Raw genomic sequence first — 55,656 nt, 5'->3', positions numbered from 1 at the left:
CCGTTCACGCCCACCACGGAGCGGATTACGCGCGGCATACAATGGCTGGGGCTGTTCGCGCTAGTCTATGTGCTGCTGCTGCCTTTGGGAGGGTACCGCAACTACCGCCCGCTCATTCTACGCCGCGACTCCATACTGCCCATCATACTAGGCATGGTGTACTGCTACGGCATTTCCAGTTGGTATGTGGTACATCACCTTGCCGGCAAGACCCTGCGCTGGTATCTGGCGGCCCTAGGTGTATGCGCTGCTATCTACATGGCGGTTGACAAGCCCCGCATTGCTTCCACCGATAACAACGACTGCGAGCGACTAGCCCTGCAGCAGCTCGCTCAATCATCGGAACCAGTTGTTAAGCTTGGCACCTCCTGCACCGTCATGGCCTTTGAGCAGCTTACCGAGCCCTCCCAATCAGAAAGCAACGCCCAGCTACTAGCCCACTGGCGCATTACGAAGGGTAAGAAGCTCTACTACCAGGCACCGGCTGGTAGCAGCCTGATCATTGCTTACATCCAGTCTACGGCCAAAGCCAGCACCATGCCCGCCACAGTAGCCGCTACTTTGCGCACGTTCAGGCTATGATCGGGACTGGTTTCGAACAAGATGGTAGTAGATACATGCAGGAAATTGCCAGCTACTAAGCCCAGCAAAGCTGCGTACAGCCCGTGCTGCAATAAGTCTTCCAGCACTACGTAGTTGCTGATGATGATACCAGCCGGGCCCGCGGCCGCAAATACTAACAGGTAGGGCATGGCCCGGCTGAACGTCCCTAGGCGTAGTAGCAAAGCGGCCATCAGGGCAAACGCCGCCGGAATGTGATGCAGGGCTACTCCGGCCAGAATAGCGTAGAAGTTCTGGCTTACATCGCCTGCAGCCGGCGTTTTCACCAGTATACTACCCTCCAAGAAAGAGTGTAGCACTAGTGAAAACAAGAGCAGAAATGGCACTCGCCCAGCATGTTCCGTATGGTGATGCACGTGCCCATGCTCCACGCCCTGCGAAAATACCTCCAGCAACAGCTGCCCAAAGAAACCAGCCAGCACAAAGTACCCAACCCGATGCCCCGGCAGCATTTGCAAGGCCTCGGGTAGCAGATGCGTGATGGTGAGGGTAAACAGATAAGCGCCACTAAAAGCCAGTAGTGGCTTCATCCACGTGGTGCGAGCCGTCGGCACAAAGCGGGTTAGCCAACCGGCGCCCAGCACGGTACCAAACAAAGCAAAAACGGCAAACCACATAGGTTGGAGAAACAATAATTGAGTAGCCAGCCTAGTTGGCGACTAGTACTAACCCAGCCGCATTTCCTAAGCGCTACTCATACAGCACCCTGAAATAGTAAAAAGGGCGTTTGCACGCCCTTTCGCAGTAGTATGGCCACAAAACAGGCGCCTACTTTTGCAACAATGCTGCAAAAGTAGGCGCCTTTCTACTCAAATCAAAGTGAATCTGAAGGAGCAGCTTTGGCGGCGGGGTTGGCTTCCAGCTCCATTCCGCATACCGGGCACTTGCCAGGCTTGCTGCTGGCGCTGCCTTCGCAACCCATAGGGCAGCTGTACGCGGCAGCCAGCACCGGAGTTTCGGTAGTACCAGCGGGAGCGGTAGTAGCTGCTTGGCCGGCGGATTTCTGCTCGCAGCCCGTTAGCGTGCTAGCTATGGCCAGGCCCACCACTACCGCAGCGGTTTTCCACAATGCTAGGGCCATATACTACTCCTGATCCTCGCCTTTGGTACCAGCGTTTTGCACGGTCTGAGGAGCCGCTGGGTGATTGGTGCGCGATGCTTCTTCGGAGTTAGCCGTGCGAGCCGCATCAGCCGAAATTTTCTCTTTCGCATTAGGCTCATCCAAAGTCACTTCCGAGCTGATGGGACGCTCAATAGCGCCACCTTTTGCTTGGTCGGCTTCATGCTCCGTGTGCTGGTCAAAGTTGTCGGATGAGCGGGAGCCGGGAGCTACCATATCTACCGATACTTTTTTGTCAGGGCGCCAGTCAGAAGGTTCGGTGCTGCACGCGTTCAGGGCGAGCGTGGCCAGAGCTAGGGCAGAAAGCACGAGTTGCTTAGTCATGAGAAAAGAAGAATGAGCTACGTAGTTAGTTGAATGACGAAAAGCGCAGACCGAAAGTTGGCTTACGCGGCGGGTTGGGTAGGCAAAGCAGGCAGCAAGTTCTTGCGGCGCAGCATGGCCTCGAACAGTTTTTGGTCGTTGCCGCCTTTAAAAATCCGGTCGGGCACTTGCACAAAGATGGGCGTTTCGAACGTCTTGGCAGCCCAGCGGCGCCAGCCTTTGATGTCTTCGGGCAGTTCGTCGGGGCCTTTCAGGTTGAGGAGGTAGCCCCCGTCTTCACGCTGCACGCTACCAATCATATCCCAGGTTAGGCGCATGCCTTCCCGCTCGTTGCGGCGCAGCACAATTTGCTTATTGTCGAACTCATAGTTGAGCTTTTCAAACAGCGGCTTGCTTTGCTCCATCTGGGTGGCTCCAGTAATCTGAGCTGAACGTAGCAGCACGTACAGCAGCGTCAGAATAAACGCCGAGGCCAGCCACCACCATGAGGGCCAAATAAGTACTGGCAGCAAGCCCAGCACGAACGGAATAACTGCGTACCACCACTCCTTGCGCCACACCCGGCCCATGGCAATGCGCGTGTACGTGTCGGTATCGAGCTGGTGCTTTTTGGTGACAATAGCCAGCGGCGAGGGTCCCTGCGGCTGCGCTTGTTGTCGGTAGTTGCCGCGTTGGTTGGGAAGTTGCATGGGTGATATGGAAAACACGTGGAACGAGCCGATTATGACAGCGGTAGGCCAGCTACCCGCACGTAGTTACACCACGTGTGCTACCTCTTCGGCTACATTCAATTCACTAGAAAAGTTAGTATGCTTTTAAACTCATGTCGAGGCTCTTGGTAGAGTGCGTAAGCGCCCCCACCGAAATGAAGTCTACCCCGGTTGCCGCAACGTCTGCAATGATTTCTTCCGTAATACCCCCGCTCGCCTCAAGCGGCAGGCGACCGGCTACCAAAGCTACTGCTTCACGCAGCATGGGCGGGGCCATATTATCGAGCATGATTCGGCTGATGCCGCCCACTTCCAGCGCCTCCTGTACTTCAGCCAGGGTGCGGGTTTCTACTTCAATGGGCAACTGACGGCCGGTGCTGGCCAAGTAGGCCTGCGTGGCTTTCACCGCCTGCCGAATGCCGCCAGCGTAGTCGACGTGGTTATCCTTCAGAATAATCATGTCGAACAACCCGTAGCGGTGATTTACACCTCCACCAATCAGCACGGCCCACTTCTCGCAGAGCCGGAAGTTAGGCGTGGTTTTGCGCGTATCCAGCAGCCGGGCCTTGGTACCGCTCAGCAAAGTAGTGAGGTGGGCTGTGTGCGTAGCAATACCACTCATGCGCTGCATGCAGTTGAGCACAAGGCGCTCGGCGGTCAGAATGCTGCGAGAGCGTCCTTCTACCGTAAAGGCAATGTCGCCGTACTGAACGCGGGCTCCATCAGCCAGAAGCTGCTCTACTTGAAGTTCCGGGTCTACCTCTCGGAAGATGAGGTGAGCTAGTTCTACGCCGGCCAACACGCCGGCATCTTTCACCAGCAGGTGGGCTCGGTTGCGGGCTTCAGCGGGTATGGCGGCCTGGGCTGAATGGTCGCCATCACCCACGTCCTCGGCTAGAGCCGTGCGGATGAAAGTAGAAAGAGCTTCCGGCGTAAGGTAAGATGGGGTTTGCACGGCGCAAAAATAGCAAAAACAGCCCGATTCCCGGCCCTACCCTCTTACCTCATTCTACTTACCGGAAGTTACACACTGCCAGCCCACTACTAGGTCTTTGTGAATGCCTACCCTCCTTAAGGCGAGTAAAACCCCTCGTGTGGGATGCAGGCTAGGATATAGACATAAAAAACGCGCCGCAGAAAGATCTGCGGCGCGTCGGGAGAGAGAAGAGTAGGGAATTTATTCCTTCGAGAAATCGATTGTGCCAATCTTAAGAGCACCACTAACTGATTTCATCTTGACAAACATGCGGTAAGTACCATTTTTGCCAGCGTACTTACCTACTGCATACGGGGTACCCTCATTGCTTCCCCCGTAATGGATAAAATCAAAGGAAGCGGGGCTATTCTTAGCGAAGAAGTCTTTCATGACAAACTCGGCCTGCGTAGAGCTATAGCTTTGCTTGTCTCCGTCGAAGCTGAGCTCTACCGTAGGAGCGAAGTACTCAGCTAGTTCGTGTGAGGAGCTACCCCTGATGGCATTGCGAATAGGGGCGAAGGCTTCCCCCTGGGCCTGGACACCTACTGACAACAGGAGACTCCAGAACAGGACGAATACCAGGAAAAAAGTGCGTTTCATGCTAGAGTAGAGAATTCGTCATGCAGTTTGCGAAAACTATGCCAATCATATAGTAGTACAAGTATTTTCCCGCCAAGTCCACTACTCCAGGGCTAAGTTAGGGAAAATGCGCGCGTTTAGGCGGCACCCGTATATCTTTGCACCATGAACAAACAGGTATTGTTGGTAATTCTGGACGGCTGGGGACTGGCGCAGAACAAAGAAGTATCGGCCATTGACCAAGCGCGTACGCCTTATGTCGACTCGTTGTTTCAGCGTTTTGCGCATAGCAAGTTGCAAGCCTCCGGCGAGGCCGTAGGATTGCCCGATGGGCAAATGGGTAATTCTGAGGTGGGCCACATGAATATTGGGGCTGGCCGCGTGGTATACCAAGACCTTGTCCGCATCAACAAATCTATCCGGGAGCGTAAGCTGGCAGCTATGCCCGCCCTACAGAAAGCGCTGGAATATGCACGCGCTAACCAGAAGCCGGTGCACCTGATGGGTCTACTCTCCGACGGTGGCGTGCACTCTCATATTGAGCACCTGAAAGCTCTGTGCACCATTGCCCACGACCAGGAGGTGCACAAGGTATTTATTCACGCCTTCACCGACGGCCGCGACACCGACCCCAAAGGCGGCGTGAACTACGTAAACGACCTGGAGCAACACTTGCAGCGCGGGGCTAGCGGCAAAATTGCTACGCTAGTTGGCCGTTACTACGCTATGGACCGCGACAACCGCTGGGAGCGGGTGAAGCTGGCGTACGACCTGCTGGTGAACGGTAAGGGTACGCCTTCCCAGAACCTGATCCAAAGTATGCTCGACTCCTATAAGGAGGGAGTTACCGACGAGTTCTTGAAGCCTATCATTAAGGTAGGAGCCGACGGGCAGCCCCTGGCTACTATTCAGGAGGGTGACGTGGTTATTTGCTTCAACTTCCGCACCGACCGCGGCCGGGAGATAACACAGGCGCTGACCCAGCAGGACTTTCATGCCTATGAAATGCACCGGCTCAATCTGCACTACCTCACTATGACCAACTACGACGCCACGTTTACGGGCGTCACGCCAATCTTCGAGAAAGACAACCTGGAGAATACTTTAGGTGCCGTGCTGGAAGCAAATGGCAAAACCCAAATTCGGATTGCCGAAACGGAAAAGTATCCGCACGTTACCTTCTTCTTCTCAGGAGGCCGCGAGGCGGAGTTCGACGGTGAGAAGCGCATCATGCGCAACTCGCCAAAGGTGGCCACCTACGACTTACAGCCGGAGATGAGTGCCTATGAGCTACGCGATGCATTGGTACCGGAACTACAAGCCAAGTCGGCAGACTTTGTGGTGCTTAACTTTGCCAACACCGACATGGTAGGTCATACTGGCGTGTTCGAGGCGGCGGTGAAAGCAGCCGAGGCGGTAGATGCATGCGCCAAGGATGTAGTAGAAACGGCCCTGGCTAGCAACTACTCGTGCATCATCATTGCCGACCATGGCAATGCGGACATGATGGTCAACCCCGACGGCTCGCCCAACACGGCCCATACTACCAACTTGGTGCCCTGCATCTTGGCTGACAACGACTACCGTGGCACCTTGGCCGATGGTAAGCTCGGGGACATTGCGCCTACCGTTCTTCAGTTGATGGGCTTACCCCAACCAGAGGTGATGGGTGGTCAGAGCCTGCTGCGTCCCGAAAGCACACCGAATGCGTAGCTCTTGGCTACTAGTTAGCTTGCTGCTACTCGGGGCTTGTGGGCCGGGCGAGGATACCACCGTGCGCCTGAACCCAGCAAACCGCAAACCCGGCTACTTCGATGTCAAGGGCTTCCTAGACCAGCAAGTAGCATTGCTTAATCAGCGCAAGCCGGCAGTAGATAAACAAGTGGAGTTGCGCAACGGGCAGCTAGAAACCACGCGCGTTGCCCAAACTGATTGGAGCAAGGAACTACAGATCTTTTACCAGGCCGACATCAACAAGCCGGCCCTACGCAATGCATACACAATAACACCCTCAGCTTATTCCGCTGGGGGTGTGCAGCGCTACGCGCGCAAACCTGGCGTGGAGGGTACCGTAGAGTCGCTGACGATTAACGCAGCCAACGGCACGAACCAGGTGCAAGAGCTTACGGCCATTATAAAGCAGGATAATGCCCTGTTTTACTCGGAGAAAAAGCTCCGTTTGTCCTGCACCCAAGGCCAAATAACGAGCTACGAAGTGACCGGTGTGCAGAAGCTTGTTCTATTTGACTCCGTGCGCTATTCCGTACGGACGCGGGTGCTGTAAGTCGAGAACCTCAGGTTTCCCTGGGTAACAGCATGGCTCAGTGATTACGCTCAACCAATTTCTTAGTGGTTGAGCTCAGCGCCTTATCTTAATCCAAGTACGGTTCTACGTGTACGGCGCTTAGCCGGCCGCCCTGGTACAGAACCGACACATAGTTGGTGCGCTCGGTATCCCCGATGCGTAATTGCTCAGAAACACCCGTAGCCGGACGGTGCGCGGCTTCCATGCGCGTACGTAGGCGGCGAGCGTATGAAGGCTGAAAGTTTGTAATGGCAGCGTCACGCAACAGGTCTTTTTCCGCCGCACGGTAAAACTCAAAAGTATTGCCTTGATGGCGCAACAAAAGCACTGTATCTACCTGCCCAGCCTCGTGCAAATTGCGGCAGGGCCGACGGGCTACTACTTTGCCTCCATCCAGCAGTAGCTCTGCTACCGTTGGCTCGGCTCCAAAGGGTTGCCCAGCCAAAGAATCATTGGTGAGACGAACCAACCGGGCCGTTGTTACCCCAGACCGACTTGGTGCACCGGCCGTGTGCGCCGTAGCGGTTGGGTTTATTTCGGCCTGCTGCCTGCTAGAATTCCGGGGGCCTTGCTGATCAGGACCCAGCAACGCCGCCGCGTACAGTAGCGCAGCTGATAAGGACGTGGCAGAAGTAAGCAACAAGGCAGTAAGCATGACAATAGGCGAATGAGCTTCGCTCGTTTATACGCAACTACTTCGCCAATGGCTTGCCTTTGTGGTAGTTCGTCGCCCAGCAGTGGCCCTGGGGCGTCCAACTGGTGCTACTGCCCCATGAGTGTGGCAAGCACCCAGCGCCGACCGCCATGGTTCCGGTGCTCGCCCAAGTAAATTCCCTGCCAGGTGCCCAAAGCCAACTCTCCGTTGCTGATTGGAATGCTCACAGCATGCCCCAGCAGGCTGGCTTTGATGTGGGCTGGCATGTCGTCGGGGCCTTCCATCGTGTGGCGAAAATAGGGCGCGTTTTCAGGTACAGTACGGTTGAAAAACTGCTCAAAATCGTGGCGCACGGTGGGGTCCGCGTTTTCGTTGATGCTCAAGCTAGCCGATGTATGCTGAATGAAAAAGTGGGCGGTACCCATCCGTAGATTCTCTAGCTCTGGCAGCTCAGCCACCAGCAAATCGGTAACCAAGTGAAAACCCCGACCGACAGCCGGCAACCGCAGGCGCTTCTGAATAAACTGCATAAGGTTATGGATTTACCCGCTCGTACGCACCTACGTCGGGGTTGTTCGCGCTGCGGCGGCGGTTTAGCAGGTCGATGGTAGTAGGCAACGGTACGCCCTGGTTAGAAGCGGGCGAGAGAGTATCCAGCTGATAATCGTAGCCCTTGCCGCGGAAGCGAAACGGAGTGCTTCGGAAGATACTACGTCTCAACTCACTCGGGTTCAGTATGTTACCATTTTTACTTTGGTCTAGTGCTCCCCCTTTTGCGTAGTCTTTGGTGCGCAAGAGGCTATGGCTGATGCTGATGTTGCTAGCGTACTGCTCTCCATCAATAAAGGCCAGTTCATCCTCAATAGAACCCCACACAATGGAGTTGCGCATGATAAAACTGGGGGCTACGGCTGGCTGCGTCACCCCGTTGATTTTGATAGTTGAGGCCAGTAACACCGAGGACGACTCCCGCCGAAACTGCGGGGTATAGTTTGCAATGGTGCAGTAGTCAAACTGGTAGGTGCCACCCTGCACGGCCCACACGGCATATTCGCCGCAGTTTGTGAGCAAGGTATTGTGCACCGTAAAATCGGCGGAGATACCCAGAATACCAGCACCTTCCAAGGAAAGCCCTCCGTTGGCAAAAGCTAGTTTGGCGCTGGATATATTTTTCAGCACCGTATTCTCCACCAATATGTTAGGACGCGGCAGGGTATTGTTTGGGTTATAGGCCAGCAGGCCAAATGCGCTGTTCTTAATTTCAGTGTAGCGAACTACGTTGTTGCGGCTACCTTGGTCAAACTCGATACCCCCCCACTGGCCCGGCACCTCGTTGTACACCTCCTCTAGCCGGTCGCCCTGAAAGCGCACAATGTTCTTATCATCGGGTTTCAACTCGCCGGTAGGCGCATAGGTGGGGTTGATGAGCAAGCGTCCTTGCACCACCAGAAAGGCGCCCGAATGGCTGTATATACGAGTACCTGGCTCAATCGTCAGGGTGCAGTTGGGGCCCACCCGCGCGTAGTCGTAGATGACATGGGGCTTGTCGGCTGTCCAGACGGCATTGCAGGGCAACGTTTCAGCGGCGTGGAAGTAGGCATTTTGCCCGTAGCTCAGCACTTTCACCTGCTGGTTGTTGCCGTTGGTGCGGAAGCGTAAGTCGTCCTCCACAATAAAAGGCCTCGCGTCGCCGGCCGTAGGGTCTACGGTAGCACTCACCAGCACCAACAAGCTGTCTTTGCCCCTAATTTCTACGTTGTTAGCCGTACTGCCAGCATCGCCATTAATAAGGAGGTTGTACGTTACCCCTGGACGACCAGTCAGGCTGATTTCCTCCACCCGCACGGCACGCGGGTTGCGGTTGTACACCCACAGGCGCTTGGTTACCGTGCCCACCGTCACAAATACGGTGTCGAACTTCACCGTATCGGCGGAGAATTCGAGCTTGGCACTGCTATCCGTCGTGATGATGTCTTCCTTGGGTTCGCACCCTGGTAGCAAGGCCAAAGCGGAAAAGAAAAGCAGCAACGGGAGTAGAAAGCGCATAGAATGGCAAGCTAAAAAAGAACGTCATGCCGCGGGACGGTGCATCTCAGGTGCTGACGTTGTAATACTATTGATTACTACCGTAGCGAGTAGATGCGTCGTTCCTGGGCATGACGTTCTGGTGCGTCTGGGAAGACAAACGTGCGGCCAGCCAAGTTATTACGCTACGCCTTCCTTAAGACGTTCAGCGCTTTCAGCTAGGCGAAGCTGCTCCACAAAATCATCAATGTTACCGTCCATTACGCTGCTCAGGTTATACACCGTGAAGCCTATGCGGTGGTCCGTTACTCGGCCCTGGGGGTAGTTGTAGGTGCGAATTTTGTCTGACCGGTCGCCGCCGCCAATCATGCTCTTGCGGGCCGCACCTTCGGCTTCGTTTTTCTTGGCCAACTCAATCTCGTAGAGGCGCGAGCGAAGTACCTGCAAGGCCTTATCGAAGTTCTTGAGCTGTGATTTTTGGTCCTGGCATTGAGCCACCAGACCAGTAGGAATGTGGGTGAGGCGTACGGCCGAGTAAGTTGTGTTTACTGACTGACCACCGGGACCCGACGACATAAACAGGTCCTTACGTACGTCGTTCATGTCGATTTCCACGTCCAGTTCCTCGGCCTCGGGCATTACCACAATAGAAGCTACGGAGGTGTGAATGCGGCCCTGAGTTTCGGTGGCGGGTACGCGCTGCACGCGGTGTACCCCCGATTCAAACTTGAGCTTGCCGTACACATCTTCGCCCTTCACGGCGAGGATAATTTCTTTGTAGCCACCAGAAGTACCTTCCGTAGCATCAATCAAATCCATGCGCAATCCGTGCTTTTCGGCGTAGCGCATGTACATACGCTGCAAGTCGCCGGCAAAGATGGCAGCCTCGTCGCCGCCCGCTCCGGCCCGGATTTCCATGATAATATCCTTGGAATCGTTCGGGTCCTTAGGAATCAGCAAGTCTTTGATAACGGCTTCCAAGCGTTCCTGCTCGGGGTAGAGCGCTTCTAGCTCATCCTTAGCCATTTGGCGGAAGTCTTCGTCCTTCTCGGTGGAAATAACTTCCTTGGCGCCGTCGATGTTAGCCAGCACATTCAGGTAGGCCTTGTACTCGACAACAATTTTATTCAGGTCCTTATATTCTTTATTGAGCGTCTTGAAGCGCTTCATGTCGCTCATGACGTCTGGATGCGTGAGTTGTTCGCTCACGTCGTTGAAGCGCTGTTGGATGGCCTCTAGTTTATCTAGCATCGTGCCTGCAGAAAAGGGATTGGGAGTGCAAAGGTACGCAAATGGAAGGCGCCCCGAAAGACCGCGGAACTACTTGTGGCAGAGGGCCAGACCGCTACCTTACCACGAGGCTAGCCCAACGGCCCCAAAAAGCACCTGACAGCGCGTTAATCTTTCCGCCTCACCCCCACAGGAAGACAGAGTAGAGCCGGGGAAGGAGGTAGAAAATGTAAATTCACGATATCGTAAACGTTGGTCTTTCAGAAAAATTCCTACTTTACGGCCGCAATCCTCGCACGTATGGCCTCATTCCGAGCCCTTTCTGTAGTACCCCGCATCTTGGCGGCCCCAGTGGCTGTCATTATTACAGGGATTACCGTGACAACAACCCGCTGACGCGGGCTGCGGATTTCTCTTTCTCTTTTTTGATTGTTCGCCGCCCGCCTCGCCGGAACCTCCCTCAGGAGCTACCGGGTCGAAGCGGGTTTTTTCTTGTCCTTTTCCTATGCAGGTTCTCAAATTCGGAGGTTCATCCGTGGCTACGGCCGACAACATTAAACGCGTATTGGCCTTGGCTCACGCTGCCGCCCAACGAACTCCCACCGTGGTAGTCGTTTCGGCGCTGAGTGGGGTTACCGATGCGCTGATTGATGCCGGACGCCGGGCGGCGGCGGCCGATGCCTCCTACCGAGAACACCTGCAAGTGCTGGAGCAGCGCCACCTTGATGTGGTGCGCAGCTACTACCCATCACGGGTCAAAGTGCGGTGCTCAGCTTAGTGAAAACGTACTGCAATGAACTGGAAAGTATCTGCGACGGGGTATTTGCCCTGGGCGAGCTGTCGGCCCGCACCCTCGACCGGCTGGTAAGTTATGGGGAGCTGCTGTCGTCGCGGGTGGTAGCGGCGGCACTAGCGGCCCAAGACACGCCTCATCAGTGGCTCGACAGCCGCCAGCTGATTCGCACGGACGCCCATTACGGCCACGCCGCCGTTGACTTCACAACCACCAACCCGCAGATACAGGCAGCCGTGAGCGGAGCCGACGCGGCCCTGTACGTAGCACCCGGCTTCGTAGCGGCCACCCATGATGGTAGCACGACCACCCTGGGCCGCGGCGGCTCCGATTACACCGCCGCTATTTTTGCTGGTGCCCTAGGCGCCGAGCAACTGGAAATCTGGACCGATGTGAGCGGCATGATGACGGCCGACCCGCGCCTCGTGCGCCACGCCCGGCCCATTCCGCGCATTTCCTACCAGGAGGCCATGGAACTGTCACACTTCGGGGCCAAGGTACTCTACCCACCTACTATTCAACCCGTAATGCGCCAGGGCATTCCACTCTGGATCAAGAACACTTTTGCTCCGGAAGATGAAGGCACCCTAGTAGAAGTAGCGCCGCCCGCCCACCAGGCTACGGTGCGTGGCTTATCCAGCATTGGGGCCGTTACGCTGCTGCGCCTGGAAGGCGGCGGCATGGTCGGCATTCCGGGCTTTTCGCGCCGGCTGTTTGCCGCCCTGGCCCGCGAGCAGGTCAACGTCATTCTGATAACCCAAAGCTCCTCGGAGCATTCTATCTCGGTGGCTGTGAACAAGGCCGATGCCGCCCGCGCCCAGCAAGCCGCCGACGAAGAATTCGGGCCCGAAATCAGTGCGGGCCGCCTTGATCCGCTGTACCGGGAAGATGACCTAGCTATTGTGGCCCTGGTAGGTGAGCAGATGAAGGACCACCCCGGTATCAGCGGGCGTATGTTTGGAGCACTCGGGACCAATGGCATCAACATCCGGGCTATTGCGCAGGGCTCCTCTGAGAAGAATATCTCCACTGTAATCCGGCAGCAGGATGTGCGCAAGGCCATCAACGTCTTGCACGAAACCTTCTTTGAAGCCACTACCCGCCAAGTAAATATGGTGCTAGTGGGCGTAGGCAACGTGGGCCGCAAGCTCCTCGACCAACTAGCCCGCCAACAGACTTGGCTACGTGAGAAGCTACGCCTCAACCTACGAGTAGTAGGGCTAGCCAACAGTTCCCGCTTTGTGCTGGATGAGGAAGGACTGGACCTACACAACTGGAAGCCCGCACTAGAAGCCGGCCAACCCATGAACTTGACCGAGCTGACCGCAGAGCTGCTGGCGCTGAACCTGCGCAACACGGTGTTCGTGGACGTAACGGCCAGCGCCGACGTAGCCGCCGGCTATGCGCCCCTACTAGCCCGTAGCGTGGCAGTAGTGGCTTGTAATAAGGTAGCGGCTTCATCTGCCTACGCTGAGTACGCTCGCCTGAAGGCCTTGGCGCACGACTTCAACACCCAATTCTTGTTTGAAACCAACGTAGGCGCGGGCCTCCCGGTAATTGGCACCCTCAACGACTTGCTGCGCAGTGGCGACGAGGTACACCGCATTGAAGCCGTCCTGTCGGGCACGCTCAACTTCGTGTTCAATAACTACGACGGCACGCGCTCCTTTGCCGAGGTAGTGCGCCAGGCCCAGGACGAAGGCTACACCGAGCCAGATCCGCGCCTCGACCTTACGGGGGTAGACGTGGCGCGCAAGATTCTGATTCTAGCTCGGGAATCGGGGCGCACTCTGGAAATGAGTGACATCCATAACGACTCCTTTCTGCCGGCTTCCTGCTTAGAAGGCGATGTAGCTGCTTTCTACGAGCAACTAGCCGTGCACGAGCCCCATTTCCGCGGACTCTACGACGCGGCCGCGGCCAACGGGCAAAAGCTGCGTTTTGTGGCCAGCTACGCCGACGATAAGGCCCGGGTGGGCTTGCAGTCCTTAGCACCCGGCCACGATTTGTATTCTTTGCAGGGCAAGGACAATGCGGTGCTGTTCTACACCAACCGCTACGTAGAGCAACCCCTCGTAATCAAAGGCGCCGGCGCCGGTGCCGACGTAACGGCCTCGGGCGTGTTTGCCGATATTCTTCGTGCCGTGCAGTCGTAATCGGCTTATGCCTTCTCCTATGAATCTTTCTTCTTCTGTTACCGTGCTGGCGCCGGCCACCGTTGCCAATGTAGTGTGCGGGTTTGATGTGCTGGGCTTTGCCCTCAACGAGCCCAATGATACCATGCACTTGCGCTTCACCGAGCAGCCCGGCGTCACCATTATCAATGAAGACGACTATAACCTACCCACGGAACCTGCTCGCAACGTGGCCGGAGCAGCTCTCCTGGCCTTCCTGCGGGCCGTGCCAGAGCCGGTGGGCATAGAGGTGCGCATCAGCAAGGCCATCAAGCCTGGCAGTGGTATAGGCAGTAGTGCCGCCAGCGCCGCGGGGGCCGTAGTAGGGGCTAACCAACTATTAGGCAACCGGTTCAGCAAGCCGGAGTTGGTAGAGTTTGCCATGTACGGCGAGGAAGTAGCGTCTGGCGTCCGCCATGCCGATAATATTGCGCCTGGCATTTACGGCGGCGTCACGCTAATTCGGGCCACCACGCCTCGGCCCGACATTGTGCCCTTGTCGGCGCCGCCCCTGTTCGTGACGGTAGTACACCCCCAAATTGAGGTAAAGACCTCCGATGCCCGCCAGATTCTGAAGCAGCAGGTGCCGCTGAAGTTGGCTATCCAGCAATGGGGCAATGTGGGCGCCCTGGTAGCCGGACTACTCCAGCACGACTACAACCTCATTGGGCGCGCCCTTGAAGACGTCATCATCGAGCCGGTGCGTAGCATTCTTATTCCGGGCTTCCAGGAGGTGAAGCAGGGCAGCCAAGCCGCGGGGGCCCTGGGCGGTGGCATTTCTGGCTCGGGCCCTTCCCTGTTCATGCTCAGCAAAGATGAGGCGACTGCCCGCGCCGTAGAAGCGGTAATGCACGACGTGTATGAGCGCCTAGGCCTCGACCACCACACCTACCTAACCACAATTAACCAGCAAGGCGTGACACTAGTAGCCCCTCCGTCCGCGTAGCGCGGGTCGTTTCTCTGGGCTGCCTTCCTCTGGCTACTCTGCTGGTTTACCTCTCCTTTTGCTTGCTTACTCATGCTCTATTATAGTCTCAACCGCCAGTCGGCCCCGGCCGATTTTCGCACGGCTGCCGTGGCCGGGCAAGCGCCCGATGGGGGCCTATACTTCCCCGAATCTATTCCGCGCTTTCCGGCCGGCTTCGTCGAAAGCCTTGCCTCCTTGTCGCCCGCCGACATCGCCTATACCACGCTGCAACCCTACGTGGGCGATACTATGCCGGAGGCCGTGCTACGCGAGATTTGCGCCGCAGCCGTCGATTTCCCCTTTCCGCTGGTGCCCGTAACAGAGCAAATTAGCGCCCTGGAACTGTTTCATGGCCCCACACTGGCTTTCAAGGACGTAGGAGCCCGCTTCATGAGCCGCTGCCTGGGGTACTTCTCCCGCCACGAAACGCGCCCCGTAACAGTACTGGTGGCTACCTCCGGCGATACCGGCGGGGCCGTAGCAAGCGGCTTTCTGGGAGTACCGGGAGTAGAAGTCGTTATCCTCTACTTCGGGCAAGGTAAGCCCAGTGCAAGAACAGCAACTCACGGCCTTGGGCCAGAACGTAACCGCCCTGGAGGTGCGCGGCAATTTCGATGACTGTCAGCGCCTCGTGAAGCAAGCCTTCCGCGACGAAGCTGTTACGAGCCGCCGACGTCTTACCTCGGCCAACTCCATCAACGTAGCTCGGTGGCTGCCCCAGCAGGTGTACTACTGCTACGCCGTGGCCCAACAGCAGGCAGGATCTGCGGCGCCCGTGGTGGCCGTGCCTAGCGGAAACTTCGGCAACTTGTGTGCGGGGCTGCTGGCGTATACTTCCGGGCTGCCGGTAGGACATTTTGTGGCGGCCTGCAATGCCAACGACGCCGTGCCTGCTTACTTAAAGTCGGGCAGTTACTCAGCCAGGTGGCCGTGGCTACCCTTTCCAATGCCATGGACGTAGGCGACCCGAGCAACTTCAGTCGTATTCTGGAGCTGTTTAGCCATGAGCACCCCGTTATTCAGCAGCTGCTCAGTGGCTATTCCGTGACAGACGCGGACACTACCGCCACCATCCGGCGCGTACACGAGCAAACCGGCTACCTCCTCGATCCGCACGGCGCCGTGGCTTATTTCGCCCTAGAGGACTACTTGCGTCAGCAGCCTAGGCAGCCCGGCATTTTCTTGGAAACTGCCCACCCCGTAAAATTCCCGGACGCCGTGGAGCAGGCTACGGGCCATACGGTACCCATACCAGCGGCCCTCCACGAGCTGCTGAGCCGGCAGAAACACAGCATTTTGCTTGAGCCCACTTACGAAGCCTTGCGGGCCTACTTGCTAGAAACCACATAATACCTTGCCCTACCGGCCAGCCGGAACCGAGTTTAGGCGCTCGTTGCCACTGTGGGTTCTGGCTGGCTGGCTGGCTGGCTGGTAGCGGAGGTGCATGCCCCAAATCATCTGCGGCCTTGTTTGGTTGAATGATGCGGAGTTTGTCCCTTTGCACTATCCCTTCTGCTACCTGCCATGCGTCTTCTTCTTCCCGCCACCTTACTATTGCTAGCCACAGCTGCCTGCCGCCCTGATCAGGTTGAGCATTTAAGTAATACCAAGGAGCTGGCCGTGGAGGCTGAAAACCAGCAGGTAAAGCGCATTATGCCCGCCGACCTGCTCCGGGCAACTCGCTGGGCGGGCGACTCGCTTACCCGTACCGCCGACCGGGAATTGCGGCAGGTACTGGCGCAGAAACTTGCGGCGGGTGGCGTAGCAGCCGCCCTCCCCTATTGCAACCCCGATTCCCTCCCAATTACCGATTCTCTGGCCCAGGTGCTGCAAGCAAAGCTAACTTGGTACAGTGCGCGCCCGCGCAACCCGGCGCACCGGGCAGCACTAGCGGCCGCCGAGGTAAACTCCGCCGATACCACCCGACGCGTAGCCCGCCCCAGCTCGGAGGTTTTTACCTACCAGCGGGTGGTAGTGCTGCAAGATGCGCTGTGCCTGCGCTGCCACGGGGCACCAGGCCAAGATATTACTCCGGCAGACCTAGCGCTTATCAAACAACGGTATCCGCAGGATCAGGCAACGGGTTATCAACTGGGACAGGGCATGGGCGTGTGGCGCGCCACCCTGCAACGGCCTGGCGTAGCCGAATTTTGGACGATGAAGACCCGCAAAATTATGAAGAAGCGGAAGCCATTGTTTTAAGGCTACCCCTAACCTTCGCGGCGGTTTTGCAGTTTGGGCAGCATATGACGACTACTGCTGAAAAACCCATCGTTATTATTGGCGCCGGCATGGCTGGCTTGGCCTGTGCCTGCTACCTCCACCGGGCTGGCCACCACGTGCTGGTGCTGGAAGCTGCCGACGCGGTAGGCGGCCGGGTGCGCACCGACGTGACGCCTGATGGCTTCCGCCTCGACCGGGGGTTCCAGATTCTGCTAACCAAGTACCCGGAGGTGCAGCACCTTATCGACTACGGGGCGCTGCAACTAAAGGCTTTTGCCTCGGGAGCCGTCATTCGTTTGCCCGATGGCCGCCAGACGACGTTGCAAAATCCCTTACAGAAGCCAACGGCAGCTTTTTCGGCGCTTACCTCGCCCATTGGCACCTTGGAGGATAAACTGCGCATTTTGAGCTTGGTGCGACACGTCAGCAAGTATGCCAGCGGCCAGCTCATCAGCCGCAACTCCACCAATAGCCAGACTACCCTTGAGTTCCTGCGTAGTTATGGCTGGAGCGAGCAGATCATTGATTTGTTTTTCCGGCCCTTCTTCGGAGGAGTGTACCTCGACCGAGAACTCAGCACGGCCGCTAACTTCTTTGAGTTTGTTTTTCAGCAATTTGTGCAGGGCGAGGCGGCCGTTCCAGCCCTGGGAATGCAACAGATTCCCGAGCAGCTAGCCCAGCGCTTACCCGCCGGCTCGGTGCGCCTGAATACGCCCGTAGACTCCGTGCAGGGCACCACCGTTCGGCTCTGGACCGATGAAACCATTGAGGCAACAGCTGTAGTAGTGGCCGTTGATGGAGCCGCCGCGGCCCGGCTGCTACCTGCCTCCGTTTCCGAAGCCAGCGCCCCCGCTTGGCGACATACCACGTGCACCTACTTTGCCGCCGCCCACTCTCCCGGCCGAGCCGACAAGCTGTTACGCCTGAATGCGGCCCACAATGTTTTGGCGCACAACGTCAGCGTCCCCTCCGATGTAGCGCCAGACTACGCGCCTACTGGTCAAACACTCGTTTCAGTGAGTACACAGGGTGAGCATATGCTTAGCGAAGAAGAGCTTACGGCCCGCTTGCGCCAAGAACTTACGGCTTGGTTTGGTCCCGAGGCAGCTACCTGGCGTCATTTGCGCACCTATCCTATCTCACACGCCCTACCCGTATATTCCGCCGGACAGCCAGCTCGCCAAGCACTCAAAGTGGAAGAACACCTATACCGGTGTGGCGACTACACCGCCTATCCTTCCCTGAACGCCGCCATAGCTACGGGGCGTGAGGTAGCCGAAATGATTGGCAGTGCAACGTAACCCAGCAGATAGGCACGCAACAGGCCCACCGCTACTCGTAGCGGTGGGCCTGTTGCGTGCCTATCTGCTCAATCAAGAGTTGAATACCAACAGAGCGGGGCAGTGGTCAGAGTGCACAATATCGGGTAGCAAGTGAGCTTCCTGAACGCGGGGCACCAGCTCCGTATCCACTAGTAAATGGTCAAGGCGCCATCCTACGTTGCGGGCGCGGGCACCCGCCCGATAGGTCCACCAGGAATAGTGGCCCGTGGCGTCGCCGTGGTGGTGCCGAAAGCTATCCGTAAAGCCGTCCTGAAGCAAATCGGCAAACCACTTCCGTTCCTCCGGGGTAAAGCCGGTGCTGTTTTGGTTGGCCTTAGGGTTATGCAAGTCAATTTCCCGCTGGCAGCAGTTAAAGTCACCCCCAATAACCAAAGGGGGGGCACCGGCGGCTTGCAACTCGCGCACGTAGCGCCGGAAGAAATGCAGCCACGCTACCTTAAAAGCCTGGCGCTCCGGTCCGCTCGTGCCCGAGGGCATGTAGACATTCAGCACCGCGCAATCAGCAAAATCGAGGCGCAGTACACGGCCTTCCGTATCGTATATACTTTGTCCACAGCCTTCTACCACGGCTAAGGGTTGTTGCTTCGAGAAGGTGGCTACTCCGCTATACCCCGGTTTTTGGGCCGGATGTAAGTAGGCATGGTAGCCCAGAGCTGCAAACCCTGACACGTCCAGCGGTTCGCGCCCGGCCTTTATTTCTTGCAGGCAGAGCACATCGGGATCCGCTTCGCGCACCCACTCTAGCAAGCCTTTGCTGAGGGCTGAACGCAGCCCGTTTACGTTGTAAGAAATTATTTTCACTTGCTTTCTTGTGTTGAACTACCTGCTTAAGCCAAAGTGTATTTGAAGCCTTTACTCTTCAGCGTCTTCTAAGTCAAAGTATTCCAGCATGTGCCATTTGAGCATGCGTTCCTGCTCTTTCAGGTTGGCAAAGGGCACGGCGCGCACCAGGCGGTAGTGAGGCCACCCATCAGCATCCACCGTTTCCAGCTCGTAATAGCCACTAAGGCTGAACAGCTTGCAGGTAGCAATGTGCATTAAGTCCTGCTTCTGCTCTTTGGTAAACGGACCGGCACCTTGCCCGAGTTCCTGCACGCCAATAAGCAAAAGCAAGGCGTTTAGATCGGGCTTTTTGCCGAAACGCTCCCGCATCTGGTTCATTAGCTCCCACCAGCGCTGTTCAAACTGCGCTTCGGTTTCTTCTGGGTTCAACATCCCTTAGGAGCTGTGTTCCGCGTGGGGTGGTGCTGGCAAAGCCGCCTCTTCCTTCAGCGCTTCCCAGTACTCTACGGCCCGGCGGAAATGCGGAATTACAATGCTACCTCCGATGAGGTTGGCAATGGCAAATACCTCATACACTTCCTCGTCGGTCAGCTTTTCCTCGAAGCACTTACCCAAGTGGTATTTAATGCAGTCGTCGCAGCGCAGCACCATGGAACAGGCCAAGCCCACAATTTCCTTGGTTTTCACGTTCAGGGCGCCTTCCTGGTACGTGTTGGTGTCGAGGTTGAAGAAACGCTTGATGACCTTATTATCAGCCGCCAAGATTTTTTCGTTCATGCGCTGACGGTAGTCGTTGAATTCGGTTACGAGTGACATGGAGAGGTAGACTGGTTGGAAAAGAAACAATTGACAACCTGAGTGTCAATTATTCCGCCGGCAACTTTCCCTAGTGTATAGGTAGCAGATAGCCTTGGCGGATTCAGGTTAAAACCTTAAAATTAAGGAGAAGTTCTACCCAACCCACTGCGAGGACCTATTTCCGGCAGAAGCATATCCGTAGCGTTATCTATTTATTTACCTCGTGGGTGCCTACCCACTGTAGTTGTCCCGTTATGCTACCCCTACCAGCAGTCCTAACCGACTTCTTCTCTTTGATCTTCCCGCGGGTGTGTTTGGGTTGCGAAGCGTCGCTGGGGCGGGGAGAGGAACATATCTGCACCGACTGCCGCGCGCAACTACCCTACACCGATTATCACAAGCTGCCTATTGCGGAGAACCCGCTGGCGCAGCGGTTCTGGGGTAAGCTTCCTGTCCGCCATTCGCTTAGCTACTTGCGGTTTCTACGACACGGCCGTGTGCAGCATTTACTACACCAGTTGAAATACCAGGGCCAGCAGGACGTGGGCCGCGTGCTAGGCCGCTGGTACGGCCACGAGCTTCTCGAAGCTGGGTTTGCCTCCGCGTTCGACCTGATTGTGCCGGTGCCCTTGCACCCGCGGAAGCTAGCCAAGCGCGGCTACAACCAGTCAGATAGCTTTGCCGAAGGGTTAGCCACTAGCTTAGGTTGCGCGTGGCACGCAGCTGCACTCCGTCGCACTAGTTATACGGACTCTCAGACGCGCAAAAACCGACTTCAGCGCTGGCAAAACGTAGCGGCTGTTTTTGAAGTGACCGATACAAGCGGCGTCCTCGGCAAACGCGTTCTAGTAGTAGATGATGTCTTGACTACCGGCGCTACCCTGGAAGCCTGCGCCGCCGCCTTGCTAGCAGCTGGGGCCTTTGAGGTCAGCATAGCCACCATTGCCTCTGCCGATAGATAGCCAGACGTTTCACTACAAGGTCTGCCCTCCATCAAGGATTGGCTAGGACCGCCGCCAAAACAAAGAGGCCGCTCTCTCAAGGAGAACGGCCTCTTTGTTTTTCTACACGAACTAGACTATCGGTTCGAGCCAGCGTTGATCATTGCGCAACGGAAACCAATGGTAGCCGTGGCTGAGTCTTCCGCCATGAAGCGCCGCGTACCGGGCGAGAGCCAGTAAGCTACGTCGCGCCAAGAGCCTCCTTTATACACGCGCACGTGGTCGTCGATGAGGGACTGGTAGCCTTTCTTGTCGTAGCGCTCGGAGGGGTCCAAGAAGCCGTTACGACGGAAGGGGTTCAGGTCTTCTACATCTTCAAACGACAGCGGACGGTAGATGTCCTGTACCCATTCATTTACGTTGCCAGCCATGTTGTACAGGCCGTAGTCGTTTGGTGGGTAGGAGTAAATGTACTCCGTAATCATAGCACCGTCGTTCAGTGAACCAGCAATACCGGCGTAGTCACCGCGGCCGCGCTTGAAGTTAGCGAGGAACTGGCCCATCTTACCACCGTAGGGGTTACGCACCTGACGACCATCCCAAGGGTAAATGCGCTTGTTTTCCTGGTTCTCGTTGCCAGTTTCCTGGGTACCAACGAGTGCCTGAGCAGCGTATTCCCATTCTGCCTCCGTGGGCAGGCGGTAGTTCGGCAGGGTGTTGCCGTTCTCAATAGCAATTTTGGTTGCACCGCCGTCTTCGGAAGTTCCTTCGGCAGCAGCACCTTTATTTTTCTTGCGGCCGAACAGACCACCGCCACCGCTGCTACCACTATCATCGGCGTCACCGGCTAGGCGCTCATTTACTTTGGCCGTACGCCAGGTGCAATAGTCGTTTGCTTGCAACCAGCTCACGCCTACAACGGGGAAGTAGCGGAAGCCGGGGTAGCGCAGGTAGTAGTCTACGTAGGGGTCGTTGAATGACAACTCGCGGGCCCACACTGTGGTGTCGGGTAGGGCCGACTGATAGAACTCCTCAGCAGAGTCTTTACGCACAAAGTGCAAATACTCGAGCCAGTGAATGTTGGCTACCTCCGCTTCGTCCATGTAGAACGAGGCCAGGGTTACCGTCCGCTCAATGTTGTCGTGGCTCATGGTTACGTCCTCTTCCTGAGAGCCCAGCACTGTGCGGCCACCCTCAATGAAGACCAGACCAGGACCCTCCGGGATGCCTTGGTAGTCAGCTACCTTCATCCCTTCCTCGGTGTTGTACTCAATGCCCGTCGTCGAGCTGTACTTACCGGGTTTCGTGGCTGTGGGCGGGCCGCCTTTGCAGGCTGCTAGCGCGCAGGCGCCTACTACAGCAAAGCGCAGGTACTTGGAAAAATTCATGATGAAGTAGAAACTACCTGTGAGAAAACGTTTTAGACAAGGCAAGTCGGGTGCAATAATACAAATTTTCAAAAGGCGGGGCAAGGAACCAACGGGTAATTTCGGCGCTTTAACCGGCGCCACGCGGCCTCCAGTGCATCAAACTCCCGGAGCTCAAAGAAATTTCATGCGCCCCTCCTACATCGGCGCTAAACTGACTGAGACTCATGTCGTAGCTATAACCGAGCCGAAAACTTCCTACGCTAACACCGGCAATAGCCGTAAGTACTTGTTGGGGATGGTTAGATCCCGGCAACGGGATGCCCCGGTACACTGCTCCCACTGTGATAGGCGTCGTCGTGAAGTACAACCCAGCCTCCGCCCGCTGCGACCCTCCTTGGTAGGTATAGGAAGCCGTGGGCGCAACACTTACTTCGCGCGACTCTCCCTTAACGCTAGACTTAAGAAAGTAGTATTTATACCCCCCATGCAAATTCAGACGCATAGGTAAAGTGGACTGGGTTATAAAGCCCAGATCGGGCTGGTTGATGTGGTGTACGGAAGCCCCCAGCCAGAAACGCTCAGCGTATAGCACCCCCCCAACGCCCGCAGTAAAGTAGTGCACAGGTTGATAGTCGCGCACCTCCAGGCTCTGCGAGCCAACTACGCCGTCGTCGGTGAGCTGGTCGCCGAAGATGAGGTTGCCATAGCTCACGCGTTGCAGGCCATAGCTTATCGATGCGCCGCCGCTCAAGGCCAGCTGTTCGGTCAGGCGGGCATGGTAGGCGTAGACCCCGCCCGCTTGCAACCGGGTATAGCCAATGCCGCCCGTGCGGTCATAGTTTATCAGAACACCAACGGCACTCCTAGGATCGCGCAGGCGGTAGTCGGCGGCTAGTTGGCTGGTCTGAAACGTGCCGGCTAGGGTCGGAAACTGGTTGCGGTAACTGAGTGTGATGCTATAATCGTCGAGTAGGCCAGCGTAGGCCGGATTCTGATACATCCGGTTGGCATAAGGCTGCGCAAAGTATAAGTCCTGTGCCTGGGCAGCACTATGTACCCCAAGGCTAGCAAGGGCTCCTAGCGCGAGCCAGCTGCTTGGGCGCGCAAAACGGAATGATGAGTGGGGTAGGCGTAAGCACATAAGCAGGTTTCTTAACGCCCAATGCCGGGACTTTGGTGCAAGGTGGCAGTAGCAGACGGAACTAAAAGCAGCAAATTTTTCCTCCTACATCTGAACAGTTTGTTTTCCATAAGCGCCGCTCCTACCATTGTTGGGAGTATTTGCCCAGCAAGGTAGGTTTCCGTTCTACTTTTGCGAGCATCCTGGCAACGTGTTTGCCTCGCCAAGTAGCTGCTTTACACGAGTATCCTAGCCGCTACCTGCGCCCGGCACCGGGGCAGCACCCTGGCACGAGCCGCCGACTCATCACGCTCCTTTTCTTTTCTCCTCACAATTATGCGTAAGATTCTCATTGGGCTACTGATTTTCGTGGTCGTGGTGGTAGTGGCTCTGGCCGCGGCGCCCTTCCTATTTAAGGATAAAATCAGGCAGGAGTTTGATAAGCAACTGGCCCAGCGCGTGCGGGCCAAGGTGGAGTACGACCCCGGCAACGTGGACGTCACACTGCTTAGCACCTTCCCTAACTTGTCGCTTCGCCTGGATCAGCTGCGCATCATCGGCCAAGATTCCTTTTCCCGCGACACCTTGGCCTACCTCCCCCGGCTTGATGTGGGCCTGGACTTGATGAGCGTAATCAGCGGCGACCAAATCAAGATTAAGAACGTCACCCTTGAGCAGCCCGACTTAAGCCTGCGGGTACTGAAAAGCGGACGCGCCAACTGGGACGTGTTCGTGTCTGATTCGGCGGCAGCGGCCCAGGGGCAGGATACCACGGCGGTGAGCTTGGCTATCAAAGGCTGGCAGATAAACCAGGGACACCTGCGCTACGAGGACCTAACCATTCCCTTTGCCATGCAGATGCGCGGCGTGAACCACACGGGCTCCGGCGATTTTGAGCAGAACGTGTTTGACATGGTAAGCCAAACCACCGCCGAGCAGCTTTCCATGCAGTACGCCGGTACCGAGTACATCACGAAGAAGAAGCTGGACGCCGATGTAACCCTTGCCATGGACCTGAGCAAGATGCTGTTTACATTCAAAGACAACAAGGTGAGGCTGAACGATTTTCCAGCCACCTTTCAAGGCACCATTGGTCTGCCCAACGCTACCGACATTACGTACGACCTGACCTTCAAAGCACTAGAAACCGATTTCAAGAACATTCTGAGTTTGGTGCCCGGCGCCTACACCGAGCAGTTCAAGAACATGGAAGCTACGGGTAAAGTAGCCTTTGACGGCTACTTTAAAGGCGTGCAAAACGAGGTGAAGATGCCCGGCTACGGCGTGAACTTGCAAGTGAAAAATGGCATGTTTCACTACCCTCAATTACCACAGGCGGCCCGCAACATCAACGTGGACATGGCCGTGGACAACCCCTCGGGCTTCACCAACAACTTGAAAGTGAACGTGAAGCAATTTCACCTCGACCTGGGCAGCAACCCTATTGATGGCAACGTAGCCATTGATGGCCTGGAGCCCATGAAAGTAGATGGCCGCGTGAAAGCCAACGTGGACTTGGCCGAAATGATGAAAGTGTACCCGGTGCAAGACCTATTGCTCCGCGGCAAGCTGTTTGTGGACGGCACCGCTAAGGGCACCTACTCTAGCACGCAGATGCCCGTGGTGCAAGCCAAAATGAACCTCACCAACGGCTACGTAAAGTCGAAGCAGTTTCCGGCGCCCATTGAAAACCTGACGCTGAATGGTACCGTCACCAACCCCACGGGCCAGCTCAATGATACTCGCGTAGACATCCCCCGGTTTCGGATGCTGCTGGACGGCGAGCCACTGGAGGGCCGCGTGGCTACCCAAGGCGTAGACAAGCTGCGCTTCGACACCGACGTGAAGGGCGTGGTAGACTTAACAAAGCTCACCAAAATCTTCCCGCTGGAAGGTATGACGGTAACGGGCCGCCTCAGCGGTAACGTGGCCGCCAAAGGAAACATGGCCGATATTGAAGCCGGCCGCTACCAGACCGTGGTGGCCTCGGGCACGGTGAAAGCGCAAAATGTCACCTACAAAAGCCCCGATCTGCCTCAGGGCATGAAGGTGGCCCAGGCCACTGCTACCTTCAACAATGATAAGATAGTAGTGCAGAACATGGCCGGTTTTGTGGGCTCCTCCGATATTGCTGCCTCGGGCACCATCAGCAACTACATGGGCTACCTATTCGTGCCGGGTCAACCTTTGCGGGGCAACCTCACGGTGAACAGCAACCGTTTTAATGTGAACGAGTGGATGGTAGATGAGGTATCGCAGAAGCCCACGGCCGGTGCCGTAGCGGCTACCAAGGCGCCCACCACCACTACCAAGGCCGACGGAGTTCTACAGATCCCCAAGGAGTTCGACCTGGTGCTGAACACCCACGTCAAGCAGGTAGTGTACGACAACCTCAAGCTCGACAACATGCAGGGCACCGTGACCGTGCGCGACCAAACGGCGTTGCTAAACGACCTCACCTTCAACACCCTGGGCGGCACCTTTGCTACTACTGGCAGCTATAGCAGCAAAGACTTGGCGCACCCCAAGTTCAACTTGGGCCTGAACATCAAGAACCTCAACTTCCAGAACGCCTTTGCGGCCTTTAACTCCGTGAAGACGCTAGTACCACTGGCAAGCAGCCTAGAAGGTATCTTCTCTACTAATTTTAACGTGAGCGGAGAAATGGGTCCTGATATGATGCCCAAGTACAGCACCCTCACTGGCAAGGGCCTGTTTGAGGTAGTGCGGGCGGCTGTGGCCAACTCAGCAGTGCTTACCAAGATTAGCACGCTCACGCAGTTTCAGGAGCTGAAGAAGTTCGCCGTAGATAACAAGGATGTTGCCGCCGAAATCATCAACGGCAACTTCATTGTGAAGCCGTTTGATTTGAATGTGGGCCAGATTAAAATGACGGTGGGTGGCTCTAATAACGTGAGCACCGGCAACCTGGAGTACGTGACGGCCTTGAACGTGCCCACTGGCAAGCTTGGCAACCAGCTTAACAGCCAGTTGACCCGCCTCACGGGTGTTTCCAATCTGCAAGGTACCGACCGCGTAACGCTGGGACTGAACATCGGTGGCACGGTAGCTAACCCGCAAGTGAAGCTGACTACTGGCAGCGTAAAAGCGCAGGCCAAAGATCTAGTAAGCAACATTGTACAGGCCAAAGTAGACGACGCCAAGCTTAAGTTACAGGCCCAAGCCAAGGTAGCGCAGGATAGCGTGCAGCGGGAGTTGCAGCGTAAGCAGCAAGAGTTCCAAGCTAAAGCCCAGCAGGAGTTGGAGAAAAAGCGCATGGAAGCAGAAGCCCGCCTACGCGAAAAAGCAGCACAAGGACTCAACAGTCTGTTGGGTGGGGGCCGCAAGAAAGCAGTTACTGCTCCCAAGGTAGAAGAAGCGCCCACCGAAACCCCCAAAGCAGATACCACCAAAGCAGGCAACTAACTTAGGCATACTTCAAGATTTGCAACCCAATAAAAGGCCCCTGCTTCACTAGAAAGCAGGGGCCTTTTATTGGGTTGTACTGTATATAACAAAATCAAGTATATTACATTTTGCAAATACAAATAACTCAGCAACTGGCCTACTTATTGCGTTATGGCCAATGCTGACGCTTCAGGTATTGCGCTGCATTCCCCTCCCACTCACTCCCTTTTATGAACTTTTTACGTTACCTCCCCCTGGCTGCCCTAGCCGTCATGACGGCCTCTTGTAGCAAAGACAACGACGCCAACCAGCAAAGCAAGCTAGAAGTACGCCTCATGGACGCCCCCGGCGACTATAGTCGCGTGGTGCTTGATGTGCGCCAGATTGAAGTGCACCTGCAAGATGCTAGCAGCCCCGATGGCTGGCAGTTGCTCCCCTTCCAAGCCCAAACCATCAACGTACTGGAATACGTGAATGGCAAATCGGCCTTGCTGGTGAGCACCGACTTTGAGCCCGGCGACATCAGGGAGATTCGCCTGCTACTGGGTCCTGACAGCTACCTAATCGGGCGCGATGGTCAGCGCTACGACCTGAAAACGCCAAGTGGTCAGTCGTCTGGGGTGAAGCTCAAGCTAGACAACGTGTCGTTGCAGGAGCGCGAGACGTACCAGCTGCTACTCGACTTTGACGTAGCCCGTTCCATTGTAGAGCGCGGCAACTGGAAGCCTGGCAACGACAAAAAGGAGCGGTACCTACTCAAGCCGGTTATCCGGGTAGTAGCGCAGGACTTACGGGGTGGTCTGCGGGGTACGGCTACTCCTGCTGCGGCCATGCCCCAAGTCCTAGCTATCCGCTCATCCATCACCGTTCCTGATACCTTCAGCACGGCGGCCGATGCTTCGGGCAACTTCCAGCTTAGTAATCTTCCCTCGGGCACGTACCGTGTAGAGCTGTTCCCTACTATCACTGCACCCACTGGGCAGGCAGCCTACCGCAGCGTAGTACAGCCCAACGTTACGGTGACCAATGATAAGGTAACGGAGCTAGGTTCTATTCGCCTACAGTAAAAGGCGGGCCTCACTTGGATGCGGCCCGCTTAGTACCTTTTAACCAAAGAAAAATCCCTTGCCAAAATTGGCAAGGGATTTCTTTGGTAGCGCAACGCGAGCTTAGTGCTTTACCAGGCGTTGTACATATTTCAGCTTGCCTTGGCGAGCTACTACGGTGTAAATGCCGGCAGGCCAGTTGTGCACGGCCAGAGGTTCTACCTCACCGGCCGCGTACGAGGCACTGTGTACTGTGCGGCCAGTAGCATCTACCACCACCACGTGGTATGTACCCGCGGGGAGGGCCCGCAAATCCAGGCCCGCTTTGGTGGTAGCGGGATTAGGCACGATGGCGAAGGAAACGTTTTCCTGCATAGCACTGAAGTGTACAGTTTGCACGCGGCTGTACACGGAGCTACCGTCGGTATCTACTTGCTTGAGGCGGTAGTAGGCAGTCGAATATCCTTGGTAGGCAGCGCGTGCATCCGTAAACTGGTAAGAGCTGCCCGCCGTGGAAGCTTGGCGGCTGCGCACCTTGCCTACACTTGTAAACGCAGTACCGGTAAAGCTCCGCTCTACCTCGAAGTAGTCGTGGTCAATTTCCTGAGCGGTACGCCACGTCAGGCGCGTATTGCCATCTGCTGCCGCGGCCTCGAAGCTAACCAAATTAACAGGTAAGGGCCCACCCAACGGAATGCTGTAGGTAGCCGGGGCCGAAACGCCACCCAGGTTATCGGTAGCCGTGTACCGGAACGTGAGGGTGCCCGTTGCTGATGGCTCTGGATCGAAGGTTAGCTCATTTACTTGCTCTGGAAGCAGGGTTTGACCAGTGGTAATATCCACGCCATTGAGGCGGAGGACCCCGGCGGCTTTTGCGGGTAAGGACGTCACTGTAAACGACGTAATAGTACCGTCGCTATCCGTAGCTGCTAGGGGCGTGATGGCCGTGGCGCCAGCCGTATTTCGCATGGGCGTAGTGGTCCGGTTTTGCGCTACGGGCATCTCGTTACCAATCTGCACCGTGTAGGTTGCCGTATTCGACGTGTTGCCTTGGTTGTCGGTAGCGTAGTACTGGAAGTTCACGTTACCAGCCATCTTGCCCGATGGATCATACGCAATCGTATTGGCTTGAGTCGCCGGAATGGTTAGAGGCACACCAGTGGTCAAGGCCGTACCGTTCACGTAGAGCGTACCAGCCGTAGCATTAGGCACCGATGTGATGGTGTAGGAAGTAATCTGACCATCGGAGTCGGTAGCCTGCAGGGCGCTGATGGCCGTGGTAGCAGCCGTGTTCGATACGGAAGCAGAGGTTATATTTTGGGCCAGCGGTGCCGTGTTGCCAACTGGGATGGTGTAAACAGCCGTGTTACTTACTGAACCAGTATTATCAGTGGCGTAGAAGGTAAACGTTGTGTTGCCGTTAACGCTAGTGGGCGCGAAGCTTAACTGGTCGTTTTGCTCGGGAGTCAGTTTTTGTCCTTCTGTGGCCGCTGCACCATTCACAAACAGCGTACCGGTAGAAGAAGAGGGCAGCGTTACAATGGTGAAGGATGCAATCTGGCCGTCGGAGTCGGCAGCATCCATGGCGGCAATAGTCGTGCGGCTAGCATTGCTGGCAATAGCCGTTGTAGCGGTGGGGTTGGCTACTGGTATAGCGTTGCAGGTACCAAAGTACAACTCGTCGATGCCCACGTCGTTGCCGTTGGCATCCAGCGTCAGGTTGCGAATTTCAAACGTTGCCGTCGTGTTGTCGCCTGAGTACCACACGTCCGTAAACTTCACCCAGCTGTCGGGGTTTTCGGGTACGGAAATCGTGCTCGATGTAGATGCCCCATTAATCACGAAGCCTACTACTGGATCTGGAATATTGGAAGTAGTCGGGATTAAGTTGTTGAAGTGAGCCGAGAACGTGTAGTAGCGGTTGGGCTGTACCCGGAAGGTTTGGGAGTAGAGCGTCCGGATGGCCGAGGTGGCATTAATCATCAGGAAATTATCGCCAGTTCCAGTAAGGCCGTTGCCTCGGAAGTTGCCGTGATACTGACTAGCATCACTTCCCACGGCATACGTATTTTCCGGGTTTAGTTCGGTTGTAGAATTCGGGTCGTTTGCCTTATAGGTGTAGTTGGTATTAAACCCAACGTTGCCATCAGTAAAGCTTGGGTTCACTAGCAGGTTGGGACCAGTGGCGGCGATACACTGCACGGCTGGGTCATACACATTCAGGTATACCGTAGCCTCATCACACTGGGCAGTACCGGTAGTAGGTTTATCACAGGCACGGTACACAAAGCTGTCGGTACCAGTGAAGGGAGAATTCGGCACGTACGTGTACGATCCATTAGGATTGAGGGTAAGCTTACCGTTCTTAACATCTGTGACCAGGGTTACATCGAATCCTGTGTTCCGGGGGTCCGCATCGTTGAGAATCACGTTACCCTTCGCCTCAATACCCTTTTCTACTTCATTGCTGTCATCATAGGCCGCCGTGACGCCTACTACTGTGACGCGAATGGTGGCCTGGTCCGAAGTTACTCCCAGGTTGTCGCGCACTGTATAGTTAATGATGCTGGTGCCCACGTAGTTATTCGCCGGCGTAAACGTCACGATACCCTGCGGGGAAACTCTAAAGGTGCCCTGCCCCGCCACCACTCGCTCTGTTTGGATGTCGTCCTGGTCTGGGTTCAGATCAACCGTACTGGCATTAATGCTACCATCCCTATCAGTATCATTACTCAACACGTTTAGGCTGGCAACGGTATTATACGCAGTAGTAGCCACGTCACTGGTCACCTGCGGCGGTACGTTTGCCACCGGAATCGTGTACGTAGCCGTGTTTGATTCTAGACCGTCGTTGTTGGTAGCAGTGTAAGTAAAGGTGAAGTTGCCTGAAGCAGTCCCAGAAGGGTCAAACTTCAACTGCCCAGCCTCCTCAGGGGTAAACGTACGCGCCGCCGCAACAGCAGTAGTATTTAAATAGAGCGTACCGCCACCAGGCACGCTTTTCAGCGAGTACTGAGTAATTGTGTTGCCCGTAGCTGCCGTGGCAGTTAAAGCAGTGATACTAGTGGAACCCGCGCTGCTAGGCATAGCAGCCGTCTGAATATCGGTAGCCGTAGGAGGCGTGCTTACCGTAATCGTAAAAGTAACTTCAGTTGAGTATGCAGGGTCACGTCCATTATTACTGTTGTCTGCGGATCTGAACCTGAACGTAACAGTACCGGCTGCTCTTGGAATAAAATCTAATTGTGGAGAAGGAGAAATCTCTACTACTTGTCCTTGGCCATCATATGGATTCGTAGTATTGTTAATAGTACTCAATTCATTATTGCCATTTCTTAGGTATAAATCTCCTGTTGTATTATTAGAGTTATAGACTGTGATTATATATCTCTGATTAGACCTATTATTAGACTGAGAGATGGTAGGCAGCGTGACTCCTGTTCTACCTGCGCTACTGCTTATAACTACGCTACGCCCGCTCGTAGAAATTGTCGGTTGGGCAAGTAGAATAATGGGACTTAATACCAGCCAAAACAGCATAGGTAGCCCTGAGCGGAAAAGTGTTTTCATATAAATGGTTAGAGTGAAAGAGCAGAGTCATGACCATAGATGACTGATTTATCATCTAGGTATAGGAGTCAAAAATAGCGGGTCGGGTATGATTATTCGTTGTTCTGACTTTACTCCCGATGATTTAATTATTAATCTTTCTCCATACTCTCGATTTGATTAGCATATCATCTAATTATTAGAGCAAATAATACAAGTACGCCCTTTTGTGTTTCAAAATGGGAAACACGTTTGCAACATGCGGTACCGTAAAAGGCTCAATACGCCTATAGAAGAGGTGGTGCGCCTTCTTTATTTGTATAACTATTCTTATTTTATCTTTTCTTATAAACACACAGCCCCCACACAAGCTAAAGCTGTGTGGAGGCTGAAACTGGGTCTTGCATGTTAAGCGCTAGGTTGACCTACCTCGCAGGCAAACTAAGCCAATCCGTGCAGAATGGTTAGCAGTTCATGCTGCGTAGCAACGGTTTTGTCCTTGGCATACCACCCGTGGAGCTTCTCGGCAAACTCCTCGTGCGTGGCACCAGCGGCTTTCATCTCCAAAAACAAATCTTGCGCTAATGCTGGGCGCGGGCCCCAGTTAGTTACCTCCGTGAGTAGGTCGGCGTTTAGCACTACTAATTTGGGAATGGACCGGCTTCCATTGGTCAGGTAGCGGTCCATCAGGTCCAGATTTTCGTCGCGCAGGAGGTAGTAGGTGCGTATGCGGCCGTTGCTGGCTTGGGCTATCTTTTCCAGTACGGGCACAATCTGCGCAGCATCGCCGCACCAGCCTTCCGTAAGGATTACCCACTCGTAGGTTTGGGTGATTTTACCGAGTGCGTCCTGAAGCTCCGGTAGTAGTTGCGCTTTCGCATCAAGGCGCTCCATGCGCTGGATGTTCAGGCGGGCATACGCCGTTAGGGCCTCCGTTTGGGTAGTACCGGTAGTCTTACCTTCGGCCATAAGCTCGTCGATCAGCTGGCGGTAGGAGGCGTAGGAATAAGCACCAGCAAGGTGCTCGGGCGTTAGCACGGGGGGTAAAGAAGTGTTGGGCATGAGTGGTAGCTAAATAGGTAGCAGTCGTATAACAACGAAAAACCCTTTTCGGTGGCCAACGACTCAACCGAAAAGGGTTTCTATTTTTCTAGCAGCTCCCTGCCTACAAGCTAGGCGCATCGGCCGCCTCTGCCTTTGCCGAAAGCTCGCGGCAATAGGTGATGAAGTCGGTATTGATAGGCTCCAAGCCGTTGAGACGCAAGTCGCGCGCTACCTGGGCCCGGTGGTAATTGCCGTGCACGGGTACGTGGGTCAGAATGTCGGACACTTGGCTGGTGTAGCCCTCCCCAATGGAGTTGGTATACGTAATCAGGCGCAGCATTTCGGCATCGTCGGCATCAATACCATACTGGTGAAACCGCTCCGAGGTCTGCTCGTGCCAGTGGTGCAGGGTGGCCAGGTCATGCTCCTGCCACACTTTCACGGGGCTGGGGGTACTGGTCATGCGGCCCAGCCAAATGGCTTGCGCATTGAGTACGTGACTAAACAGCCGCAGGGCGCTACTTGGAATGGTAGCTCCGCCGGCAACTAAGCTGTCGAGGTGGTTGAGCAGGGTTTCGTTGGCCCACACGGTGTAGGCGCCCAACTTTTCAATGGTGTTGATCATAGGAAAAAAGAATATGAGGGAGGACCGGGTGAACTGCCGAGGCGAGCTACCCTTCCTTCTCGTCAAAGAAACAGGTTAGCGGGGGTCTTGCCACACAAGGCGCTCCTCGGTTCGGGTTTTAGCAAAGTCGGCGCAGTTACCGTCGCCGCGGCCAGTTAGGCCACCGTCGGGGTGGCAGAGCACCTTGCCGCTGGCATCGTAAAGGGTTGTAAACTGGTCGCAGCAGGGCGCCGATTCAAAGTACACCGTGTTGCCTTTGTACTGGTAACTCATGATTTGAATAGGCGGGTTTTGCTTTTTCTCCTTGAGATGCTCCTCAATGCGCGCCTGCAACCATTGCGGCCGTTTCTTCTCGTCGAAGTCGGCGGGAGCGGCTTGGGGAGATGGCTCTACCGTGTTGGTACTAGTAGGAAAAGGAGTGGAAACATTGCTGCCGGCCAGTCCCGTTTGGGGTGCGTCGGTGGGCGTAGTTACGGCTACACTGCGCTGGCAAGCAGTGGTGTGCAGCAGCAGGGCTACGACGGGGGCAGCCAGGAGTAAAGGCAGACGCATGGGTAAGGTGGGTAGAGTTTCCCGTCGCCTCGGGGCATAGGGGCGGCAAATATGCACACAAACCCTGGTTACGCAGTCTACCGAGCGGAGTTGGCTCATCGGTATGCATGCCAACAGTAGAAGCTAAAAAAGCGCCCACACGCGCGGCCCAAAAATCAGAAGGCCCACTACCAATGCAGCCAAGGCCATCATCAGCACGGCCCCGGCGGCTACATCCTTGGCTCGCCCCGCCAGTGGGTGATATTCCGGCGACACTAAGTTTACCACGGCTTCAATGGCGGTGTTTACTAGCTCGGCGCACCACACGGCTCCCACGGCCAAAGCTACTGCGGCCCACTCCCACCGAGCCAGCCCGAAATACAGGCCCAGCCCAATGACCACTAACGTGGCCGCGGCATGAAACCAGAGGTGCACTTCGGTGCGCAAGGCTGCCACTACTCCCTGAAACGCGTAGCCAAAGCTGGCCGCCCGTTGGCGCATGAGGGCCGGAAACCGGCGGGGTGGTGGAGGGGTAGGTTCAGCCACGGGCGTGCTGGTCGAATGCGCCGAATACCCGTTGCCGCAACGCGGGCCACTCAGAACGAATGATGCTAAAAATGACCGTGTCGCGCCGGATGCCGCCCTGCGTGAGCCGGTGGCTGCGCAACGTGCCTTCCTCAGTGGCGCCCATCTGCCGCATTGCGTTCTGCGACTTCTGGTTGCGGGCATCCGTTTCCAGTTCTACCCGCTCGCAGCCCAGCTCGTCGAAAGCATACTGCAATAGCAGGTGCTTGGCGGCCCGATTGAGGCCCGTGCGCTGGAAGTCGCGCCCAATCCAGGTGTAGCCAATACTCAGGCGTCCGTCTTCAGCAACCACATTGTAATAGCTCGTACTGCCAGCCACGCGTCCCGTTTGCTTGTGAATGATGACGAACGGGTAGCGCCGCTTCTGCTCCCGGGCGGCCAGGGCCTCTGCCACGTATACCTCTACCCCCGCGCGGTCATCGGCGCGGCTGAGCATGTAGCGCCAGATTTCCGGGTCGGCGGCTGGGTTTTCTAGCTCATCTACGTCGGCGGCAGTGAGAGGACGCAGGAGTGCCCGGTCGTTTTCAAGCTGGATGTCGACAGTGAAATTCATAGTCTGGTAGCCCGTCATAAGTGCGCGTAAAGATGCCCGAAAAACCGGTAGTTGTGTTTCGGACAGCTACTTAATCACCGTACCCCAGCCCTCGGAGCAGCACGGTGTACTCGGCGGCGGAAAGGTGCCCACCGCTGGCCTGCGGGTGGCCGTGGGCAAAATTGCTGGGCGGCGTGGCACCTACTCTGGCAAAAGCGGCGCGCAACAGGTCCGGAATGTGCAGGCTGCCAGCGGCCCGCCCCGAAATGGCCACCATTCCATTGGGTAGGTAGCCCAGGTTGGCGCACAGTACTACCCGGTCGGAGAGGCGCGAAATCCACTGCTGGGCAATCAGCGGATGAATTTGGCAGGGCGAATTGATGGTGACGATGGCAACGGGGGCGGCAGCAGGGCCCTGGGGCGGAAACTTTGGGGGTAGCTTGCGGGCGGCGGCAAGGGCAGCCGCTACCTCGGCGCGGTAGCCAGCCAGCTTTTCATCCTGAGCTAAGCCGCGCGGATTATCGTCGTGGAGAAGGTAGCGCAGCGGTAGCCCCAAATCAAACTCGCCGGCCCGGCGGGCGGCATTGCACATGGCTACCGCTTCCTTCAGCCACTTGGCGGTGTGCTGCTTTTTCACGGCGGCCAGCGGAGCCCACGCTGCCTGGTCGCCCAGGTCTGACAGTACGCCAATGGCCGCCACCCACTGTAAATCGGTGACGTCGGCTTCGGCGGCCAGTAGCTCGTAGGCAAGCCAGGCGGAGCAAGGCACTGGGTTCAGCCCGTACCCCGTAAGCACAGTGCTGCCGGCTGGTGGGTTACCTTCCGGAATGTGGTGGTCGACGTAGAGCACGGGTACTCCGTACTGCTCCAGCGTGCCGTGGGCATGCACGCCTAAGTCGGTTACAATAAGGGCGGCTGGTTGGAGGGCCAGGAGCCGCTCGTGCGCACTCGGCGTAAGAAACGCGTTTTCGCCCTTACCCGACGGCACTACTTCTACCACCCAGCTTGGGTCAATTCGATTCAGCGCCCGTCCAAAGAGGGCGCCCGCCGCTAGTCCATCGGCATCGAAATGGCAAAACACAACGATACGGCCACCGGCTGGCACTTGCTTTAAAAAGGCTCGGAAGGGCGCCTCAAATTGCGGATACGCGGGCATGAAACGGGCAGCCCGCATGGTAGCAGGCTGCCCGTTGTTCGTAAACTAAGCAACAGAGGTTATGTTGACGATAACCAGTACCAATATCCAGGCGCTCTTCCCTTGGTGAGAAGGAAAGCCAGGTACTACTCTTGTTACTTCTTAATCTCGCCAACCATGTCTTCGGGCTTGAGCCACTCGTTGAACTGCTCCTCAGTGAGGTAGCCCAGTTGCAGAGCCGTTTCCTTCAGAGTAGAGCCATTCTTGTGCGCCGTTTGGGCAATTTCGGCGGCTTTGTAGTACCGATGTGGGGATTGAGGGCCGTTACCAGCATCAACGACGAATCTACGTGCTTCTTGATGTTGGCTTCCAGAGGCTCGATACCAGCCGCACACTTATCGTTGAACGACACGCACACGTCGCCGATGAGGCGAGCGGAGTGCAGGAAGTTATAGATCATCAGGGGCTTAAACACGTTTAGCTCGAAGTGGCCGTTCATGCCGCCGATGTTGATGGCTACGTCGTTGCCCATCACCTGCGCCGCTACCATGGTCATGGCCTCCGACTGGGTGGGGTTTACTTTGCCAGGCATAATGCTGGAGCCGGGCTCATTGTCAGGAATGTGCAGCTCGCCGATGCCAGCACGCGGCCCCGAAGCCAGCAGACGAATGTCGTTGGCAATCTTCATCAGGGAGGCCGCTACCGTTTTTAGGGCACCGTGGGCTTCCACAATGGCATCGTGAGCAGCCAGGGCTTCAAACTTGTTTTCGGCCGTGATGAAGGGCAGGCCGGTCAGGTCGGCAATGTGCTTGGCTACATTCTCGGAGTAGCCGGGAGGCGTATTGATGCCCGTGCCAACGGCCGTGCCACCCAGGGCCAGCTCAGAGAGGTGAGCCAGGGTATTCTTGATGGCGCGCAGGCCGTGGTCGAGCTGAGAAACGTAGCCGCTGAACTCCTGCCCTACCGTGAGCGGGGTAGCATCCATGAGGTGGGTACGCCCAATTTTCACGATGTGCATGAACTGCTCCGACTTTGCCTTCAGCGTGTCGCGCAGCTTCTCAATGCCCGGAATGGTGTTTTCCACCAGAATCTTGTAGGCCGCAATGTGCATGGCCGTGGGAAAGGTGTCGTTCGAGCTCTGTGACTTGTTTACGTCGTCGTTGGGAGCCAGGAACTTCTTCTCGTCGGAAAGCTGCCCGCCGTTGAGCACGTGGCCGCGGTAGGCTACTACCTCGTTCACGTTCATGTTGCTCTGGGTACCCGAGCCGGTTTGCCATACCACCAGCGGAAACTCCTTATCGAGCTTGCCTTCCAGGATTTCGTCGCACACACGGCCAATCAGTTCAGCCTTTTCAGCGTCGAGCACACCGGCGTCGCGGTTGGTGAGGGCAGCGGCTTTCTTCAGGTAGGCGAAGGCGCGGATGATTTCCTTGGGCATCTTATTGATGTCCTGGGCAATCTGGAAGTTGTCGATGGAGCGCTGGGTCTGGGCGCCGTAGTAGGCGTCGGCCGGCACCTGCACGGTGCCCATGGTGTCTTTCTCCTGACGGAACTGGGTCATGATCCTTGAGGGTGAGAAGGTGATGAGGTGACAGATACGGCAGTACCCAGTGAGGTAGTCACGGGCCTGAGGTGGGGCAAAAGTACACAACGCCGTACGGCCCCGCACCGCTACCCCAAAATTCTGCCCGAGTTTGGCCCAGCCCCAGGCGGCTCGGCCCCGTATACCCAGGCTCAACCTGTAATCCCACGTGATATGAGCCCCACGAACTCTTTCGACGCCGAATCGGACGCCCTGTCTGTACAACCCGAAAAGCCAACCACCGCGCAGCCTGCCGCTACCACTACTCCTTCCTCCACCGAGGAAACACCCGTACCCGTGGCTGGCAACGGCGCCCCCGACTATAGCCACGTAGAAGTGAAAACCGAACCAGAGCTCCCCCGCGAGGTAGAGCCCGGCGGCAGCGCCACCGAACCCGAAAGCGGTGGCGGCTACAGCGGCTAGCAATATACTACCCTGTAAGGCGTGAGGCGTCTGCTTCTCACCAAGACAGGTCCTACAACACGAAGCCCGGGCTCTTGTAGCAAGAACCCGGGCTTCGTGTTTCCTTTATCGTCAGAAAGAGGGCTGAAAGCGTTCTGGCTACCGCTCCTCTATCTTAAAGGGGACACTGATTTCAACGGTACGGCTGGTGCGGCGGCCGTTTTGAATAGCCGGAAACCATGCGGGGCCTTCCTGCAGCAGCCGGATGGCTTCAGCGTCGCACTCCTCCGAGAGCTTCTTCACCACTTTGATATCCGATACTTTGCCATCGGTGCCCACCACGAAGCGCAGCTTTACGTTGCCTTCCTGCCGGTCTTCAAGGGCTTTCTCAGGGTAGTCGAGGCTGTCGCGCAGGTACTTCTTGAGGCTGGCATACCCACCGGCCGGCATGGCTCCTACCGCCATGGGGGCAGGCGGTGCATCGCGGCGCACTACCACTACCTCACTGAGTTGCTGGGAGTCGGGGGCTAATGCCAGTGCGAGGCTAGTAGGCTCTGCCGGAACGGGCACTGCCTGCGTAGCATACCCCACGGAGCTAACGACTAGATGTTTCGCCATAGCTGGCACAACCAGACTAAACGACCCATCGGCCGCCGTTACGGTGCCCGTAGTAGCGCCCTCAACTAGGATGGTAGCCCCAGCCATTCCTTCTCCCGAGCTTTTATCAGTAATACGCCCTTGCACCAGCTTGGTGCCCGCTACCATCGGGGCCGCAGCCGAAGCTACGGCCGCCATTTTTTGCTTCCCCGCTGCTGGGGTAGCAGCTATGGGCATGGCGGCGGGTGGGATGACGACGGTATACTCTTTGGCTTCAGCAGGCGAGGTAGGATTGGCAGAGTCCATCAGCGCGCTCATCCTCATTATCTCACTACAATTACGTAGTTCTTCTGTATCGATATATTCAGGTTGAGGATCAGAAGCATCTTGCACGGACATCTGCTTGCGAGTCCGGCTCAGGCGCCCGGCGGAGCGCCGCGGGAGCACGAAAGCGTGGGGAGCAGAAGCAGGGCCCGGCGTAACAGCCACAACTGCCGGAATACTGGCCGCTGATTCTGGCAATACCAGTGCGGGAGCAGACGATGGAATAGGAGCCGTTGCAATTGCTTCCCGCTGCTCAGCTACCGGCTGCGAGGCCGTATTTAGTGGAACCAAGCGCAGCAGGGCAAACCACACCACAGCCGCCCCGAGGGTAAGTAAAAGAACGGCGGCGGCCGCTAGCTGCTGCCAGGCCAGCCCCAGGGCTGGCTTAGGCTTCGACTCAGTAGCCAGTTCCTCCACACGGGCCCCGAGACGCTACGCAGGTCGCCCATACTAGCCTCAGTAACGGCAGCGGGCTGCAGCTCCAACCCTTCCAGAATATCGGCGCACCGGGCGCAGTCTAGGGCATGGGCCTCCACGTGGTGCTGCTCAGCGGGTGGGAGCGTCCCGGCCACGTAACGGCGCAGCACTTCCACCGGCAGGTGCCGGCTGGCAGAAGGCATAAGCTCAGAAGTGGGGTTATGGGGACGCATTGGAGGCAGCAGTTGATTGAAGGTGGCGGCGCAGGTTGCGCTTGCCGTTTTGGATGTAGCTTTTTACCGCGTTCAGGTCGAAGCTCGTGAGGTCGGCTATGTCGCGGTAGCTTTTCTTTTCGAGGTAGAACAGCTCCAGGCATTGTCGCTGGCCGGGTGGCAGTTCAGCTAAGGCATGTTCTAGCTGCTGAAGCTGCTGTTCGTGGAGGTCGGCCTCGGCGGGGTCGTCTGTTTCCAGATGCCGAGCCACCACCGATTCCATACCGGCGGCATCCGGAAAGTGAACCACCAGCGCCCCTCCGGCCGCGGGGCCAGCCCGCTGCCGGGCCCGCAACGCCATTAGGCAGTGGTTGCGGGCAGTAGCGTGTAGCCACGGAGCAAAGTTTTCTACCTCGTGCTGACGCAACTTACTCACCAACTGCTCAAACAGTTGCATGACAGCATCCTTGGCATCGTCCTCGTCGCGCAGGTAGCGCCTTGTGATGGCCAGTACTTCCGTCATGTGGCGCTCATAAAGCGCGCCTAAGTCATGCACATCGCCTTGGGCGTGGTAGCGCCGCAGCAGCTCCGCATCGGATAGCTCAGCAGCAGGCGCAGGACGGGAACGACGAAAAAACATGACGGAATGCAGCGCGGGAACCTGTGCAAGCTACGGCTTCAACGGCGGAAAAGCACGTGCTTCAACACGCTCAAACCAGTGCGTCGGCCGCAGTGGTATCCTTGTAAAATATTTTTTTCAGTCGGTGTGGAATTCAGCTTAGCTCAGCATCTGACCAATTACCAAGGTAGCCGGATTCGGCCTGTAAGGCATCTTCTCAGGCTGCGGCGCAGGCAAGCGGTAGTTGCAGCTACTGCTAAGCCTGTGGCTCACCCGGTTGCTCTGGCGTTATCACAAGTTGGCGTGTACTATCTCGTGTGCTTATTCCGTAGTGTTTGACGCAAAACAAAGGCCCCACCGAAAGTCGGTGGGGCCTTTGTGCAGGGAATAGGGGAGCAGGAGAGAGTGATTAGAACGAGTAGTTGATAGAAGCCTTGATGACGCGGTTCTGCGCATCGAAATTGTTGTTCTTGTCTAAGGAGGACAATCCGTAGTCGTAGCCAGCACTAACACCTAGGCCCGACTGAGACTGGTAACCCAAACCGCCCGTTACGGAAAAGTCTACTGGGCGGAATTGCTCTTTGATGTCGAAGTCTTGGTTGAAAGCGGAGAAGCCAAGGGCACTAGCATTCACGCGGGCCTTACCAGCTAGCAGTACGGAGGCCTGGGGCCCGGCGTAGAGGTAGAACCCATCCGTAAGGTAGGCCTTTGCTACCAGCGGAATGTCGAGGTAAGCCATGCGTGCCGTGGCCTTCACTCTGGCGTTTAAGAAGTCGAACTGCTCTAGCGGAATACGGCCCGTGAGCACGGTACCCTTCTCGGAGTAGAGCACGCCGGGTTCAATGGCAAAGCGAGGCCCCAGAGGCAAAGTAGCGTACAGACCAGCATGGAAACCGGGCTTCATTTCCTTGGTTACGGCACCATTGGTATATCCGGCCAGGTCCATTACGCTGTTCACGGCGTCACCCGACCAGTCAGAAACGTTAAGACCTGCCCGAACTCCAATTTTCGCCCCGCCAGCAGCCGAGGATGAGGAGTAGGAAGTAGATGAACGAACAGGGCGAGCCTGCGCTTTGCCCGTGTAGGCAGGTACACGGTGGGGCTGAATTTGAGCTTGGGCAGAAAAGCTGGAAACAACGAGAGCAGCAGCGGCCAGAAGGCCAGCTATGCGAAAGGATTTCATATTGGAAAGGCGAAAAGGCAGAGAGAAAAAGAGCAAAACCAGCCGCCGCGTTGCGCACCGGCGAATCAGCTGGCCTCTGACCCTCACGATAAAAAAACCGTGCCAAAGCCTGTGTTCCTACCATCTCCTCATACTCGTTATCCCTATCTATGCAACGAGCTTTATTATAAGTGATTCTCAAAAAACATCAATTCCACCCACATAATTATCATAATAAAAAGTGTTGACTTTACCGAGTTACTTCTGCGGCCCTACAGTATAAAACAGCACCAAAAGCGCTGCTGGTGTTAGCTACATTCGTTATTCTATCTTCTAAGGTCGCCCCTACTGGCCGGTCAATTTTAGGGCACTCGTCCGCACCGAAACCTACTTCCTTCGTTTGGCGGTATTGGAAAATTACTGCTTTTGCCGTTGGCGTTAGCTCTCTATTTCGCGCCCAATTCTCTGGGCTATTTCTTTCACATCTGGGGGCTTCCTACTCGTGCTTTTCTTATCCCGACTGCTGCCTTTGGGGCTGCTGGCCGGCGGCTTGTTACTGCCGCTTGTACCCAAATATACCTTTCGAGTTGCCTGCCAAGCCATTATAGCACTGCCCGAAAGTGTACTCTCTTACCTGACACCGATGTCAAAAACGAATCTACACGGCTCCCTCCCCACCACCGGGACATAGATGAGAATACTGCTGCAACAGCGGACTAGCTATATGCCGCGGTGGGAGCGGCCGGGATGGGCTGAGCATGAGTTGAAGCTGCTCAAGTCAGCGTACTTGCTATAAACTTCAAATGCCCACGCTCCAGAGTACGGAACGTGGGCATTTGAGCTAGATAAATACGTGGTTGGTCGGTCCTACACTAGTTTGCCGTACAGGTCGAAATCGGAAGCTTCCGTAATCTGCACCTGCGCGAAGTCACCGAGGCGCACAAACGTGTCTTTAGTGGCTGGCACCAGCACTTCGTTGTCTACTTCCGGCGAGTCAAACTGAGTACGGCCCACAAAGTAGCCGCTTTCCTTCCGATCAAAGAGCACCTTGTGAATCTGGCCTACTCGCTCCTCGTTCAACTCCATTGAAATACCCTGTTGCAACTCCATAATCTGGTCGGCGCGGTCCTGCTTTACATCGGCGGGCACATTGTCTTCCAGTGTGAAGGAATGCGTGTTGTCTTCGTGCGAGTAATTGAAGATGCCCAAACGGTCGAAGCGGGTGTCCTCCACGAACCGGTAGAGTTCCTCAAAATCTTGCTGAGTCTCGCCAGGATGGCCAGCAATCAGCGTGGTGCGCAAAGCAATATCGGGTACCCGCTGGCGGATAGTATCTACCAGCTCAATGGTGCGGCGCTTGGAAATACCGCGACGCATAGTTTTCAGCATGTTATCTGAAATATGCTGCAACGGCATATCCAAGTACTTGCAGATATTGGCGCGCTCGTTCATCACATCCAGCGCATCCATGGGAAACTGCGAAGGATACGCGTACTGCAACCGAATCCAGTCGATGCCGGGCACGTCGGACAAGTAACGCATCAGGTCGGCCAGCTTCCGCTCGCCATAGTGTTGCAAGCCGTAGTACGTCAGGTCCTGAGCAATGAGAATCAGCTCCTTCGTACCCATGGAGCCAGACGTTTCGCCTCCCTCACTAAGTCTTCAATAGGCCGGTCGACGTGCTTGCCACGCATGAGCGGAATAGCGCAGAAGGAGCAAGGGCGGTTGCACCCTTCCGCAATCTTAAAGTAAGCATAGTGCGAAGGTGTCGTTAGCAAACGCTCCCCCACCAGTTCGTGCTTATAGTCGGCCTCCAGCTTCTTCATTAACTGAGGCAGCTCCAGGGTGCCGAAGTAAGCATCGACCTGCGGAATCTCCTGCTCCAGGTCGTCCTTGTAGCGCTGGGAAAGGCAGCCCGTCACGTACAATTTCTCCAAGCGGCCCGCCTCTTTTTCATCGGCGTAGCGCAGGATGGTATCAATGCTTTCCTGCTTGGCGTTATCAATGAAGCCGCACGTGTTGATAATGACGATGTTGGCGTCGCTTTGCTCGGCTTCGTGCGTCACCTGAAACTGGTTGGCGCGGAGCTGCCCCATCAACACCTCCGAATCGACGATGTTTTTGGAACAGCCCAGGGTGATGACGTTGACTTTATTAGCCTGTTGGCTTCTTACTTTCATGCTGGATTGGGTAGGCAGGCGGCCGGACAATTTCTTAGAAGTGAGAAACTTGCCCGCTACGGCCTGCGACGAAAATCGGACCGCAAAGGTACGAATCCGGCAACACCTTTTCCTAGGGTGAATGTTCCTTTTACCACTAAGCCCCCTGCCACGTGCCCCATTAGCAACAAGAGCAGCTAGCTTCCTCATCACCATCTATTACTAGGCGGCTCATACACAAATGCCCCGCCGGAGTAATCCAGCAGGGCATTTATTGTTCTGTATACGTTACAGCTTACTTCTTGAACAGGGAGTTTACGAACGTGTGCCGATCAAATAGCTGTAAATCGGTCATTTTCTCCCCTACCCCGATGTAGCGCACCGGTACCTGAAGCTGGTCTGAGATGCCGATAACCACCCCACCCTTGGCCGTGCCGTCGAGCTTGGTAATGGCCAGCGCCGATACTTCGGTGGCTTTGGTAAACTCCTTGGCCTGTAGGAAAGCATTCTGCCCAGTACTACCGTCGAGCACCAGCAACACCTCGTGGGGCGCATCGGGAATCACCTTCTGCATCACCCGCTTGATCTTGCTCAACTCATTCATTAGGTTCACTTTGTTGTGCAAACGGCCGGCCGTGTCAATAATTACTACATCGGCTTGCATTTCCACTCCCTTCCGCACGGCATCGTAAGCCACGGAGGCGGGGTCAGTGTTCATCCCGTGCGAAATGACTGGTACGCCTACCCGCTGGCCCCAAATGATCAGCTGGTCAACTGCGGCAGCACGGAATGTATCGGCGGCCCCCAGCACTACTTTCTTGCCCGCCGAATGGAAACGGTGGGCTAGCTTACCAATGGTTGTGGTTTTGCCCACGCCGTTTACGCCCACCACCATTATCACAAAGGGTTGACCGGTGTTATCCGCTCGGTCGAGGATGGCGCGGGAGCCAGTGGCACCGCTGTTACGGTCTAGCAGGTCGGCTATTTCTTCGCGCAAGATGCGGTCCAGTTCCGAGGTGCTCACGTACTTGTCGCGAGCTACCCGCTTCTCAATGCGGTCAATAACCTTCACCGTGGTATCAATGCCCACATCGGCGTGCACTAGCAAGGTTTCTAAGTCATCAAGCACGGCTTCGTCTACCGTGCTTTTGCCTACTACGGCCTTGCTGAGCTGATCAAAGAAGCTGGTTTTGGTTTTCTGCAGGCCTTCATCAAGGGCCTGCTGTTGCTCCTTGCTTTCCTTGTCCTTCTTGAAAAAATCGAAAAGTCCCATGCGGTGAGGATGTTGCGCGCAGCTCCAGCCTAGCGCGTCAATGCTGAGGTTGAACGGCTTGTGGCTGAGCGCTGGAGCGCTAGCCGTTCACCGGGGCACGCACCAGGTATGTCGTGCTAGATACAACGCAAAAAAGTCCCACGCTGGCGGGACTTCTTCACTTCAATTCGGTTGCCACAAAGGCCAGAGATTACTTAACGCCAGTGGCGATGTACTCCTGCACTTTATCAACGGGCACCATCTCTTCCTTGAAGGTGTAAGCGCCAGTTTTCTCCGATTTCACGGCACGGATGACTTTCGCCCAGTCCTTGCCGGTAGCGGTTTTCAGGGTTGCTACTACTTTCTTAGCCATTGCTCAGATTACTTGATTTCCTTGTGAACAGTCATCTTCTTGAGCACGGGGTTGAACTTCTTCAGCTCGATGCGCTCAGGAGTGTTCTTACGGTTCTTGGTGGTGATGTAGCGCGAGGTGCCCGGCTGCCCCGAGTTCTTATGCTCAGTGCATTCAAGGATTACCTGCACCCGGTTGCCTTTTTTAGCCATCTCGACGGGGGTTTGGGATTAAGGACTGCAAAGGTACAATGCTTTTGGGAATTGTCAAACAGTTAATGGACTGTTATTTAGTATTCCCCTAATCTAACACCCAGCAAAAGTTCTTTTGACGACCCTACAAGCTACTATGCACTCTGCGTAACGACTCAAATAAAAATTTGCGGGTGGTGTATTTAACGCAAATCGGGCAGCTTAAAGTTGTCTAAGACACTGGTTTTAGCCATCATAGCTTCTACCTCTGCCACCGTACGCGGCGCCTCGCGCGACAGATTCTCGTAGCCGTTTGCCGTTATTAGTATATCATCCTCAATACGCACGCCAATATTCCACCACTTCTTGTCGCAGGGGCTGCCCTCCGGAATGTAGATGCCAGGCTCCACCGTAATAACGTTGCCAGCCGTGAGCGCACCATTGCTACCCCGGTCGTGCACGTCGAGGCCCAGGTAGTGGCTGGTACCGTGGGGAAAATAGCGGCGGGCTTCATCACTCTTCGTGATGATGCCGAGTTTGATAAGGCCTTGGGCCACTACCTGCTGCGCAGCGGCGTTAGGTGCCTGAAACTCGGCGCCGGGTTTGCAGGCCGCAAAACCGGCCTCTTGGGCGGCTAACACCAGCTCGTAAATCTGGCGTTGAGCGGGGCTAAACTTGCCGGAGGGCGGTATAGTGCGGGTGACATCGGCAGTGTAGCCGTGGTATTCGGCCCCGCAATCCATGAGCAGCAGGTCATTTTTTACCTGGGGCTTGTCGTTTTGCGTATAGTGCAGAATGCAGCCATTGTTGCCAGCGCCTACAATGCTGGGGTAGCCTTCAAATTCGGCGCCGTACTTCTTGTATATGTACTCGTGCAAGCCCTGCACTTCCATCTCTCCCATGTCGGGCCGCAGGTGTTTCATCACTTCCTGCTGCCCCACGGCACTGATGCGAACAGCCCGCCGTAGTAGGGCAAGCTCTTCCGTAGTTTTCACCTCGCGCAATCGGTCCAGCGTTTCATCCAAAAGCGCCGTATCAAACCGGCTGCTGGGCTTGTCGGCAATAGCCTTTTTCCGCTGGGCTTCCGTTTTGGCAGCAAGGTAAGCTTGCACGTACGGGTCTTGTACGACGGCACTACCCATACCCGTAAGGTAAGCTTGCAGCCGATCTGCCCCCGCAAGGCCGTACTGCTGAATAAGCTTGTAGGCTTGGGCAAGGCTTGGATCGAAGTTCGACGGAATAGCAGCCTGCTCCCGGAACGCGGCTACTAAATCGTAGAGATCAGCGGGGTCTTGGGCGTCGTTGCGAACGTCGGTTGGTAGAGGCAGGAAGTGAACCTGGCTAAAGCCTGCCCATTTGATACCCGACTTCAGGAAGTTCTTGTTCTCGGCCACGTACTGGAGCTGCAATTGCTGTTGCACACCTTCTTTGCCCAACCGACGCCCCGTCCACTGCTCGGCTTTGGGGTCACGTGGCTGCACAAACAGGGCTTCCGTTACACCCGCCTGCCCATTGATGGACTGGGGCTCCTTGAACAGCACTAGCACGGCCTCCGGCTCTTCATACCCCGTCAGATAGTAAAAGTCGGGGTGCTGGTGGTAAGTGAAGTCTACATCGTTGGCCCGGTTGCGGACGGGGGCGGCGAATAGCACGGCCACGGAACCAGGGGACAGAGCTTGGCGCACCAGCTCACGACGCTGCTTATGAAAGGCTGGGGCCAAGAAATCAGCGGGGCGGTCGGGGCCAGCGGCGCGCGGGGCTTGCGCTGAAGCGGACATCCCTGTCCCCAGCAAACTAGTGAATAGCAGGGCGGGCAGGAGTTGCCGGCAGGCAAGAGTTGGAAGCAGTTGAAGCATAACAGGACAAAGACCGCGCGCAGCCGGCAGCGTTGCGCCAGTAGTTACTTATCAACCACAGAGTACAACGCGAGTACCCGCGTACCAGGACTGGTAAACGCACGTAGCGCGAAGCTTCCGCTCTGCACATCGCCCAAGTTTTCCGAGTAGAAAACCTGCTTGATGCGCTAAGCGGAAGCTTCGCGCTACATTTTTACAGCTTGTCTAAAAGCTAGTAAACGATGAAGCCCTGCTCCTTAGCCTTCTTCAGGACCGACATGATGCCGTTCTTGTTGATGGTGCGGATAGTGCTGGCAGCAACTTTCAGCGTAACCCAAGCATCCTCTTCGGGGATGTAGAAACGCTTCTTCTGCAGGTTCGGGTAGAACTTGCGCTTGGTCTTGTTATTGGCGTGCGACACGTTGTTGCCTACGCGGGTACGCTTGCCGGTCAGATCACAAACTCGGGCCATGGTATCAGGAGCTTAAGGTTTCAATGCTGGAAAAAGGGACGCAAATATCCGAAGTATTTCGATAGAAGCAAACCGAACGGCTGAAAAATAGCGGGTTAGCCCTGTTCCGGCTCGTCAGGCAACTTCTTTTTATGTTGGCCACTGCGCCAGGGGCAGTGCCGACAGCCACTACCGCAGCAAGAGCCTCGCCGCAGATGATACTGTTCCGTAAATACCATGAACCCTTCGGGAGTGAAGTAATAGTCACCGGGTTGGAGGGGTTGCGGGGTGGGGCGCGGCACGGTAGCAAGACAAATGAAGCAGCAAGGTACGAAGGAGGTGCCGCCCGGACCAGTTGAAAACTTGTTTGGGCATTCCATTGTATCTTCCTAGAAGGGCGACTATTTGCAGGCGCCAGCCATTTTGCTTACTGCTATGCGCTACTCCTTACCCCTTTTATTGGCTGCCACGCTATCGGGCGCGGCCCTGGCCCCACAGTCGCAATCCTCAGCGGCGCTGTCGGCCTTGGTATTACAACTAGCCCAACCGCGGGAGGCGCTGCCTGATCTACCCGTGAAAGAGGCCCGCCGTACCCTCAGCCAAGCTCGGCAGCGCTACCAGCGGGGGCTACCCGCCGGCACCAACCTTTACCTCACGGCCCGCGTGCTTAACGAAGTAGCAGCCCCCGAACCAGTGCTGGTGGCAGTGGATACGTGGCAGGGCAACCATATCAGCGGCCGAATTGTGCGCACCACCGCCGATGGCCGGGCCACCACCGCTACCGACCCCGTAGATTTCGATGAGCCTGCTGTGCTAGACTGGCTGGTGCTCCGCCCCGATGGCGCGGAAGAGGGTAACTACCTTGGCAAGTTTCTGGAGTTAGAAGACCGTTTGGCTTCCCTAGAAGACTAGGCCCTGCCCTAGCTTCTGGCAATTACTCCTTATTCTTTTCCTTCTTCACTACCTCTTTCAAGTCTTTGAGCGAACCAGAGCTGTTGAAGTTCATAGTCATATCCTTGGGATTGTGCTCACCGGCGGCAATAGTAGCTGAGCCAGTAAGAGTGTAAGGCGTCTTGGCTGCTTTAAATAACCCCTTGAAGGCCACTTTGGGCATGGCTTTCGGCTCGAAGTGCACGTGAATAGGCATCAGTTCAGCTCCTCGTTTGCGGAAAGTCACATCCTTGGTTTCCACGCCTTTCACTTCCATATCATCACTGACGCGGAAGGTGTAGGAAACTCGCCGTACCGTAACCGGAAAGGGGTTGTAGTTGATTACCCGCAGGCTCACAATGGCTTCCCCATTTTTCAGACCTAGGTCCTTCACATCTACGTCGGCCACTTCAATCTTGGGTAGTTTCGGGATGTAGACGCGCTTGGTAACGCGCACCGGAATTTTCTGTGGCCCGGCTACCGGCAAACGGGTGTAGAGGTTCATCACCATTTCTACATCCACGCAATCCTGCTGGCTTGTGCGCACCTTACGCTTCAGGTTGTCTAGCTGCACCGAAACGGGTAGGGTCAGGTGCGATACGGAGTCGCCTTGCAAGACGGTTGGGCGGTCTTTGGCTCCCTTGGTTAGCAACTCGCCATCAACTCGGGTTACGTAGCTCAGGCTATCAATGCGAAGGGTAACGGGCATCTGGTTGCGCAAGTCTACCTTCATCTGGGCCTTTAAGGTGCTAGATGTGATGTTGTTGACGTTGAGTGAGGCGTTTTCTAGAGTTGGCAGCAGCTCTTTGCCTTTGTCGGTTCTGAAGTACAGGAAGGCAGCTCCTGCGAGTAGCAGGGCTAAGGCCAGCAAGAGGAAGGTTACGACCGGATGCCGGCCGTAAAAAGATTGAGAAGCCATAAACACGTAGGAGGAAGCTGAGCACTAGCGCGAGGCAGGAAGCTCGACACTACAACACATTGTTTCACAATAATTTATAAACACGTACGAGCTATACCCTTCCCCTTGTTATTGTCGAGTTAGCAATTCGTGGTGGCTTACCTTACCCTAGCGTTTTTGCGTAGTTTTGAACTCCACCCAGTATTCCACCTTTTCCTTCCCTGTATCATGCAGCCCACTTCCCCTACCGCTCAGCACAGCCGCAGCCAGGAGCTAATGGCTTTAGAAGACCAGTATGGCGCTCATAACTACCACCCCCTGCCCGTGGTGCTGAGCCGCGGCGAAGGTGTGCATCTTTGGGACGTGGATGGCAAGCATTACTACGATTTTCTCTCGGCTTACTCGGCTGTAAACCAGGGCCACTGCCACCCCCGTATCATTGGGGCCCTTACCGAGCAAGCCCAGAAACTCACGCTCACCAGTCGTGCCTTTTTCAACGACCAACTGGGAGCAGCAGAAAAGCAATTGTGTGAGTTGTTTAACTACGATAAGGCGCTGCTAATGAACTCCGGGGCCGAGGCCGTAGAGACAGCGCTGAAGCTGGCGCGCAAGTGGGGCTATCAAGAGAAAGGCATTGCCCCAAACCAGGCGCTGATCCTCGTGGCCGAGCACAATTTTCACGGCCGCACCACGGGCATCATCTCCTTCTCCACCGACCCCGACTCTACCGGTGGATTCGGCCCGTATAACCCTGGCTACCAGGTAGTACCCTACAACGACCTGGAGGCGCTGGAAGAAGCCTTGAAAGACCCGCATGTATGCGGCTTCCTAGTAGAGCCATTCAGGGGGAAGCCGGCGTGATGGTGCCCGCCGATGGCTACTTGGCCAAGGCCGCCGCCTTGTGCAAAGACCACAAAGTGCTCTTTATAGCCGATGAGATTCAAACCGGGCTGGGCCGCACCGGCGAACTGCTGGCGGTGTGCTACGAGGGGGTGCACGCCGACATTCTTATCCTGGGCAAAGCCTTAAGCGGGGGAGTACTGCCCGTATCGGCCGTGCTAGCCCGCAACGAAATCATGCTGACTATTCAGCCGGGCCAGCATGGGTCTACCTTCGGCGGCAACCCGCTGGCCAGCGTAGTACTGCGCGCCGCCCTAGACGTGTTGCTAGATGAGAAGCTGACGGCCAACGCTCGGGTTTTAGGCGAGGTATTCCGGGAGCGGATGCGCCGCGTGCAGGCCAAGCGCCCAGAGGTAGTAGAAGAGGTGCGGGGCAAGGGCTTACTCAATGCCGTTGTAATTAAGCCCCACGTTGATGGCCGCACCGCCTGGGACGTGTGCGTGAGCTTGATGGAGCGTGGCGTGCTAGCCAAGCCAACTCACGGCGACATCATTCGCTTTGCGCCGCCGCTGGTCATCACCGAAGAGCAGTTGCATGAGGTGTGCGACGTGATTGAGGAAGTAATTATGGCCTTTTAGGCGCTGAAACAGTGCTTTTACTTACCAAACGAGCGGACTTCCCTACCTTGGGCAGCCCGCTCATTTTTTACCCATGACGATGATGTTTCGGAAGTACTACCTAGCCCTCTGCGTTGTAGCCCTGGCCAGTTGTCGGAGTGAGCGAGTAGCCTTCCAGTTTAGCCAACCTCGCACTGCTACGGCCGCTACTACAGTTACCGAACCCACACCAGTCACTAGTCCAGTAAAGCCACTCCAGATAGAAGAAGCTCCCGCTACCAGCCCGGTGGCAAGTAGTGCACGTGCGGGGGCGCGCCCGGCGGCCCGGCACCTAGCGGCATTTCATCCAAGAAAGCATAACACCACGGCGGCTCATCGGAGCGTTCGTCCTACGGTAGTTACGCCTCCACCTCGGCAGTTTAGCCGCCCGCGGAAGGCGCTGCTGGAAAACGAAGGTGCCTTTGTGCTAGGGGCGCTGCTAGTGGTGGCGGGCATCACGGCGGGCGTGGTGCTGGGCGGTTGGTTGGGCTTTGGCGTAGGAGCCTGGTTGTACTCTTTGGGTACTACTTCCTGGGGGTTGGCATCGGTGGCAAGCACGCGTGGCTTGAGGTATTCCAGGAGTTCTTCAACATGTAAACACGGCCCTTCAGAGGCAGTAGGGTGCGCATCTGCTTAGGTTTTGGAGCCGCTAACCGACGAAACAGCTCGACTGACAGCGCGGGCTGCTGGGTTGACCGAGTTAGGCAGCGGCGGGTCCTGAGGGACTATACTTTTGTATCATCACCTCTACCTCAATCCCAATCGTTATGCGTGCTCGTCGTCTGCTTCTATTTTGCGGTGTAGTATCGATGCTGGCTAGCTGCCAGACCACCCGCTCGGTGTTGGCTCCGCGGCCGTTTCAGTCGGTACTGTCTATGGGCAGCCACGACACCAGCGCTACGACTGTGGTACTGATGCACGATTCGCAGGGGCCCCAGGGTACCCGGGTAGTGATGAGTACAGCCGAAGCAGCCAGCTTCAGCTACCACCAATAGCAAGCCACTCCCCTACATACAGAAGGCCGTTTAGTTTTTACCTCGCTCCGGATTTTCACACACCGCCGTACGCCGGGTTGCTCCTCTTACACGGGGCAATCCGGCGTACGTGTTTGCAGTGCTTGCTAACTGCCAATTACTTGGCTACGATTACGGAGCGTACTCAATAGCAATTTCCGCAACCTTACCTTTGCCTTGGTTGTTCTACCCCGTCTTACCAATCGAAAGCAGCTTATGCCTACTGTCCCTACGCACCGCCCGCGCCGCAACCGCAAGTCTCAGGTTATCCGCGACATGGTGCAGGAAACGCGCATTACCACGCACGATTTCATTTACCCTATTTTTCTCATCGAAGGCCAGAACCAGCAACTGGAAATTCACTCGATGCCGGGTATTCACCGTTTCACTCCCGACCGAATTATTGATGAAATTGGGCGTTGCGTGGAGTTGGGCATCAACAGCTTCGCGCCATTTCCAGCCATCAATGATGCGCTGAAGGACCGCTTAGCCAAGGAGTCGGCCAACCCGGAGGGCCTCTACCTCAAGACGGTAGCCGAAATCAAGCGCCAGTTTCCCGACGTGGTGCTCATGACTGACGTGGCCATGGACCCCTACTCCTCCGACGGGCACGACGGAATTGTAGACGCTGAGTCGGGCGAGATTCTTAATGATGCTTCTTTGGAAGTGCTGGGTCAGATGGCATTGGCACAAGCTCGCGCGGGGGCCGACATCATTGGGCCTTCGGATATGATGGACGGGCGCGTAGCCTGGATTCGTGACGTTCTCGACAGCAACGGCTTTTCCAACGTGAGCATCATGAGCTACACGGCCAAGTACGCCTCGGCTTTCTACGGTCCCTTCCGCGACGCACTCGACTCGGCACCTAAGCGCGGCGACAAGAAAACCTACCAGATGAACTACGCCAACCGGCGGGAGGCCCTGCGTGAGCTAGCTCTTGATGAGGCCGAAGGTGCGGATATGGTTATGATCAAGCCAGCCCTGAGCTACCTTGATATCATTCGGGAAGTGCGCGACAACACCCAGTTGCCCGTAACGGCCTACAATATTTCCGGTGAGTATGCTATGGTGAAAGCCGCCGCCCAAAACGGTTGGATCGACGGCGAAAAGGCCATGATGGAAGTGCTTACCAGCATTAAGCGGGCGGGCGCCGATGCTATCCTAACTTACTTTGCCAAAGAAGCCGCCGAGGTGTTGCGCCGCGGGTAGTACCTGAAAATCACCCGAGCTTTTCACCTGCTGAGTAGGAACGCGCTTCGGCGCGTTCTTTTTTTGCTACCCTTTCACCCTTCCCGTGTTTGCCATGCCGACCTTACTCCGCCTTGCCACTGCCGCTGATATCCCCGCCATTCTAAGCATTGTGCACCGCGTGGTGCCACTGATGCAAGCCAGTGGCAACCACCAGTGGACGACGGACTACCCCAACGAGGAAGTTTTCCGGCGCGACATTGCCCAAGGTCATTTGTGGGTGGCTGAGTTAGATGGCCGGGTGGCTGCCCTTGGCGCCCTCACGCACAACGACCAGGACCCTGAATACGCGCAGGCCGACTGGGATGCCACGGAGCCGGCACTAGTTACCCACCGCCTGGCGGTAGACCCAAGCGCCCAGGGCCACGGCCTAGCAGCCGCCCTGCTACAGCAAGCCGAGGTGCTAGCGGCGGAGCAAGGGCTAAGAATGCTACGCGTTGACACGAACTCAGAAAATGCGGCTACTCAGCGGCTATTTCCCAAGTTAGGTTACCGTTTCGCCGGCGAAATCACCCTGGCTTTTCGTCCGGGTCTGCGTTTCTTCTGCTACGAAAAGCAGCTGGGGTAACTACCAGTAGAAACGGCCAATGCTCCCGAGAGCTGGTATGAAAGCACCCAGGGTAGGCATGCGTCTAGCCTACCTAAAACCCTGGCCCAACCAGCACCGCTGAAAAGTCCTTTGTCACGCTCTTTTGGTGGCAACTTCCAGCCTAGCTCCAGAGTACAACCCCGCAAACTTGCCTTTCTTGCGGCTATGCTCTTCTACACAGTCATGAAGCCTCTGGTGCAGGTAGCTCTGCGCGTATTTTTCCGCCAACTGGAGGTGCGCCACCGTGGGCGGCTGCACATGCCGGGCCCCCTGCTCATCACCAGCAACCACCCCAACACGCTGATGGACCCTTTGGTGACGGCCATTAATCGGCGCCAGCCCATTGCGTTTCTAGCCAAGAGCACCTTTTTCAAAAATCCGATTTTGCGCGCAATTATGGAGTCGGGCAACTCCATTCCGATCTACCGGCGGCAGGACCTTGACACTGGGGCCGAGACCCTGACGCCCGCCCAGCTTGAAGCGCAGAATGAGAAAGCTTTTGGCCGCTGCTACGACTACTTTGACCGGAAGGGCACCATCATGATTTTCCCCGAGGCACGAGCGTGAGCGAGCGACGCCTACGCCCCCTGAAAACCGGTGCCGCCCGTATTGCCCTAGGCGCAGAGGCTCGGCATAACTTCCAGTTGGGCCTGCATATTCTCCCGCTCGGTATCAACTACTTCGATCCGCAACGCTTCCGCTCCGATGTGCTGCTGAACTTGGCAGAGCCCATTCGGGTGGCCGAGTACGCTGCGGCGTACCAGCAAAGTCCTGAAGCGGCGGCCGATGCCCTGACCGAAGAAATTCAGCGCCGCATGGAGTCCCGCCTGGTCATCACCCGCACCGATGAGGAGGATGAGCTGGTGACGCAGGTAGAGCGCACCTTTGGGCAGCACCTCATTCAGGACGACGAAGAAACCCTGTACGACAACTTCCAGCTGAGCCGTACCCTGTTGCAGGCCGTACAGTATTTTGAACTGCATGATGCGGGTCGCTTGAGCGCCATTCAGGAAAAGCTGCGCGCCTACCAGCAGGAGCTACACCGCCTGCGCCTAACCGACGAAGCGCTGGAAACCCCGCCCGCCGGGGGCTCGCGTACCCGGCGCGGAGTGGTGGCGGCCCTCAAGCTAGTGCTGGGAGCCCCGCTGTACGCCTACGGAGCCATCAATAACTACCTGCCTTACATTGTACCCTCCGTAGTAGCTAAGCGCGCCACCGACGACATGGCCTTTGTGGCCCCAGTAATGCTAGTAACAGGCATGCTCACGTTTACACTGGGCTACGCTCTGCAAACCTATCTGGTGCACCACTTCATTACCCACGACTGGCGCTGGACTACGTTGTATTTCATCAGCCTGCCGCTGTCGGGTTTCTATGCGCTGAGCTACTGGAGCAACCTAGCCCAGCGCTTGCGCCGCCTACGGGTGCTACGTTTGTTTCGGCGCGAGCGGCCGGTGCTGGAAAGCGTATTACGCCAGCGCACTGAGCTTATCCGTTTGTTGCGCGAGGCAAGAGCAGCTTACCTCGCTACTCATCCGCTCCCAAGCTAATTACCGCAACTTCTCATACCTCACCAGCTTTGCTTCGCACCCGCACCTAGCGTTAGGATATCCGTCAGCTTCAAGGCGTGGTTGGTGAGCGCACTGACTAAATGCAGGTCATTGGTACTCAGCTCAGAATACAGCGCCGTGCGGGCGGGCATAGCGCCTAGCTTGCCCGCTGGCTGGGTATGCGTGAGCCGGACGCCGGCCAAGGCTCCAATTCGGACGGCGGGTGACCACCAATAGTAACCGGGACGGTAGCGGCCAGCCGTATTGTTGGTAAGAAAGTACTGCCGCCCCGTGGTGTAGCTCAGCAGGCCTCCTACCGCTATGGGGCTTAACTGCCACTGGGAACGGCCTAGCGTGGGCGCAAAAGGTATGTAAGTGGTTTTTAGAGTAATAATAGCTGCGGCACGCCCAGCTAAGCGGCGCGGCAGGTAGCCCACCAGCACCTCGGGCTCTACCCGCTGATGGTTAAGGCGGTAGCCCCCGCCCACGGCTACTAGGCCTACCCCACCGGCAAAATGCAGCGTCAGGAAAAACGGTCCGGAACGTGGCATCTCGGTTGTTTGTGCCTGCACAGTTCCGCCCAGGGCCAGCAGCAGGGCAACTCCTACGTTATGCTTGCGGGCCATACTGCACGGTTTCGAGCCGGAACTGGCGCTTGCCCCACAGCGTGATGATGTGGTAGCGGTGCTTGGCGAGGCTGTAGGTAGTAAGGTAGGTAATGCCGTCGTGGTAGGGCTGGCCAGCCGTGAAGCGGTGCACATGGGCGCTTAGGTGCAGCGCCAGCCGCGGCCCGTACTGACGAACGGCCGCCGTGTACGGAGCTACCAGCGTGGAGTCGAAGTCCTCGTCCATGGGAGGCACATGG

General features: G+C 56.3%; 56 protein-coding genes and 4 pseudogenes (1 of these 60 only partly in view). 22 read left to right on the top strand and 38 right to left on the bottom strand.

All coding sequences use genetic code 11. The features are described 5' to 3' along the window. A protein-coding gene (locus tag VI25_RS13340; RefSeq protein ID WP_055562566.1) for a hypothetical protein crosses the window boundary here: on the top strand, window positions 1-582 show its end. The gene continues 972 nt to the left of window position 1, outside the view; the window shows 582 of its 1,554 coding nt (coding positions 973-1,554); its start codon lies beyond the left edge, outside the window; it ends in the stop codon at window positions 580-582. On the opposite strand, the gene VI25_RS13335 is transcribed toward VI25_RS13340, so the two are convergent. From VI25_RS13335 to VI25_RS13310, 6 genes are all read right to left on the bottom strand, one after another. Then, on the bottom strand, window positions 507-1,238 hold the full coding sequence (locus VI25_RS13335; RefSeq protein WP_045687688.1) for a ZIP family metal transporter: 732 nt from the start codon (window positions 1,236-1,238) through the stop codon (window positions 507-509). The genes VI25_RS13340 and VI25_RS13335 overlap by 76 nt on opposite strands. 197 nt (window positions 1,239-1,435) lie before the next feature. Continuing rightward, window positions 1,436-1,702, bottom strand: coding sequence for a heavy metal-binding domain-containing protein (locus tag VI25_RS25630; protein WP_045687689.1), 267 nt, complete (start codon window positions 1,700-1,702; stop codon window positions 1,436-1,438). Window positions 1,703-1,705: 3 nt separating this feature from the next. Continuing rightward, complete coding sequence (locus VI25_RS13325) at window positions 1,706-2,065, bottom strand: hypothetical protein (RefSeq protein ID WP_045687690.1); 360 nt, start codon at window positions 2,063-2,065, stop codon at window positions 1,706-1,708. 62 nt (window positions 2,066-2,127) lie between these two features. Next, entirely contained in the window at window positions 2,128-2,754 is a 627-nt protein-coding gene (locus VI25_RS13320; RefSeq protein WP_052695049.1) for a hypothetical protein, read from the bottom strand. Window positions 2,755-2,869: 115 nt separating this feature from the next. Continuing rightward, a complete protein-coding gene (gene nadC / locus VI25_RS13315) occupies window positions 2,870-3,730 on the bottom strand; it encodes a carboxylating nicotinate-nucleotide diphosphorylase (RefSeq protein ID WP_045687691.1) in 861 nt (286 codons plus the stop codon). A 222-nt stretch (window positions 3,731-3,952) separates the two neighbouring features. Next, window positions 3,953-4,351: a DUF4783 domain-containing protein gene (locus tag VI25_RS13310; protein WP_045687692.1), complete on the bottom strand. Its 399-nt coding sequence runs from the start codon at window positions 4,349-4,351 to the stop codon at window positions 3,953-3,955. Window positions 4,352-4,495: 144 nt separating this feature from the next. Between VI25_RS13310 and gpmI the strand changes: the two genes are divergently transcribed. Then, window positions 4,496-6,043, top strand: coding sequence for a 2,3-bisphosphoglycerate-independent phosphoglycerate mutase (gene gpmI / locus VI25_RS13305; RefSeq protein WP_045687693.1), 1,548 nt, complete (start codon window positions 4,496-4,498; stop codon window positions 6,041-6,043). Continuing rightward, complete coding sequence (locus VI25_RS13300) at window positions 6,036-6,614, top strand: hypothetical protein (RefSeq protein WP_045687694.1); 579 nt, start codon at window positions 6,036-6,038, stop codon at window positions 6,612-6,614. The genes gpmI and VI25_RS13300 overlap by 8 nt, the downstream gene beginning before the upstream one ends. Before the next feature lie 88 nt (window positions 6,615-6,702). Here VI25_RS13300 and VI25_RS13295 read toward each other — a convergent pair whose 3' ends face one another. The 4 genes from VI25_RS13295 to prfA form a co-directional block, all read right to left on the bottom strand. Continuing rightward, window positions 6,703-7,290, bottom strand: a complete 588-nt coding sequence (locus VI25_RS13295; RefSeq protein WP_045687695.1) for a hypothetical protein — start codon at window positions 7,288-7,290, stop codon at window positions 6,703-6,705. A 107-nt stretch (window positions 7,291-7,397) separates the two neighbouring features. Further along, window positions 7,398-7,820, bottom strand: coding sequence for a secondary thiamine-phosphate synthase enzyme YjbQ (locus VI25_RS13290; protein WP_045687696.1), 423 nt, complete (start codon window positions 7,818-7,820; stop codon window positions 7,398-7,400). A gap of 4 nt (window positions 7,821-7,824) precedes the next feature. Further along, window positions 7,825-9,336: a hypothetical protein gene (locus tag VI25_RS13285; RefSeq protein ID WP_045687697.1), complete on the bottom strand. Its 1,512-nt coding sequence runs from the start codon at window positions 9,334-9,336 to the stop codon at window positions 7,825-7,827. A gap of 159 nt (window positions 9,337-9,495) precedes the next feature. Then, window positions 9,496-10,566: a peptide chain release factor 1 gene (gene prfA / locus VI25_RS13280; RefSeq protein WP_045687698.1), complete on the bottom strand. Its 1,071-nt coding sequence runs from the start codon at window positions 10,564-10,566 to the stop codon at window positions 9,496-9,498. 484 nt (window positions 10,567-11,050) lie between these two features. Here prfA and VI25_RS26935 point away from each other — a divergent pair, with 484 nt between their 5' ends. The 8 genes from VI25_RS26935 (at window position 11,051) to VI25_RS13255 (ending at window position 18,003) form a co-directional block, all read left to right on the top strand. Continuing rightward, window positions 11,051-11,323, top strand: coding sequence for a hypothetical protein (locus tag VI25_RS26935; protein ID WP_236705052.1), 273 nt, complete (start codon window positions 11,051-11,053; stop codon window positions 11,321-11,323). Next, window positions 11,323-13,494 carry a bifunctional aspartate kinase/homoserine dehydrogenase I gene (gene thrA / locus VI25_RS13275; RefSeq protein ID WP_236705051.1) on the top strand — a complete coding sequence of 724 codons (2,172 nt, stop codon included), beginning with the start codon at window positions 11,323-11,325 and terminating at the stop codon, window positions 13,492-13,494. The genes VI25_RS26935 and thrA overlap by 1 nt, the downstream gene beginning before the upstream one ends. A 19-nt stretch (window positions 13,495-13,513) precedes the next feature. Further along, window positions 13,514-14,458 (top strand): homoserine kinase, encoded by a 945-nt coding sequence (locus tag VI25_RS13270; RefSeq protein WP_045687699.1) that lies wholly within the window; start codon window positions 13,514-13,516, stop codon window positions 14,456-14,458. 72 nt (window positions 14,459-14,530) lie between these two features. Beyond that, on the top strand, window positions 14,531-15,097 hold the full coding sequence (locus VI25_RS25880) for a hypothetical protein (protein ID WP_201783299.1): 567 nt from the start codon (window positions 14,531-14,533) through the stop codon (window positions 15,095-15,097). Next, window positions 15,051-15,440, top strand: a complete 390-nt coding sequence (locus VI25_RS25875) for a hypothetical protein (protein WP_201783298.1) — start codon at window positions 15,051-15,053, stop codon at window positions 15,438-15,440. Before VI25_RS25880 ends, VI25_RS25875 begins: the two co-directional genes overlap by 47 nt. Continuing rightward, window positions 15,410-15,829, top strand: coding sequence for a hypothetical protein (locus VI25_RS25870; protein WP_201783297.1), 420 nt, complete (start codon window positions 15,410-15,412; stop codon window positions 15,827-15,829). Before VI25_RS25875 ends, VI25_RS25870 begins: the two co-directional genes overlap by 31 nt. Window positions 15,830-16,003: 174 nt before the next feature. Beyond that, complete coding sequence (locus VI25_RS13260) at window positions 16,004-16,681, top strand: DUF3365 domain-containing protein (RefSeq protein WP_045687700.1); 678 nt, start codon at window positions 16,004-16,006, stop codon at window positions 16,679-16,681. Between the two features lie 44 nt (window positions 16,682-16,725). After that, window positions 16,726-18,003 (top strand): protoporphyrinogen/coproporphyrinogen oxidase, encoded by a 1,278-nt coding sequence (locus tag VI25_RS13255; protein ID WP_055562565.1) that lies wholly within the window; start codon window positions 16,726-16,728, stop codon window positions 18,001-18,003. Between the two features lie 72 nt (window positions 18,004-18,075). Here VI25_RS13255 and VI25_RS13250 read toward each other — a convergent pair whose 3' ends face one another. The 3 genes from VI25_RS13250 to VI25_RS13240 are packed head-to-tail and all read right to left on the bottom strand — an operon-like array spanning window position 18,076 to window position 19,644. Next, window positions 18,076-18,846: an exodeoxyribonuclease III gene (locus tag VI25_RS13250; protein ID WP_045689249.1), complete on the bottom strand. Its 771-nt coding sequence runs from the start codon at window positions 18,844-18,846 to the stop codon at window positions 18,076-18,078. Window positions 18,847-18,897: 51 nt separating this feature from the next. Then, window positions 18,898-19,260, bottom strand: a complete 363-nt coding sequence (locus VI25_RS13245; protein ID WP_045689248.1) for a hypothetical protein — start codon at window positions 19,258-19,260, stop codon at window positions 18,898-18,900. 3 nt (window positions 19,261-19,263) lie between these two features. Further along, entirely contained in the window at window positions 19,264-19,644 is a 381-nt protein-coding gene (locus tag VI25_RS13240; RefSeq protein WP_045689247.1) for a carboxymuconolactone decarboxylase family protein, read from the bottom strand. 236 nt (window positions 19,645-19,880) lie between these two features. Between VI25_RS13240 and VI25_RS13235 the strand changes: the two genes are divergently transcribed. Continuing rightward, a complete protein-coding gene (locus tag VI25_RS13235) occupies window positions 19,881-20,588 on the top strand; it encodes a ComF family protein (RefSeq protein ID WP_045689246.1) in 708 nt (235 codons plus the stop codon). Between the two features lie 116 nt (window positions 20,589-20,704). Here the strand turns inward: VI25_RS13235 and VI25_RS13230 are convergent, their stop codons facing one another. Together VI25_RS13230 and VI25_RS13225 are read right to left on the bottom strand one after the other, a co-directional pair. Next, window positions 20,705-21,955 (bottom strand): SUMF1/EgtB/PvdO family nonheme iron enzyme, encoded by a 1,251-nt coding sequence (locus VI25_RS13230; RefSeq protein WP_045689245.1) that lies wholly within the window; start codon window positions 21,953-21,955, stop codon window positions 20,705-20,707. 109 nt (window positions 21,956-22,064) lie between these two features. Continuing rightward, on the bottom strand, window positions 22,065-23,078 hold the full coding sequence (locus VI25_RS13225; protein ID WP_052695331.1) for a PorP/SprF family type IX secretion system membrane protein: 1,014 nt from the start codon (window positions 23,076-23,078) through the stop codon (window positions 22,065-22,067). A 315-nt stretch (window positions 23,079-23,393) separates the two neighbouring features. Between VI25_RS13225 and VI25_RS13220 the strand changes: the two genes are divergently transcribed. Next, the gene (locus tag VI25_RS13220) at window positions 23,394-26,483 is read left to right on the top strand and encodes an AsmA-like C-terminal region-containing protein (RefSeq protein WP_045689244.1); all 3,090 of its coding nucleotides are present in this window, start codon (window positions 23,394-23,396) and stop codon (window positions 26,481-26,483) included. 212 nt (window positions 26,484-26,695) lie between these two features. Beyond that, window positions 26,696-27,532, top strand: coding sequence for a DUF4382 domain-containing protein (locus VI25_RS13215; RefSeq protein WP_045689243.1), 837 nt, complete (start codon window positions 26,696-26,698; stop codon window positions 27,530-27,532). Window positions 27,533-27,634: 102 nt separating this feature from the next. Here VI25_RS13215 and VI25_RS13210 read toward each other — a convergent pair whose 3' ends face one another. The 8 genes and pseudogenes from VI25_RS13210 to fumC all read right to left on the bottom strand — a co-directional run bounded on the left by VI25_RS13210 (window position 27,635) and on the right by fumC (window position 37,073). Further along, entirely contained in the window at window positions 27,635-30,598 is a 2,964-nt protein-coding gene (locus tag VI25_RS13210; protein ID WP_045689242.1) for an Ig-like domain-containing protein, read from the bottom strand. A gap of 903 nt (window positions 30,599-31,501) precedes the next feature. Continuing rightward, the gene (locus VI25_RS13205) at window positions 31,502-32,122 is read right to left on the bottom strand and encodes a thioredoxin family protein (protein ID WP_045689241.1); all 621 of its coding nucleotides are present in this window, start codon (window positions 32,120-32,122) and stop codon (window positions 31,502-31,504) included. A 103-nt stretch (window positions 32,123-32,225) separates the two neighbouring features. Continuing rightward, complete coding sequence (locus VI25_RS13200) at window positions 32,226-32,729, bottom strand: DinB family protein (protein ID WP_045689240.1); 504 nt, start codon at window positions 32,727-32,729, stop codon at window positions 32,226-32,228. A gap of 75 nt (window positions 32,730-32,804) precedes the next feature. Beyond that, on the bottom strand, window positions 32,805-33,281 hold the full coding sequence (locus tag VI25_RS26930) for a DUF6970 domain-containing protein (protein WP_052695330.1): 477 nt from the start codon (window positions 33,279-33,281) through the stop codon (window positions 32,805-32,807). 123 nt (window positions 33,282-33,404) lie between these two features. Next, window positions 33,405-33,806, bottom strand: a complete 402-nt coding sequence (locus tag VI25_RS13190) for a diacylglycerol kinase family protein (RefSeq protein WP_236705050.1) — start codon at window positions 33,804-33,806, stop codon at window positions 33,405-33,407. After that, complete coding sequence (locus VI25_RS13185) at window positions 33,799-34,398, bottom strand: GNAT family N-acetyltransferase (RefSeq protein WP_045689257.1); 600 nt, start codon at window positions 34,396-34,398, stop codon at window positions 33,799-33,801. The genes VI25_RS13190 and VI25_RS13185 overlap by 8 nt, the downstream gene beginning before the upstream one ends. A gap of 70 nt (window positions 34,399-34,468) precedes the next feature. Then, window positions 34,469-35,551, bottom strand: coding sequence for a DHH family phosphoesterase (locus tag VI25_RS13180; protein ID WP_052695328.1), 1,083 nt, complete (start codon window positions 35,549-35,551; stop codon window positions 34,469-34,471). 116 nt (window positions 35,552-35,667) lie between these two features. Continuing rightward, window positions 35,668-37,073: pseudogene (gene fumC / locus VI25_RS13175) on the bottom strand (class II fumarate hydratase). Window positions 37,074-37,268: 195 nt separating this feature from the next. Between fumC and VI25_RS24725 the strand changes: the two are divergent. Next, a complete protein-coding gene (locus VI25_RS24725; protein ID WP_143437043.1) occupies window positions 37,269-37,517 on the top strand; it encodes a hypothetical protein in 249 nt (82 codons plus the stop codon). A gap of 138 nt (window positions 37,518-37,655) precedes the next feature. On the opposite strand, the gene VI25_RS13165 is transcribed toward VI25_RS24725, so the two are convergent. From VI25_RS13165 to VI25_RS23440, 11 genes and pseudogenes are all read right to left on the bottom strand, one after another. Further along, the gene (locus VI25_RS13165) at window positions 37,656-38,834 is read right to left on the bottom strand and encodes a TonB family protein (protein ID WP_152981613.1); all 1,179 of its coding nucleotides are present in this window, start codon (window positions 38,832-38,834) and stop codon (window positions 37,656-37,658) included. Continuing rightward, on the bottom strand, window positions 38,771-39,067 hold the full coding sequence (locus VI25_RS13160) for a zf-HC2 domain-containing protein (RefSeq protein WP_152981612.1): 297 nt from the start codon (window positions 39,065-39,067) through the stop codon (window positions 38,771-38,773). The genes VI25_RS13165 and VI25_RS13160 overlap by 64 nt, the downstream gene beginning before the upstream one ends. After that, entirely contained in the window at window positions 39,054-39,686 is a 633-nt protein-coding gene (locus VI25_RS13155) for an RNA polymerase sigma factor (RefSeq protein WP_045689235.1), read from the bottom strand. Before VI25_RS13155 ends, VI25_RS13160 begins: the two co-directional genes overlap by 14 nt. Window positions 39,687-40,074: 388 nt before the next feature. Then, the gene (locus tag VI25_RS13150; protein WP_045689234.1) at window positions 40,075-40,848 is read right to left on the bottom strand and encodes a porin family protein; all 774 of its coding nucleotides are present in this window, start codon (window positions 40,846-40,848) and stop codon (window positions 40,075-40,077) included. Between the two features lie 846 nt (window positions 40,849-41,694). Further along, window positions 41,695-43,007 (bottom strand): annotated as a pseudogene (gene rimO, locus VI25_RS13145) (30S ribosomal protein S12 methylthiotransferase RimO). 274 nt (window positions 43,008-43,281) lie between these two features. Beyond that, a complete protein-coding gene (gene ftsY, locus VI25_RS13140; RefSeq protein ID WP_045689233.1) occupies window positions 43,282-44,259 on the bottom strand; it encodes a signal recognition particle-docking protein FtsY in 978 nt (325 codons plus the stop codon). 190 nt (window positions 44,260-44,449) lie between these two features. Beyond that, complete coding sequence (locus VI25_RS23445; RefSeq protein ID WP_072144823.1) at window positions 44,450-44,611, bottom strand: DUF4295 domain-containing protein; 162 nt, start codon at window positions 44,609-44,611, stop codon at window positions 44,450-44,452. 8 nt (window positions 44,612-44,619) lie between these two features. After that, window positions 44,620-44,802, bottom strand: coding sequence for a 50S ribosomal protein L33 (gene rpmG, locus VI25_RS13135; RefSeq protein ID WP_045689232.1), 183 nt, complete (start codon window positions 44,800-44,802; stop codon window positions 44,620-44,622). 182 nt (window positions 44,803-44,984) lie between these two features. Then, on the bottom strand, window positions 44,985-46,637 hold the full coding sequence (locus VI25_RS13130; RefSeq protein WP_236705049.1) for an aminopeptidase P family protein: 1,653 nt from the start codon (window positions 46,635-46,637) through the stop codon (window positions 44,985-44,987). A 211-nt stretch (window positions 46,638-46,848) separates the two neighbouring features. After that, window positions 46,849-47,088: a 50S ribosomal protein L28 gene (rpmB, locus tag VI25_RS13125; protein ID WP_045689230.1), complete on the bottom strand. Its 240-nt coding sequence runs from the start codon at window positions 47,086-47,088 to the stop codon at window positions 46,849-46,851. 95 nt (window positions 47,089-47,183) lie between these two features. Further along, window positions 47,184-47,447 (bottom strand): DUF5522 domain-containing protein, encoded by a 264-nt coding sequence (locus VI25_RS23440; RefSeq protein WP_161806942.1) that lies wholly within the window; start codon window positions 47,445-47,447, stop codon window positions 47,184-47,186. Between the two features lie 55 nt (window positions 47,448-47,502). On the opposite strand from VI25_RS23440, the gene VI25_RS13120 reads away from it, so the two are divergent. Then, window positions 47,503-47,979, top strand: coding sequence for a hypothetical protein (locus VI25_RS13120; protein ID WP_152981611.1), 477 nt, complete (start codon window positions 47,503-47,505; stop codon window positions 47,977-47,979). Between the two features lie 22 nt (window positions 47,980-48,001). Here VI25_RS13120 and VI25_RS13115 read toward each other — a convergent pair whose 3' ends face one another. Next, complete coding sequence (locus VI25_RS13115) at window positions 48,002-48,916, bottom strand: LEA type 2 family protein (RefSeq protein WP_045689228.1); 915 nt, start codon at window positions 48,914-48,916, stop codon at window positions 48,002-48,004. A gap of 207 nt (window positions 48,917-49,123) precedes the next feature. On the opposite strand from VI25_RS13115, the pseudogene rocD reads away from it, so the two are divergent. Beyond that, window positions 49,124-50,373, top strand: a pseudogene (gene rocD, locus VI25_RS13110) (ornithine--oxo-acid transaminase). 351 nt (window positions 50,374-50,724) lie between these two features. On the opposite strand, the gene VI25_RS13105 reads toward rocD, so the two are convergent. Beyond that, a complete protein-coding gene (locus tag VI25_RS13105; RefSeq protein WP_055562563.1) occupies window positions 50,725-50,949 on the bottom strand; it encodes a hypothetical protein in 225 nt (74 codons plus the stop codon). Between the two features lie 209 nt (window positions 50,950-51,158). Between VI25_RS13105 and VI25_RS13100 the strand changes: the two genes are divergently transcribed. From VI25_RS13100 to VI25_RS13080, 5 genes are all read left to right on the top strand, one after another. Further along, complete coding sequence (locus tag VI25_RS13100) at window positions 51,159-51,386, top strand: hypothetical protein (RefSeq protein WP_143437039.1); 228 nt, start codon at window positions 51,159-51,161, stop codon at window positions 51,384-51,386. Between the two features lie 234 nt (window positions 51,387-51,620). After that, window positions 51,621-52,613: a porphobilinogen synthase gene (gene hemB / locus VI25_RS13095; protein ID WP_045689225.1), complete on the top strand. Its 993-nt coding sequence runs from the start codon at window positions 51,621-51,623 to the stop codon at window positions 52,611-52,613. Window positions 52,614-52,707: 94 nt separating this feature from the next. Continuing rightward, window positions 52,708-53,220, top strand: coding sequence for a GNAT family N-acetyltransferase (locus tag VI25_RS13090; protein ID WP_045689255.1), 513 nt, complete (start codon window positions 52,708-52,710; stop codon window positions 53,218-53,220). A gap of 186 nt (window positions 53,221-53,406) precedes the next feature. Then, window positions 53,407-53,808 (top strand): 1-acyl-sn-glycerol-3-phosphate acyltransferase, encoded by a 402-nt coding sequence (locus VI25_RS13085; RefSeq protein ID WP_045689224.1) that lies wholly within the window; start codon window positions 53,407-53,409, stop codon window positions 53,806-53,808. Beyond that, window positions 53,805-54,791, top strand: a complete 987-nt coding sequence (locus tag VI25_RS13080; RefSeq protein WP_045689223.1) for a hypothetical protein — start codon at window positions 53,805-53,807, stop codon at window positions 54,789-54,791. The genes VI25_RS13085 and VI25_RS13080 overlap by 4 nt, the downstream gene beginning before the upstream one ends. A gap of 20 nt (window positions 54,792-54,811) precedes the next feature. Here the strand turns inward: VI25_RS13080 and VI25_RS13075 are convergent, their stop codons facing one another. Together VI25_RS13075 and VI25_RS25195 are read right to left on the bottom strand one after the other, a co-directional pair. Then, on the bottom strand, window positions 54,812-55,417 hold the full coding sequence (locus tag VI25_RS13075; protein WP_045689222.1) for a hypothetical protein: 606 nt from the start codon (window positions 55,415-55,417) through the stop codon (window positions 54,812-54,814). Then, a pseudogene (locus tag VI25_RS25195) lies at window positions 55,401-55,656 on the bottom strand (metallophosphoesterase); the annotation flags it as partial. The pseudogene VI25_RS25195 and the gene VI25_RS13075, both read right to left, overlap by 17 nt.

This window comes from Hymenobacter sp. AT01-02 (assembly GCF_000961955.2).
GTDB classification, from domain to species: Bacteria; Bacteroidota; Bacteroidia; order Cytophagales; family Hymenobacteraceae; genus Hymenobacter; species Hymenobacter mucosus.
Note: the sequence above shows the minus strand (reverse complement) of the source record. Positions and strands in the feature narration are given on the sequence as shown.

What these genes read in the sequence shown, in the direction of transcription:
- VI25_RS13335 (WP_045687688.1), bottom strand. Translation starts at nt 1,238, where the DNA reads ATGTGGTTTGCCGTTTTTGCTTTGTTTGGTACCGTGCTGGGCGCCGGT.
- VI25_RS25630 (WP_045687689.1), bottom strand. Translation starts at nt 1,702, where the DNA reads ATGGCCCTAGCATTGTGGAAAACCGCTGCGGTAGTGGTGGGCCTGGCC.
- VI25_RS13325 (WP_045687690.1), bottom strand. Translation starts at nt 2,065, where the DNA reads ATGACTAAGCAACTCGTGCTTTCTGCCCTAGCTCTGGCCACGCTCGCC.
- VI25_RS13320 (WP_052695049.1), bottom strand. Translation starts at nt 2,754, where the DNA reads ATGCAACTTCCCAACCAACGCGGCAACTACCGACAACAAGCGCAGCCG.
- VI25_RS13310 (WP_045687692.1), bottom strand. Translation starts at nt 4,351, where the DNA reads ATGAAACGCACTTTTTTCCTGGTATTCGTCCTGTTCTGGAGTCTCCTG.
- gpmI (WP_045687693.1), top strand. Translation starts at nt 4,496, where the DNA reads ATGAACAAACAGGTATTGTTGGTAATTCTGGACGGCTGGGGACTGGCG.
- VI25_RS13300 (WP_045687694.1), top strand. Translation starts at nt 6,036, where the DNA reads ATGCGTAGCTCTTGGCTACTAGTTAGCTTGCTGCTACTCGGGGCTTGT.
- VI25_RS13295 (WP_045687695.1), bottom strand. Translation starts at nt 7,290, where the DNA reads ATGCTTACTGCCTTGTTGCTTACTTCTGCCACGTCCTTATCAGCTGCG.
- VI25_RS13290 (WP_045687696.1), bottom strand. Translation starts at nt 7,820, where the DNA reads ATGCAGTTTATTCAGAAGCGCCTGCGGTTGCCGGCTGTCGGTCGGGGT.
- VI25_RS13285 (WP_045687697.1), bottom strand. Translation starts at nt 9,336, where the DNA reads ATGCGCTTTCTACTCCCGTTGCTGCTTTTCTTTTCCGCTTTGGCCTTG.
- prfA (WP_045687698.1), bottom strand. Translation starts at nt 10,566, where the DNA reads ATGCTAGATAAACTAGAGGCCATCCAACAGCGCTTCAACGACGTGAGC.
- VI25_RS26935 (WP_236705052.1), top strand. Translation starts at nt 11,051, where the DNA reads ATGCAGGTTCTCAAATTCGGAGGTTCATCCGTGGCTACGGCCGACAAC.
- VI25_RS13270 (WP_045687699.1), top strand. Translation starts at nt 13,514, where the DNA reads ATGAATCTTTCTTCTTCTGTTACCGTGCTGGCGCCGGCCACCGTTGCC.
- VI25_RS25880 (WP_201783299.1), top strand. Translation starts at nt 14,531, where the DNA reads ATGCTCTATTATAGTCTCAACCGCCAGTCGGCCCCGGCCGATTTTCGC.
- VI25_RS13260 (WP_045687700.1), top strand. Translation starts at nt 16,004, where the DNA reads ATGCGTCTTCTTCTTCCCGCCACCTTACTATTGCTAGCCACAGCTGCC.
- VI25_RS13255 (WP_055562565.1), top strand. Translation starts at nt 16,726, where the DNA reads ATGACGACTACTGCTGAAAAACCCATCGTTATTATTGGCGCCGGCATG.
- VI25_RS13245 (WP_045689248.1), bottom strand. Translation starts at nt 19,260, where the DNA reads ATGTTGAACCCAGAAGAAACCGAAGCGCAGTTTGAACAGCGCTGGTGG.
- VI25_RS13240 (WP_045689247.1), bottom strand. Translation starts at nt 19,644, where the DNA reads ATGTCACTCGTAACCGAATTCAACGACTACCGTCAGCGCATGAACGAA.
- VI25_RS13235 (WP_045689246.1), top strand. Translation starts at nt 19,881, where the DNA reads ATGCTACCCCTACCAGCAGTCCTAACCGACTTCTTCTCTTTGATCTTC.
- VI25_RS13230 (WP_045689245.1), bottom strand. Translation starts at nt 21,955, where the DNA reads ATGAATTTTTCCAAGTACCTGCGCTTTGCTGTAGTAGGCGCCTGCGCG.
- VI25_RS13225 (WP_052695331.1), bottom strand. Translation starts at nt 23,078, where the DNA reads ATGTGCTTACGCCTACCCCACTCATCATTCCGTTTTGCGCGCCCAAGC.
- VI25_RS13220 (WP_045689244.1), top strand. Translation starts at nt 23,394, where the DNA reads ATGCGTAAGATTCTCATTGGGCTACTGATTTTCGTGGTCGTGGTGGTA.
- VI25_RS13215 (WP_045689243.1), top strand. Translation starts at nt 26,696, where the DNA reads ATGAACTTTTTACGTTACCTCCCCCTGGCTGCCCTAGCCGTCATGACG.
- VI25_RS13210 (WP_045689242.1), bottom strand. Translation starts at nt 30,598, where the DNA reads ATGCCTAGCAGCGCGGGTTCCACTAGTATCACTGCTTTAACTGCCACG.
- VI25_RS13205 (WP_045689241.1), bottom strand. Translation starts at nt 32,122, where the DNA reads ATGCCCAACACTTCTTTACCCCCCGTGCTAACGCCCGAGCACCTTGCT.
- VI25_RS13200 (WP_045689240.1), bottom strand. Translation starts at nt 32,729, where the DNA reads ATGATCAACACCATTGAAAAGTTGGGCGCCTACACCGTGTGGGCCAAC.
- VI25_RS26930 (WP_052695330.1), bottom strand. Translation starts at nt 33,281, where the DNA reads ATGCGTCTGCCTTTACTCCTGGCTGCCCCCGTCGTAGCCCTGCTGCTG.
- VI25_RS13185 (WP_045689257.1), bottom strand. Translation starts at nt 34,398, where the DNA reads ATGAATTTCACTGTCGACATCCAGCTTGAAAACGACCGGGCACTCCTG.
- VI25_RS13180 (WP_052695328.1), bottom strand. Translation starts at nt 35,551, where the DNA reads ATGCGGGCTGCCCGTTTCATGCCCGCGTATCCGCAATTTGAGGCGCCC.
- VI25_RS24725 (WP_143437043.1), top strand. Translation starts at nt 37,269, where the DNA reads ATGAGCCCCACGAACTCTTTCGACGCCGAATCGGACGCCCTGTCTGTA.
- VI25_RS13160 (WP_152981612.1), bottom strand. Translation starts at nt 39,067, where the DNA reads ATGCGTCCCCATAACCCCACTTCTGAGCTTATGCCTTCTGCCAGCCGG.
- VI25_RS13155 (WP_045689235.1), bottom strand. Translation starts at nt 39,686, where the DNA reads ATGTTTTTTCGTCGTTCCCGTCCTGCGCCTGCTGCTGAGCTATCCGAT.
- VI25_RS13150 (WP_045689234.1), bottom strand. Translation starts at nt 40,848, where the DNA reads ATGAAATCCTTTCGCATAGCTGGCCTTCTGGCCGCTGCTGCTCTCGTT.
- ftsY (WP_045689233.1), bottom strand. Translation starts at nt 44,259, where the DNA reads ATGGGACTTTTCGATTTTTTCAAGAAGGACAAGGAAAGCAAGGAGCAA.
- VI25_RS23445 (WP_072144823.1), bottom strand. Translation starts at nt 44,611, where the DNA reads ATGGCTAAGAAAGTAGTAGCAACCCTGAAAACCGCTACCGGCAAGGAC.
- rpmG (WP_045689232.1), bottom strand. Translation starts at nt 44,802, where the DNA reads ATGGCTAAAAAAGGCAACCGGGTGCAGGTAATCCTTGAATGCACTGAG.
- VI25_RS13130 (WP_236705049.1), bottom strand. Translation starts at nt 46,637, where the DNA reads ATGCTTCAACTGCTTCCAACTCTTGCCTGCCGGCAACTCCTGCCCGCC.
- rpmB (WP_045689230.1), bottom strand. Translation starts at nt 47,088, where the DNA reads ATGGCCCGAGTTTGTGATCTGACCGGCAAGCGTACCCGCGTAGGCAAC.
- VI25_RS23440 (WP_161806942.1), bottom strand. Translation starts at nt 47,447, where the DNA reads ATGGAATGCCCAAACAAGTTTTCAACTGGTCCGGGCGGCACCTCCTTC.
- VI25_RS13120 (WP_152981611.1), top strand. Translation starts at nt 47,503, where the DNA reads ATGCGCTACTCCTTACCCCTTTTATTGGCTGCCACGCTATCGGGCGCG.
- VI25_RS13115 (WP_045689228.1), bottom strand. Translation starts at nt 48,916, where the DNA reads ATGGCTTCTCAATCTTTTTACGGCCGGCATCCGGTCGTAACCTTCCTC.
- VI25_RS13100 (WP_143437039.1), top strand. Translation starts at nt 51,159, where the DNA reads ATGCGTGCTCGTCGTCTGCTTCTATTTTGCGGTGTAGTATCGATGCTG.
- hemB (WP_045689225.1), top strand. Translation starts at nt 51,621, where the DNA reads ATGCCTACTGTCCCTACGCACCGCCCGCGCCGCAACCGCAAGTCTCAG.
- VI25_RS13090 (WP_045689255.1), top strand. Translation starts at nt 52,708, where the DNA reads ATGCCGACCTTACTCCGCCTTGCCACTGCCGCTGATATCCCCGCCATT.
- VI25_RS13085 (WP_045689224.1), top strand. Translation starts at nt 53,407, where the DNA reads ATGCTCTTCTACACAGTCATGAAGCCTCTGGTGCAGGTAGCTCTGCGC.
- VI25_RS13075 (WP_045689222.1), bottom strand. Translation starts at nt 55,417, where the DNA reads ATGGCCCGCAAGCATAACGTAGGAGTTGCCCTGCTGCTGGCCCTGGGC.